This window comes from Enterovirga sp. CN4-39, from assembly GCF_049446235.1.
Lineage (GTDB): Bacteria > Pseudomonadota > Alphaproteobacteria > Rhizobiales > Beijerinckiaceae > Enterovirga.
Window position 1 is genome coordinate 54858 of record NZ_JBMSEF010000014.1, and the last position, 55583, is coordinate 110440.

Genomic DNA, 55583 nt, shown 5'->3' on the forward strand with positions numbered 1-55583 from the left:
CGGATCGCCTCGATGGCGGCGTTCTTCACGTTGTCCGGCGTATCGAAATCCGGCTCGCCGACGGACAGCGAGATCACGTCCCGGCCTTTCGCTTTCAGGTCGCGGGCCTTCTGCGTCATCATGATGGTCGCGGAGGGCTTCACGCGCGAAAGTGTGTCGGCCAGGAAGGCCATGGAACGTCTCCAAAGGGCTGCTGAGAGCGGCGGGACCCTAGTGCGGCACACCAGATGGGGCAAGGCGAAAGGCGTGATGGGAGGGATCAGCCCTCCGCATGGGTCGGGGCTCTGCCGGGCCCTCGGCCTTGCCCTGGCCCGGCGGCCTCCGTCCGGTCCTCGGCCGAGCTCGTCGTGTGCCGGCTTTTCGTCCTGGACAGGGTGCGCTGGTCCGGCTCCAATCGGGCTATTGGGAACCCCGTGCGCCGCCCGCCCGATCTCGTGATCGAACCGGGTATGAGAAGGTTGGTCGCCTCGACGAGCGAGGCTGCCGGCCGGGCGCGGCCGACGCACGGCCTTTCGCGAATTCGAGGGGAAGAGGCCCTGATGGTGGCATCCCTAGGAGCCAGGCCGCAGGACGGAGCCGTCCGGGGTACCGAGCCGTGACCCTCTACGAACGGAGAACGCAGCTGCTTGCCTGGCTGCTCGCGGCGGTCGCCGGCTATGTCGACGGCAGCGGCTTCATGGTGATCGGCGGCTATTTCGTCTCCTTCATGAGCGGCAACTCGACGCGATTGGCGGTCGATTTCGTGCAGAAGCCGAGCCTGGTGGGGATCGGCGGCGGCCTCATCTGCTCGTTCCTGCTCGGCGTCATATCCGGAGCCTTGCTCGGCCATGCGGCCGGGGAGAGAAGGCCGCCGGCGGTGCTCGCCTACACGGCCCTGCTGCTCGCCGTGGCTGCCGCCTCGTCCCATTCGGCATCGCCGCTCCTGACGACGGTCGTGATGGCGTGCGCGATGGGCGCGCTCAACAATGTCTTCGAGCGGAATGGGGAGGTCAGCATCGCCCTGACCTATGTGACGGGCAGCCTCGTGAAGCTCGGCCAGCAGATCGCAACGGCCTGCCTCGGCGGCCCGCCCTTCGGGTGGGTGTCCTATCTGGGTTTGTGGTTCAGCCTGGTCACCGGAGTGGCGATCGCAGCCGCGACCTTCCCGACGGTGGGCCTGACCGGCCTCTGGGGCATGTCGGCGCTCCTCGCCGGGCTCGCGGTCCTGACCTGGTTCACCGACACCGTCCGCGGCGTGGAGCGTCACCTGACCTGAGGAGTGGCGCTGCCCCGAGCACTCGGGGGCAGCCGGGATTGCCTGAAGGCAGGATCGGGCTTGCAGCCCTGCAAGTGCGCTGCGGCCCGTTCGGGCCTACCTCTCGCGTCAGACGGGGGCGATCGCCCCTCGCGGGAGGGTCCAATGACCACCAACGGCATCCATCACGTGACCGCGATTTCCGGTCCGGCCCGGCGCAATCTCGATTTCTACAAGCGCGTTCTCGGGCTGCGCCTGGTCAAGAAGACCGTCAATTTCGACGATCCGGGCACCTATCACCTCTATTACGGCGACGAGACCGGGCAGCCGGGCACCATCCTGACGTTCTTCCCATGGGAGCACGTCGCGCCCGGGCGGCTCGGCATCGGCGAGACCTCCGAGACGGCGTTTCGCGTGCCTCGCGCGGCGATCGGCTGGTGGGCGCACCGGTTCGTGGCCGAAGCGGTGGCGCATGACGTCCCGGTCCGCGTGTTCGGCGAGACCGTGCTGCGCTTTCGCGATCCCGACGGGACGCGGCTCGCGCTCGTCGCCGTCGAGGACGCGGAGGCGGATCCGGCCTGGAGCGACGGGGCGGTCCCGGCCGAGCATGCCATCCGCGGCTTCCACGGCGTCACCCTGATGCTGGCGAAGGCGGAGCCGACGGCCGCGATCCTCACGGACGTGTTCGGCTTCACGGAGGCCGGCCGCGAGGGATCGCTCCTGCGCCTCTCGACCGGGGCGCGCGAGGGCGGACACGTGACGCTGCACGCCGTGGGCGATTTCCTGCCCGGCAGGGCGGGCGGGGGCACGGTCCACCACATCGCCTTCCGGGCGCCCGACGACGCGGCCGAGATGGCGATGGTGGAGCGGCTCCGGAGCCGGCACGGCATCACCACGACCGAGCAGAGGGACCGCAACTACTTCCGGTCCGTCTACTTCCGCGAGCCGGGTGGCGTGCTCTTCGAGATCGCCACGGACGTGCCCGGGTTCGCCATCGACGAGCCCGTCGAGGCGCTTGGGCGCGAGCTCAAGCTCCCGGCCCAGTACGAGGCGGACCGCGCGATGATCGAGGCGCACCTGCCCAAGCTCGAAGGGCCGCTCGTCGCGGCGGCCTAGCATCTGGACAAGTCGGCGCCGGGCCCGCGAGGCCCGGCCGGAGACCGGCCATGAACACCACGACGGAACTGTCCTTCATCCACCGTTTCGAACCGGCAGGCCTGCCCGGCCTGCCGCCCGTCCTCCTGCTGCACGGGACGGGTGCGGACGAGAACGACCTCATCGGGCTCGGCCGGGCGGTCGCGCCCGGGGCGGCGCTGCTTTCGCCGCGGGGCAAGGTCCTGGAAAACGGCATGCCGCGCTTCTTCCGCCGGCTCGCGGAAGGGCGCTTCGACGAGGCGGATCTGCGTCGCCGGACGGAGGAGCTGGCCGACTTCATCGGCGCGGCGCGCGAGGCCTATGGGCTGGCGGCTCCGATCGCGCTCGGGTTCTCGAACGGGGCCAACATCGCGGCCGCGATGCTGCTGATGCGTCCGGAGGTGCTCGCCGGGGCCGCCCTGATCCGGGCGATGCCGCCCTTCGCGGACCCGCCTGAAGCGGATCTGGCGGACAAGCCCGTCCTGATCCTGTCGGGAAGCGCCGATCCGCTGGTGCCGCTGCCCGTGGCCGAGCGGGTCGCAGCGCAGCTCGCCGATGCCGGCGCCGGCGTGGAACACAAGCGCGTGCCCGGCGGGCATGGCCTGACGCAGATCGACGTCGCCCAGCTCGGCGCGTGGTTCAAGGCGCGCGGGTAGCGGGCGGGAAGATTCCAGCCGGGCGAGGTCCTCGTCCGGCTGGAGCGATATTGGGAGCGACGGGCCTCAGTTCGCCTGCTGGCCTTCGCCGAGCTCCTTCAGGAGGTTCTCGGCGCTGGACACGTCCGCCTTCGAGGGCACGTCCTCGACATTGAGGGACCGGACCACCCCGTCCTCGACGATCATCGAATAGCGCTGCGAGCGCGTGCCGAGGCCGAAACCCGTGCCGTCGAAGGCAAGGCCGAGCGCCTTGGCGAAGTCGGCGTTGCCGTCGGACAGGAATTCGACCTTCCCGTCCGCTCCCGCCGACTGGCTCCAGGCCTTGAGCACGAAGACATCGTTCACGGAGGTGACCAGGATCGCGTCGATGCCGGCCGCCTTGATCTCGTCGGCGCGTTGGACATACCCCGGAAGATGGTTGCGGTCGCAGGTCGGCGTGAAGGCGCCCGGCACCGCGACCAGCACGACCTTGCGGCCACGGAACAGATCGTCAGTCGTGCGCGCGGCAGGTCCATCGGCCGTCATCACGCGAAAGGTTGCCTGGGGAAGGCGATCACCGATCTTGATTGTCATGCAGAACCTCCTGCGGCCAAGCCGCGAAATCTTCGCTTACCCTGCGGGGCTGAGCGCGTCGAGGCAGTGGTCCAGAATTGGACTGTGTCGCTTTCCAGCCGGAAGCTTGCAGCGGGGTAGACAATCTTACGCTCTGGCGTAGCATGACTGTCATGGGCCAGGCGCGAATGATGACCCGTGGCGGCGAAAGCGCAGGCTATCTCGATGGGCAGATGCTCATCGCGATGCCCGGAATGATGGACGAGCGTTTCCAGCGCACGGTCATCTATATCTGCGCTCATTCGGCCGAGGGCGCCATGGGCATCGTCCTGAACAAGCCCGCATCGGACCTGAGCTTTCCGGATCTCCTGGTCCAACTCGAGGTCATTCCGGAGAAGGACGCCATCCGGCTTCCCCGCCGGGTCGAGCAGATGAACGTGCTGATCGGCGGCCCGGTCGAGACGAGCCGGGGTTTTGTCCTGCACACGCCGGACTTCTTCATCGACCAGTCCACCCTGCCGATCGACGACGGCATCTGCCTCACGGCCACCATCGACATCCTGCGCGCCATCGCGCGGGGGAGGGGCCCCGAGAGCGCGGTCCTGGCGCTGGGCTATGCCGGCTGGTCGCCGGGCCAACTCGAGAGCGAGATCCACGCCAATGGGTGGCTGAGCTGCGAGGCCGACCCGCACATCATCTTCGGGGCCTCGCTCGACCTGAAATACGACCTCGCCCTGCGCAAGATCGGGGTCGACCTCGGCATGCTGTCCGCCCAGGCCGGGCACGCCTGATCGGAGGCGACGGGTTCCCGCTCAGGCCGCCTCGGGCGCGGCGCCGACGAGGCGGCGGGCCTGCAGCGACGACATCGGCTCGCCGAACACGAAGCCCTGAGCGTAGTCGCAGCCCATGTGGTAGAGCTCGATCGCCTCGCTCTCCGTCTCGGCACCCTCCGCCACGACATCCATGCCGAGTTCCTCGGCGAGCTTCACGATGGAGCGCAGGATCACAGGGCGCCCATTGCCGAGCTCGCGCACGAAGCTCTGGTCGATCTTGATCGTGTCGAACGGGAAACGCTGCAGGTAGGACAGCGCCGAAAAGCCCGTGCCGAAATCGTCGAGCGAGAGGCCGGCGCCGAGGTCCTTGATCCGGGTCAGGATCTGGGCGGCGTATTCCGGATTCTCCATCACGAGGCTCTCGGTCAGCTCGAGCTTGAGCGAACCCGGCAGCACGCCCGAGCGGGCGAGAACCGTCTTCAGGTCCTGCAGAAGGTCGTGCTTCAGGAGCTGGCGGCTCGAGACATTGACGGAGGCGAAGATCGGCGGATCGACCTCCAGGGCCCGCTGCCACGCCGCCAGTTCATGCGCCGTCTGCTCCAGGGCAAAGACGCCGAGGTCGACGATGAGCCCGGATTCCTCGGCGACGGGGATGAAGGTCTGCGGCCCGATCGGCCCGAGTTTCGGGTGGTTCCAGCGCAGAAGCGCCTCGAAGCCGGCGATCGTGCGGTCCTCGAGCCGGACGATCGGCTGAAAGGCGACCAGCATCTCCCCGCGATCGAGAGCACGCCGGAGATCGCTCTCCAGGCCTAGCCGGTCGCCGCGCTGGAGCTGCCGCATCGAGGGATCGAACGCCTCCACGCGATCGCCCCCGAGCCGCTTGGCATAGGTGAGCGCGAGCTGCGCATTCTTGAGGAGCTCGTCGCCCTTCGCCGAGCGGGTCTCATCGTGCCGGACGACCCCGATGGACGCGGTCAGGAAGATCTCGCGCTCCGCATAGGTGATCGGGGTCGATACCGTCTGGCGCAGCATGTCGGCGAGGCGGTCGATCCGTTCGTCGTCCGATTCCGACAGGATGAGCGCGGCGAATTCGTCGCCGGATACGCGCGCGAGCGTGTCCTGGGGCCTCAGGAGCCGGCCGAGGCGCCGGGACAGGGTGAGAAGGATCTGATCGCCGCCCGTATAGCCGACGCTGTCGTTCACCTGCTTGAAGCGGTCGAGATCGAGCGCGATCACGGTCGGGCGGGGCGCGCCTTCGCCGGCCGGATAGGCCAGGGCGGCATCGATCCGGTCGAGGAAGAGCTGCCGGTTCGGCAGGCCGGTCAGGTTGTCGTGAACGGCATCGTGAAGGAGACGCTCCTCCGAGGCTTTCGCGTCGGTGATGTCCGTCAGCGTCCCGATGATGCGGACGACCTCGCCGTCGGCCCCGATCACCGGCCGCGCCTTCAGTCGGTACCAATGGTAGGGCCCGGAGACGGCTCTCAGGCGGAAATCATGCGTCAGCCGTCCGCGCCGGTTCTCGATGATGGCGTCGAGGGCCGCCCGCAGCCGGTCCCGGTCGAAGGAATGGACATGGTCCATCCAGTCCGCCGCGGCGCCTCCGAGCCCGCCCCGCCTGTGCCCGAGAGCATGTTCGAGATCGGGGGACACGAAGACGTTGTCGCCCGCCACGTCCCAGTCGAAGACGACGTCCCCGGACCCGGCGAGGGCCAGGGCGCGCCGCTCCGCGTCGCCGGACATGCCGGAGGCCTGCGGGCCGGCCGTGAAGGCATGCTGCATGACGGTGAAGCCGATCAGCATGACGATCAGCACGAGGCCGCCGATCAGCGCCGGCTGGACGAGGTCGCTCCCGAGCCGCCCCGTCACGGTGAGGCCCGCCGCGCCCACCCAGGCGACCAGCAGGAGCCAGGTCGGCACCAGCATGATCGCGCGGTCGAAACCGTGGAGGGCGAGATGCATGATCAGGATGAGCCCGACCACGGCCAGCGCCGCGATCGACGTCCGCGCGACGCCCGCGGCGATCGGCGGATCGACGATGGCGAGCCCGACGAGCGCCGTCAGGAAGACGAGCCAGAACATCCCCACATGGCTGTAGCGGACGTGCCAGCGGTTCAGGTTCAGGTACGCGAAGAGAAATACCAGGAGCGTCGCCGCCAGCACGGCCTCCGCGCCCGCGCGGTAGATGCGCTCGACCGTCTCCGGCACGGGGAAGATGCGCTGGAAGAACCCGAAATCGATGCACGCATAGGCGAGCACCGCCCAGGCGAGCGCCGCCGCGGCCGGGAAGATCACCGCCCCCTTCACGACGAAGACGATGGTCAGGAAGAGCGCGAGCAGCCCCGCGATCCCGATGATGATCCCCTTGTAGAGGAGGAGGCCCGAGACCTTCTGCCGGTAGGCCTCCGCCTCCCAGAGATAGAGCTGCCCGACATTCGAGGAGGCGAGCTCGGCCACGAAGGTCACCGTGGTGCCGGGGTCGAGCGTGATCTGGAAGAGGTCGGCATCGGGCGAGGGCTCGCGCTCCGGGCGGATACCCTCGCTCGCCGTGATCGCCGCGATGCGGATGGCGCCGAGGTCCGGCCAGAAGAGCCCCGAGCCGACCAGCCGGAAATGGGGTGCGACGAGCAGGCGCTCGATCTGCTCGTCGGTCGAGTTGGTGAGCGCGAAGACGATCCAGTCCGGGCGCGAGCCCGCCTCGCGCGCCTTCACGGCGATGCGCCGAACGATGCCGTCGCGGCCGGGGGCGGTCGAGATCTGCACGAGATCGCCATCCGAGCGATAGCGCTCGATCATCGGCGTCAGGTCGATGGCGGGGGCATCCGGAGCAACCCGGACGGCCTCGACCGCTGCCGCCGGCACCGGGGCGAAGAAGCCCGCAAGCGAGGCGGCCAGGAGGCCGAGGACGAGAAGGAGAGCGCGCACCGGGTGTCTTGATCCGTGCCTGTCAGCCACGGCTGGCAGCCGTACTCAATAGGGGGAAGGCGGGCGGCAAGGCAAAGGTCGGCGGGAGCCGGGCGGATTGCCTTGTGGAGAACGGCGCTCTGCGGGGGCTTTGCGGCCGAAAAGAGGTTCGGCCGGAAACTGCGCCAACTTGTCTTCTGCGTGACGTGGCGTCACGCGGCAAATCCCGCCTGGAGGCGGGCGATCGGCTGCAGCGTCTTCACCGGCCCGATCGCCGCGATCGTGGCAGGCCCCGCGAGCGTGCGCGCACCCGCTTCCCTGACCTCCTCGACCGTGACGGCGTCGACATGCGCGATGGTCTCCGCCGCCGGGATGATCCGCCCCCAGGCGAGGAGCTGGCGGGCTGCGCGGTCGATGCGCCCGCCCGGGGTCTCGAGGGCGGCGAGCAGCGCGACCTTCAGCTGTGCACGGGCGCGCGCGAGCTCGACCGGCTCGATGCCCCTGGCGGCTTCCCGCGAGGTCTGCGTCACGACATCGACGAGGGCCGCGAGATCGCGGGCGGAGGTCCCGGCTCCGATCCCGAAGAGCCCGCAATCCGTGAAGGGCCAGTGGAAGGCGTCGACCGAATAGGCCAGCCCGCGGGTCTCGCGCACCTCGTGCCAGAGCCGCGAGGTCAGCCCGCCTCCGAGCGCCTGGGCGAAGATGTGCGTCGCGAAGTAGGACGGGTCGCGGAACGAGACGCCGGGCAGCCCGATCATCAGGTTGGCCTGTTCGAGCCGGCGCGGCATCCGGCGCTCGCCGCCCGTATAGGCGGCGGGGGCCGGCTCGGGCGCCTGCCCCTCGGGGAGCGAGCCCAGCGCGCGGCCGACTGCGTCCACCACGCGGTCGTGATCGACCTGGCCGGCGGCGGCGAAGACCATGCGGGCCGGCGTGTATTCCCGCGCCATGAAGGCGCGGATCACGTCCCCGTCGAAGCTCGTGATCGTCTCCGGCTTGCCCAGGATCGGACGCCCGATCGCCTGGCCGGAGAAGGCGACCTCCATGAAGGCATCGCCCACCGCCTCGTCGGGGGAATCCTCGACGGCGGCGTATTCCTGCAGGATGACGTTCTTCTCCCGCTTGAGCTCAGCGGGGTCGAAGACCGAGTTCGTCAGGATGTCCCCGAGCACGTCGATGGCGAGCTCGATATCCTGACCCAGGACCCGCGCCGTGTAGCTCGTGAATTCCGTCGAGGTCGCGGCGTTGATCTCGCCGCCCACATTTTCGATATCCTCGGCGATCTGGCGGGCGCTGCGGCGAGCGGTGCCCTTGAAGGCCATGTGCTCGATCAGGTGCGAGAGGCCGTGCTCGGCCTCGCGCTCGTTGCGGGACCCGGCCGAGACCCAGACGCCCAGCGTTGCGGTTTCGACCCCGGGGATCGTCTCGCTCGCGACCGTCAGTCCGTTTCGCAGCCGTGTGATGCGGATCGCCGCCTCGGACCTTTCCAGCGGGCTCACGCGGCCCGACCCGCAACGGCCCGCGCTTCGGCGCGGATGAAGTCCTCGATGGCGCCGATCTCGTTCGGCAGGCGCGTCACGCGTTCGGGCCTGTCCATGAGGTCCGCCAAGTGCGGCGGGAGGGCGGGACGGATCCCGGCCGCCCGTTCGACCGCGTCGGGGAACTTCGCCGGATGCGCCGTCGAGAGCGCGACGACCGGCGTGGCGGGGTCGGCGGACAGGTGGCGCCGCGCGGCGCGGGTTCCGATCGCCGTATGCGGGTCCAGCAGATAGCCCACCTCGCGCCAGGTGCGGCCGATCTCGTCGGCGACCTCGTTCTCCGGAACGGAAGCAGCCTCGAAGTCGCGGCGGATCCTGGCGAGCGGCTCCGGTGCGATCGCGAAGGAGCCCGATTGCGCCAGGCTGCCCATGAGGCCGCGGATCGCGGCAGGGTCGCGGCCATAGGCCTCGAAGAGCAGCCGCTCGAAATTGGACGAGACCTGGATGTCCATGGAGGGCGAGGTGGTCGGGACGACCCCGCGGACCTCGTAGGTGCCGGTCGCGATCGTGCGCGCCAGGATGTCGTTGGCGTTGGTGGCCACGACCAGGCGGTCGATCGGCAGGCCCATCTGCTTGGCGACATAGCCGGCCAGGACGTCGCCGAAATTGCCGGTCGGGACCGCGAAGGAGACCGGGCGGTGCGGCGAGCCGAGCGCGACGGCCGCCGTGAAATAGTACACGGCCTGCGCGGCGACCCGGGCCCAGTTGATGGAATTGATGCCCGAGAGCTGCATCTCGTCGCGGAAGCGCGGATTGGAGAACATCGCCTTCACGGCGGCCTGGGCGTCGTCGAAGGTGCCGTCGATCGCGATCGCGTGGACATTGGCGTCCGGCACCGAGGTCATCTGCCGGCGCTGGACCTCCGAGACCCGGCCATGCGGGTAGAGGATGAACACGTCGACCCGGGAGGAGCCCGCGAAGGCCGCGACCGCGGCGCTGCCCGTGTCGCCCGACGTCGCGCCCACGATGGTCGCCCGTTGCCCGCGTGCGGCGAGGACATAGTCCATCAGCCGCCCGAGCAGCTGCATGGCGACGTCCTTGAAGGCGAGCGTCGGGCCGTGGAAGAGTTCCTGGACGAACAGGTTGTCGCCGATCTGCACGAGCGGGCAGATCGCCGGGTGCCGGAAGGTCGCGTAGGCCTCGTCGACCATGCGGCCGAGCTCGGAGGCCGGGATCTCGTCGCCGATCAGGGCGCCCAGGACCGCCTTCGCGACCTCGGCATAGGGCCGGCCGGCGAAGGAGGCGATCGTGTCCGCCGAGAGCTTCGGCCAGGCCTCCGGAACGTAGAGGCCGCCATCACGCGCCAGGCCGGCGAGCAGGGCATCCGTGAAGGTAAGCGGCGACGCCTCGCCGCGGGTCGAGATGTGAAGCAAGATCTGAGCTCGTGAGGAGGCCGGGAGAATAGAGGCTCGGGCCCGTCTTTCCAAGCTCCTGCGCTTGGACCTCCCCACGAACGCCCGCTCTCGGGGGCGGCGCCAGGTGAGGCGCCGCCCGAGGCCGGGGCTAGAAGTTCACCCGGTCGCCGCCCTTCAGCTCCAGGATCTGCCGGGCGTCGTCGGGCGATGCCACCTCAAGGCCGAGGCCCTCGATGATCTGCCGGGCGAGCCTCACCTGCTGGGCGTTGGATTCGGCGAGCTTGCCGGGGCCGATCCAGAGCGAATCCTCGAGGCCGACGCGGACGTTTCCGCCCATGGAGGCCGCCATGGCGGCGATCGGGAGCTGGTTGCGGCCGGCGCCGAGCACGGACCAGCGGTACTGGTCGCCGAAGAGCCGGTCGGCCGTGCGCTTCATGTGCATCACGTCCTCGGGATGGGGCCCGATGCCGCCGAGCAGCCCGAACACGCTCTGCACGAAGAGCGGCCCCTTGATCACGCCGCGGTCGACGAAATGCGCCAGCGTGTAGAGGTGGCCGATATCGTAGCACTCGATCTCGAAGCGGGTGCCGTTCTCCGAGCAGGTCGTCAGGATGTACTCGATATCCGCGAAGGTGTTGCGGAAGATCCGGTCCCGCGAGCCTTCGAGATACGGCTTCTCCCAGTCGTGCTTGAACTCCTTGAAGCGGTTCAGCATCGGGTAGAGGCCGAAATTCATCGAGCCCATGTTGAGGGAGGCGACCTCCGGCTTGAAATGCGCCGCCGGCTTCACGCGCTCCTCGACCAGCATGGTCGGCGCGCCGCCCGTCGTGATGTTGATGATGGCGTCCGAGCGCTGCTTGATCACCTGCAGGAAGGGCGCGAAGGCCTCCGGGGCCTGGTCCGGCTTGCCGGTCTGCGGATCGCGGGCGTGCAGATGGACGATCGCTGCGCCCGCCTCGGCAGCTCCGATCGCCGCGTCCGCGATCTCCTCGGGCGTGATCGGCAGGTGGGGCGACATCGAGGGCGTGTGGATCGCCCCCGTGACGGCGCATGTGATGATGACTTTGCGGCTGGCCATGGCGTTTCCTCTGGATCGTGATTCAGGTCAGGCGGGCTGGTTTCGCTTATGCGCCTTGAGCGCCGCAAGGCGGCGATCGCGCCACGCGCTCTTTTCGGCAAGCGCTTCCCGGTCCGGCGTGTCGCCCCAGGCGAGCAGGATGCGGGAGACGTTCTCGGCATCCCATACGGTCGAAGAGGGCGGATCCGCGCTGACGCGGCGGTAGAAGCCGGTGTAGCGGGCGCAGTAATCCGGGATGCCGCCCGGGGCGTTGAGCTCGATGGTTTCGAACGGGCCGAGGAAGGACCAGCGCAGCCCGAGCCCGTCCTTGATCGTCTTGTCGAGGTCCTGCGGGCTGACGACGCCTTCGCCGACGAGCCTGAACGCCTCAGCCAGCAGCGCGCCCTGCAGCCGGTTCAGGACAAAACCCTCCGCCTCCTTGTGAACGATGATCGGGACCTGTTCGACGGATTCGTAGATGGCCTTGGCGCGCTCGATCGCGGCCGGGTCGGTCCAGGGCGCGCCGCAGAGCTCCACGATGGGGACGAGATGCGGCGGGTTCACGGGATGCGCCACGAGGCAGCGCGCCCGGCCGGGCAGGTTCTCCGTGAAGGCGGATGCCACGATGGCCGAGGTCGAGGAGGCGAGGATCGTGTCGGGGCGCGTGAGGCGGTCGAGCTCGGCGAAGAGCAGGCGCTTCATCGGCAGCGTCTCGGGGCCGTTCTCCTGGACGAGATCGACGTCGCGCACCGCGTCGCCGAGCGTGGGCGCCACGGTCACGCGCGCGGCTGCTGCCGCGGCATCCGATACGAGCCCGTGCTCCGCCAGATCCTCCAGGCCCTGCCGGATGAGCGCCGGCGCGCTCTGGAGCGTTTCGGTGTGGGTGTCGGTCAGCCGGACGTCCCAGCCCGCGCGGGCGAAGACGACGGCCCAGGCGCGGCCGATCAGGCCCGATCCGACGATGGCGACGCTCGGCATGATCCCTTGATCCTTCTCAGAGCCACAGCACCTTGCGCCGAAGCGCGAGATCGTCGCGAAGCGCCTTCGACGGCCCAACATGGATCACGCGGCCGCGCTCCAGCGCAACCGTCCTGTCCGACAAGGCGAGGGCGAGGTCCAGATGGTGGTCGACGATCACGATCGAAATCTCGCGCCGGAGCCGGTCGAAGCTCTCGAAGAGCTGCTCGACCACGGCCGGAGCGAGGCCCTCGAAGGGCTCGTCGAGCAGGAGCACGCGCACGTCGCCTGACAGCGCCCGGGCGACGGCGACCATCTGCTGCTCGCCGCCGGAGAGGAAGTCGGCCGGCGTATCGAGGCGCTCGCGGATGCGCGGGAAGTAGTCGAAGATCCGCTCGAGGTCCCAGTGGACGCCGTGCCCGGTGATCCGGCGCAGGCGCCCGAGTTCGAGGTTCTGCTTCACGGTCATGCCGGCGAACAGCCCGCGCCCCTGCGGGACGTAGCCGATGCCGAGCCGGCCGATCCGGGCGGAGGAGAGGCCCGCGAGGTCCTGGCCGGCGAGGCGGATCGAGCCCGAGGCCGGCGGCGCGATGCCCATCAGGGTCTTCAGCAGGGTCGACTTCCCGGCGCCGTTCCGGCCGAGCAGCGCCATGATCTCGTGCCGGTGCAGGTCGAAGGAGACGTCCGACAGGATGTGGCTTTTGCCGTAGAAGGTGTTCACGCCGGAGACGGCGAGCAGCGTCTCGGGTTCGGCCGCGCTCTCGCGTGGGCGGGCCGCCACGGCGGAAGCGCCCGAGCCGATATAGACCTCCTGCACCTTGGGGCTGGAGCGGGCATCCTCAACCGTTCCGTCCACGAGGACGCGGCCCTCGTTCATCACCGTCACGGCATCGGCGATCTGGAAGACGCGGTCGATATCGTGCTCGACCAGCAGCACCGGCAGGTCGGCCGAGATGCGCTTGATGATGTCGCCGATGCGCTGGCGCTCGGCGGCAGAGAGACCGGCGAGCGGCTCGTCGAGGAGGAGAACGCGCGGCTTCGTGGCGAGCGCCAGGCCCATGTCGAGCAGGCGCTGCCCGCCATAGGAGAGGGTGCCGGCCTCCGCCGTCTCCATGCCGGCGACGCCGAGATAGCGCGCGAGCGCGGCGGTCTCGGCTGCGACATCGGTCAGGCCATGCGCCGAGGTCCAGGGATCGAAGCGGCGCGGATGCCGGCCCTGGACGGCGAGGCGCAGGTTCTCGCCGACGCTCAGGCCCGGGAACAGGTTGGTGATCTGGAAGGAGCGGCCGATCCCGGCCTCGGTGATGCGCTCGGGCGAGAGACCCGCGATCGACCGGCCGGCCAGCATCACGTCGCCCGAATCCGGCTTGTAGAGGCCCGAGATCAGGTTGAAGGCCGTCGTCTTTCCGGCGCCGTTCGGGCCGATCAGGGCGTGCAGGCTGCGGTCGCGCACCCGGATGGTCACGTCCTGCACGGCCTTGAGGCCGCCGAAGCTCTTCGAGATCCCGGCCGCCTCGAGGATGGAGCCGGCCACGTGCTTCTCAGGCAGCAGGAAGGGCGGCAGCGGCTCGTCGGAGAGCGTGCGTCCCGCCATCGCGGCCTCGCCCGCGGGCTTCTTGCGGAAGGGGGCGAGCAGGCGTCCGGCGACGCCGACGAGGCCCGTCGGCGAGAAGACGATGAAGGCGACGAAGAGCAGCCCGAACCAGAACAGCCAATGCGGCGTCCAGATGGACAGGAACTCGCGGAAGAGGATGTAGAACAGGGCCCCGAGCGCCGGCCCGAGGAAGCTCCGCATCCCGCCGATCACCACCATGGCGATCAGCTCGCCCGAGAATGCGACCGAGATCGCATCGGCCGAGGCGAAGCGGTGGTTGAAGACCGACAGCACGCCCGCCGTGCCCACGACGGTCGCGGAGACCACGAAGCCCATCAGCTTGTAGCGGTTGGTCGGGTAGCCGATGAAGCGGGCGCGCTGCTCGTTCTCGCGGATCGCGACCAGCACGCTGCCGACGGGCGATGCGTGGAAGCGCCAGAGCTTGAAGCAGACCACGAAGCCGATCAGGGCGACGACCCAGTAATAGGTCCAGTCCGAACCGAGATCGAGCCCGAGCAGTTGCGGGCGCTTGATGCCGCCGAGGCCGCTTTCCCCCCCGGTCAGGGCCGTCCAGCGATAGGCGATCGCGAACAGCATGGCGGTCAGCGCCAGGGTCAGCAGCGAGAAATAGACGCCGCGGCGGCGCAGGATCAGGGCGCCGAGGAGCGTCGCGGCAATCGCGGTGAGGACGAGGGCGAAGATGGTCGGCAGGACGATGCCGTCCGGAAACCAGTGCAACTGGCTGAGCGCCGCCGCATAGGCGCCGAGCCCGAACCACGCGCCGTGCCCGAAGGAGACGAGGCCCGTATGGCCGACCAGGACGTTCAGTCCCAGGCAGGCGATCGCCATGACGACGACGTCGATCGACGAGCGCAGCGGCAGGCCGACGAGGTCGAGCGCGAAGGGCAGGACGAGGAGCGAGAGCGCCGCGACGACGAGCGGCCGGATGTCGGAGTGCATCGGCCTACTCGAACCTTTGGATGCGCTCGCCGAGGAGGCCGCGCGGGCGCAGCAGCAGGACGAGAGCCATCAGGAGATACATCGAGGCCTCGCCGGCCGGCGGGAAGAAATAGATCGTGAGGCCGCGCACGACGCCGACCAGCGCCGCCGCCGCGATCACGCCCCAGAAGGAGCCGAGGCCGCCGATGACGACCACCACGAAGGCGGCGGTCAGGATCTCGGCCCCCATGGCCGGATGCACGCCGGAGATCGGCGCGAGCAGCACGCCCGCAAGGCCGGCGAGCCCGATCCCGAGCGCGACGACGGCCGTCATGTAGGGGCCGAGCGAGATGCCGAGCGCGCCGACCATCTCCGGGTTCTGCACGCCGGCCCGGACCACCCGGCCGAACGAGGTGCGGTAGACGACCGCCCAGGTGGCCGCGACGGCGGCCAATGCCACGCCGAAGATCATCAGCCGGTAGCGGGGATAGATGAAATCGCCGAGGAGCACCTGGCCTCGCAGCTCCCGGGGGATCGAGAAGGGCAGGGGCGCGGCCCCGAAGGTCATGCGCAGGCTCTGCTCGATCACCATGGCGAGCCCGAAGGTGAGGAGCAGCGAGAGGATCGGGTCCGACCGGTAGAAGCGCCGGAACAGGAGGCGTTCGACGATCACGCCGATCGCCGCGACCAGCAGCGGCGAGGCCACGAAAGCGCCCGCAAAGCCGATATGCGGCGCGAGCGTCACGGCCAGGTAGGCGCCGATCGCATAGAAGGCGCCGTGCGCCAGGTTCACGATGCCGCCGAGCGAGAAGATCAGCGACAATCCGAGCGCGATGAGCAGGTAATAGGCCCCGACGAGGAGGCCGTTCAGAACCTGTTCGAGAAGAAAGACGATCTGCAAGGCGCGTCCTTCACCTCGCCCCGCGGAGCGGGGAGAGGTCGAGTCCGCGGCGACGCGGACCGGGTGAGGGGCAGGGCTGGTTCGGCATCATGTCGAGGCGTTCCGCCCCTCATCCGGTTGCGCTGACGCGCAACTCGACTTCTCCCCGCCACGTGGCGGGGAGAAGAGACATCACGTCACGCCGGCATCTTGCACGTGCCGTCCTTCGGCGGGGCGAGCATTTCCAGGTCCCCGCCGGGCTCCGGCACCGTGCCGAGCGGCTCGTAGATGTCCCACTTGTCCTTCATCTTCGCGGCGGGCTTGGCTCGGACCGCGTACATCTCCTGGATCATCTGGTTGTCGTAGGGGCGGAAGTAGCCTTCGCGGCCCTTCAGGATGTCGAACTTGGCGCCCTTGCGCAGGTGCTCGGCGAGCTTCTGCGACTCGGTCGATTTCGTCTCGTTGAAGGACTGCGCGACGAGCTTCAGCGAGTTGTAGTCGCCCCAGGCCTGGTTTTCTGGCGGCTTGCCGTATTTCTTCGTGAATGCATCGACGAACTTCTTCGACGACGGGTTGTCGACGAGGTGGTGCCAGATCAGCGGCCAGATGCCCGAGAAGTTGTCCTGGCCGGCGCCCCAGGCGACCGCGGTATCGAAGCCGAAGCCCGTGATGGGCATCTGCAAGCCGTATTCCGCGTATTGCTTGATGAAATTGGTGATCTGGTTGCCGGCGAGGTTCGAGGCGACGACGTCCGGTCGGGCCTGGCGGATCTTGAGAAGGTACGGGCTGAAATCGGTCGCGTCCGTCGGGACCAGTTCCTCGCCGATGAAGTTGCCGCCGTTCTCCGAGACGAATTTCTTCGCCACCTTGAAGAGATCGTGCCCGAAGGCGTAATCCGCCGTCAGCGAATACCACTTCTTGCCCGAGATCATCTTCTCGGACTTGAGATACTGCCCGACGGCCGTGACCATCATCGAGTTCGCGGCCTCGATGTGGAACATGAACGGATTGCAGTTCTGGCCGCGGAGGGCGTCGGAATTCGCCCCGGTATTGATGAAGACCGTCTTCGTCCGCTGCGCGACCTGGCCGATGCCGAGCGCGGTCGCGGACGAGATCTCGCCGATGATCATGGCGACCTTGTCGCGCTCGATCAGGCGCTCGGCCTTCGCGGAGCCGGTCTGCGGGTTCACCGAGTCCTCGAGCACGAGCTCGACCTTGCGGCCGAGGATGCCGCCTCCGGCATTCACCTCCTCCGCGGCGAGCTTCACGCCCATCTGGGCGTATTCGCCGAGCGGCCCGAGAAAGCCGGTGATCGGGACGAGATGGCCGATGCGGATCACGTCCGACTGGCCATAGGAGATTGCCGGCATGCCGATCCCGGCGAGCGCGCCGGCGCCGGCTGCGCCCTTCAGCAGCGTGCGGCGACTCGGCCTGTCGTATCTCGTCATCGTGTCCCTCCCGACCGTCACGGCTTGTTGCCGTGATCTGTGATCACAGCTAGGCTGGCGTAATTCGACGATCCTGTCGAGTCCGGACGTCACCTTGGTCGCAGCCCTCGCACAGGTCGGACGGATCGAGCGGATCACGCTCGGCGAGCGCGTCTACGAGGAGCTTCGCGACCTCATCATCGGCGGCGATCTCGCGCCGGGGGACAAGCTGTCCCTGCGCTCGGTCGCCGACACGCTCGGCGTTTCCATCATGCCCGTGCGGGAGGCGGTCTCGCGCCTCGTCGCCGACGAGGCCCTGGAGGTACTTCCCAACCGGGCCGTCACGGTCCCCGTGATGACGGGGAGCAAGTTCCGCGAGCTCACCCGCATCCGGCTCGTGATCGAGTGCTTCGCGGCCGAGCAGGCCGCTCTCAACTGCTCGCCGGCGGAGCTGCGCGTCATCGGGGCCTTCGATGCCGCGTTCCGGCGCGAGGCCCGCAGCGACGAGCCCGACCCCAAGCGCGCCGTGCGGGCCAACAAGGACCTGCACTTCGCCATCTACCGGGCGAGCCGGATGCCGTCGCTGGTCGGCATCATCGAGGGCCTGTGGCTGAAGATCGGCCCGGTGCTGAATCTCGACCTTCGGGTTTCGCCCGACCGCCTCGCCCATGGCGGGGCGGAGGCCCATCACGCGCGGGCGGTCGCGGCGATCGAGGCGCGCGACGGCCGGGCCGCCCAGGCCGCGATCTCAGCCGACATCGAGGGAGCGGCCGCCTTCATCGAGGCGACCGGACGCCTCGCCCCCTAGGGAGAACGACCAGATGGATCTCGACATTGCGGGACTGCGCGTCCTCGTCACGGCCGGAGCGGGTGGCATAGGGCTCGAGATCGCCCGCGCCTTCGTCCGGGAGGGCGCAAAGGTGCATGTCTGCGACGTGGACCGCAGCGCGCTGGACGCCATGCCGGCGAGCGATCCGGGCGTGACCTGCTCCTATGGCGACGTCGCGGACCGCTCGGACGTCGCGGCTGTCTTCGACGATGCGCTCGCGGCGCTCGGCGGCCTCGACGTGCTGGTGAACAATGCCGGCATCGCCGGCCCGACCGGACGCGTCGAGGAGATCAATCCGGAGGATTGGGACCGCTGCCTCGACATCTGCATCACGGGGCAGTTCAACTGCACGCGGCTCGCGATCCCGCATCTCAAGGCGAGCCGCAATGCCTCCATCATCAACCTGTCCTCGGCGGCCGGGCGTTTCGGCTTCCCGCTCCGCACCCCCTATGCGGCCGCGAAATGGGCCGTGATCGGGTTCACGAAATCGCTCTCGCGCGAGCTCGGCGAGTTCGGGATCCGGGTGAACGCCGTCCTGCCCGGCATCGTGTCCGGGGACCGGCAGCGCCGCGTGCTGGAGGCCAAGGCGCAGCAGCAGGGCATCTCCTATGCCGAGATGGAGGTGCGGGCCTTCGCAAACGCCTCCATCAAGGAATACGTCACGCCCCAGCAGTTGGCCGACCAGATCGTGTTCCTCTGCTCGCCGCGCGGGCGCACCATCTCCGGCCAGGCGATCTCGGTGGATTCAGACCTGCAGATGCTGGCCTGAGCGGGTCGGGATCGCTCGGCGCGCAGGCACGTTGAATGGGCGTGCAGGAGTGCGCGCATGTTCAGGTTCGCCACGGCGATCGCCCTGTCCCTGGTGGCGACGGCGGCTTCCGCCCAGCGCCTCTCGACGACGACCATGACCTGCGGGCAGGCGCGCGACTTCATCGCCGCGCGCGGGGCCGCCGTCCTCGGCACCGGAGGCTACACCTACGATCGCTTCGTTCGTGACCGCAGCTTCTGCGAGCCGACGGAGGTGACGCAGCAGGCCTTCGTGCCGACCCGGGACACGCCCGCCTGCCCGATCGGGTACCGCTGCATCGAGCCGAGCCTGGACGACTGGTTCGATTGAGCCTCGTCACGAAATGGTGTCGCGCGGAAAGCGCGGCCGTACCTTGGCGCAGGACGGGCGGCGTCCCACTTCCCCATTGTGCTCGCCCTGCGGCGTCACGGAAATGGTCGAGGACCGATCACCAATGGCCAGGGGCGGTTCACATCCCTCGCCAGCAAGGAGGAACCGGATGACAGCTCTACACCGCCGCTCGCTTCTCGCGGGGTTTGTCGCCCTGACGGCCACGCCCCTGGTTCGGCCGGCGTTCGCGCAATCGACGGCGCCGAGCGGCCCGTTCAGGCTCGACCCGCTGCCCTATGCCGCCAACAAGAACGAGCCGCATATCGATGCGCAGACGATGGAGATCCATCACGACCGGCATCACGCGGCCTATGTGAACAATCTCAACAACGCCGTGAAGGATCATGCCGAGCTGTCCAAGAAGCCGCTCGAGGAGATCCTGGCGAACCTCAATTCCGTTCCGGACAACATCCGCACGGCGGTCCGCAACAATGGCGGCGGCCACGCGAACCATACGATGTTCTGGGAAGTGATGGGCGGCGCGGGCGGCGAGCCTACGGGCGAACTGAAGGCCGCCATCGACCGCGACCTCGGCGGCTATGCCAAGCTGGTGGACGACTTCAATGCCGCCGGTGGCCGGGTCTTCGGGTCGGGCTGGGTATTCGTGACCGTCGACAAGTCGGGCAAGCTCGGCCTGGTGAGCAAGCCGAACCAGGACACGCCCCTCATGGACGGCCAGCGCGTGCTCCTCGGCAACGACGTGTGGGAGCACGCCTACTACCTGAAATACCAGAACCGCCGGCCGGATTACCTGAAGGCGTGGTGGAACGTCGTGAACTGGCCGAAGGTCGCCGAGCGCTACGCGGCCGCCAAGGCCGGCACGCTCACGATCTGAGTGACGCTTTTCTCCTCTCCCCGCCATGGGTGGGGAGAGGAGGGGCGTCCTTCACGCCAGGACCCGCACCTCGGCCCCGACGCTCGTGCGGTTGTATAGGTCGATCGCGTCCTGGTTGATCATCCGGATGCAGCCGGACGAGACCGACGTGCCGATCGTCCAGGGCTCCGTGGTGCCGTGGATGCGGTAGAGCGTGTCCTTGTTGCCCTGCCACAGGTAGAGGGCGCGCGCACCGAGCGGGTTGCCGGGGCCGCCATGCATGCCGACGCCGCTCTGCAGCTGGCCGAGGGACCGGGCGAGCTTCGGGTCGCGCGCGATCATCTCCTTGGGCGGATACCAGTCCGGCCAGGCCTGTTTCGAATTGATCGTCGCGATGCCGGACCAGGAGAAGCCCTGCCGGCCGACGCCGACCCCGTAGCGCACCGCCTGCCCGTTCCCCTGGACGAAGTAGAGATGCCGCGCGCGGGGATCCACGACGATCGTGCCGGCCGGCTCGCGGCCGCGATATTCCACCCCCCGCCGCAGGAATTCCGGCCGCACCCGGGCATAGTTGAAGGCCGGGACCGGGTAGGGCTCGGAATCGTTCCGGGCATAGATCCGCCGGTAGTCGAAGCCGCCGCCGGCGATCGGCATGTCGGGCGGGAGGCTCTCGGTCGCCGGCGCCCGGCGCCGCGACCCGTAGGGATATTGCCCATAAGGGTCCACGGGCTCGCTCTGCCCCGGTCCGAACGGGTCCCGGATGTAGTAATCCTGCTGGACCTGGGTGTCGTAGAACCTGTCGCGCGGCGGCGAGCGATAGCGGCCGCGACCCTGCCAGAGGTCGTCCTCGCCACCATTGAAGTAGGGGTCGTCGTAGCGCTGCCGGGACTGCGCCAGGGCCGACGTGCTGCTTCCGGCGAGGGCCGCCCATGCGGCCCCGATTGCGAGAAGCTTGCGCCGTGACAGATCAGGAATGGGCTGCTCGTTGTCCATGCCACGCCTTTACCGCTCCCCGCGCCGCCCCGCCACGAAGTCCTTGCGAGATGGTGAGCGCGCGGTGGCGTCAGGCGGATTCTCTAGGCCGGCAGGTCGGCCCGCACGGCGTTGCGGGGCTGCCCCGGCTTGGTGCGCCCCACCTCGGCAGCAAGGCACGTGAAGGAGCAGTCCTCGCCCCGGGCGCCGCGAGCATTGGCGACCCGGAGCAGCCGGAGCGGGAAGCAGATCGCGTCGAGGTTCGCGGCCGACAGCTCGGCCGGGCGTGCCGGGTCTTTCGCCAGGCAGTGCTCGGCCTTGGTGAGGGCCTCGTCTATCTCGACCTCCGAGAGGAGGTTCTTCGCCCGGAGCGCATCCATGAGCGCGGCGATGGCAGCGTAAACGCCTTCGAGCTGAAGATTGGCTGTGTTCATCGGCTCCGGTCCTCCTGCGTGAAGCTGAACCGCGCGCCGGCCCTCCACGTTCCACGCCGGCGCCCGATCCGGCCGCCTTGGCCTCCCGTCGCGATCGGAGCACGCGCGAGCTAGCGCGGTGGCGTCGTCCGGATGATCAGCCGGGCGAGGGGTGCGCCCGTGAGTACGACGAGGAGCACCCGGATCGCCTGGAGGGCCATGACGAATCCCACGTCGACATTGGAGCCGATCGCGATGATGGCGATGGAGTCGATCCCACCGGGCGTCGTGGCGAGAAAGGCCGTGAGGGGATCGGTGTGGCGCACCTGGATCAGCAGCCAGGCCGAAACTCCCCCAAGCCCGACCAGCACCAGCGATCCGGCGATGATTTCCGGGAGCGCGCGCCAAGCCGTGGCAAGGGTCGCACGGGTGAAACGGAGCCCGACGAACCAGCCGACGACCGCATAGGCGAGAGCGAGGAGCGGCCCGGGTATCGTCATGTCGGCGATCCCGGTCGCATGGAGGACGGACCCGAGGAGCATCGGCCCGAGCAGCGCGCCGGCTGGAAGGCGCAAGGCGCGCCCGATCACGGCGCCGACGACCGCGATGGCGAGGGTTGCGGCCACCTGCCCGATCTCGCCGAGCATGTCCGCCGGGTGGGCCGCCTGCGGGAGAGAGGGAGCCGCGCCTTCCGGGAGGACGAACCGCGCCACGACCGACGCGACCACGACCACGCAGACGACGCGCACGTACTGCATCAGGGCGACAAGGCGCGGATCGGCACCGGTCGCATCGGCCATTCCGACCATGGCCGAGGCGCCGCCGGGGGAGGAGCCCCAGGCCGTAACCGATCCGGGCAGCGTGCCGAACCGTCCCAGCAGCCATCCGACGAGGGCACCGGACAGGATCGTGCTCGCCACGACGAGGAGCATGGCGGGCCAGTCCCGCGCGACCGAGGCGATGATCGCTCCCGTGATGGAATGCGCGATCAGGCATCCGACGATGCTCTGCGCCGCCGTGAAGGCCGGGCGCGGCATCCGGATGGAGGCCCCGGCAGCCCCGAAGGCGATCCCGGCCACCATGGGGCCGAGAAGCAGGGCTGCGGGCAGGCGGACCGCCTCGAAAGTGGCCCACAGGGTAATTGAAAGGAGGATCAGGCCTACCCATTCCAGACAGGCGCGCAAGCTCGGCCGTGGAACTGCCGGGATGCGCGGCGTTTTCCTTTTGCAGGCCGATCGGCTATGGCCGCCTTCCTGTCCGGAGCTCCTGTCGCCAGATGTATCCGAAGCCCCGTCCGTCACTCTCGCCCAACACCTACGAGTTCGAGTCCTTCCCGCTGGTGAAGCCGACGGGATTTCGCGAATACGACGCGCGGTGGTGGTTTGGCCACCCCGGCTCGGACAAGGCTCCCGAGCTCAACCTGATGGGCGTCCAGGCCCTCGGCATGGGTCTCGGAACGCTGATCGGCCGCATGGGCGTCAAGCGCGAGATCGTGACGGGGCATGATTTCCGGAGCTACTCCTCCTCGATCAAGTATGCGCTGATCACCGGCCTCATGGCGGCGGGCTGCAAGGTCCACGACATCGGCCTCGCCATGTCGCCAATGGCCTATTTCGCCCAGTTCGCGCTCGATGCGCCGGCCGTGGCGATGGTCACGGCCTCGCACAACGACAACGGCTGGACGGGCGTGAAGATGGGCGCGCAGCGCCCCGTCACCTTCGGGCCCGACGAGATGACGCAGCTGAAGGAAATCGTGCTCGCTGCCGATTTCGACCTCGTCGGCGGTGGCTCCTACGAATTCGTCGAGAACTTCCCCGACCGCTATGTCGAGGACCTGACCTCGCGCCCCAAGCTCAAGCGCAAGCTCAAGGTGATCGCGGCCTGCGGCAACGGGACGGCCGGTGCCTTCGCGCCGCGCATCCTGGAGGCGCTCGGCTGCGAGGTGGTGCCCCTGAACACCGATCTCGACTTCACCTTCCCCAACTACAATCCGAACCCCGAGGACATGGAGATGCTCCATGCCATGGCGGCGGCCGTCAAGGAGCATGGCGCCGACGTCGCGCTCGGGTTCGATGGCGACGGCGACCGCTGCGGCGTCGTCGACGAGAACGGGGACGAGATCTTCGCCGACAAGATCGGCGCGATGCTCGCGCGCGACCTGACCCGCGTGCACGGTCCCTCGCAATTCGTCGTGGACGTGAAGTCGACGGGGCTGTTCCTGACCGACCCGGTCTTGAAGGAGCTCGGCGCGAAGACCGATTACTGGAAGACCGGGCATTCCTACATCAAGCGGCGCGTGAAGGAGTTGAACGCGCTCGCGGGTTTCGAGAAATCCGGCCACTTCTTCTTCAACGCGCCGGTCGGGCGAGGGTACGACGACGGGCTGGTGACGGCGATCGCCGTCCTCGACATGCTCGACCACAACCCGGACAAGACCATGTCCCAGCTCTATGCCGAGCTGCCGAAGACCTGGGGTTCTCCGACCATGTCGCCGCATTGCGACGACGAGAAGAAGTACGGCGTCGTCGAGAAGGTCGTGAAGCGCTTCGAAGACATGAAGGCCGAGGGTGAGACCTTCGCCGGGCAGCCGATCCGCGACCTCATCACCGTCAACGGCGTGCGCGTGGTGGCGGAGGACGGCACCTGGGGCCTCGTCCGGGCCTCATCGAACAAGCCGGAACTCGTCGTGGTGGTGGAGAGCCCCGTTTCCGAGGCGCGGCTGCGGGAGATGTTTGCCGCAGTCGACAAGGTGCTGCGGGAGAATCCCGAGGTCGGCGCCTACAACCAGACGATCTGATCTGCCGCAGATCGGCGGCCCCGCCCGGCAAGCGCCCGGCGGGGCGGCGTCAGGTCGAGCTCGGGCAGCCGGATGGCAGCTCGACCCGGGTGTTGTTGCGCACCGGCCAGGGTGTCGATTCCGAAAGGTTGATCGTCCCCGAGATCGCCTTCCCGAACATGGGCGTGTAGGGCAGCGACACGTCGACCAGGATGTAATAGCTGCCGTCTGTCTGGAATCCGCTCGGCACCGGGTAGTTCACGTTCTTCGGCTTGGTGGCCGCGCCCGAGCCGCGGGCGCAGCTCCAATCCACCGTCCCGTTGAAGTTCGAGCCGACCTTCGTGACCTTCATGGAAGTCACGGTCATCTTCATCTGCGCCGCATCGAACGGCTGCATGATCACGCTGGCCGCCTTGAAGAACTCGTCGAGCTTGGCCGGGGTCAGGCTCTTCGGGCGGGACGTGAGGTCCGCGAGGCTTCGGGACAGGAGCGTGAGCTTGCGGTCGATATTCACCCCGAGCGTGACTTCGCTCATCCCGAGCAGCATCGCCACCATCACGGGGAGCACCAGGGCGAACTCGACGGCCGCGACACCCGCAACGGATCTGCGCAGCGCTTCCGCCTTGCCGCGGAGCGCGTCCCATGCCCTTCCGGGCGAGCGCTTCGAGACATCGATCATTGGTAGGGCTCGGTCATGAAGGCGGACGAAGCCATGATGAGCCGGTTCCCGCTGCGCAGCCCCGTCGAGTAGCCGAAGATGTTCACGTAGACGGGATATTCCATCGCGGCCCGGACGACGCACACCTCGTTGGGGCCGGGCGGATTGTAGCCGAAGGCCGAGGTATCGAAGGCGCCGTTCTTGATCGGCACGGCGAGGCTCGCGGTGGCGAAGCTCGAGGCCTTCTGGATGTCGACGCGCACCAGCTGGTTGCAGTTGAACACGGCGGTGACGTTCGCGCAGACGAGTTCCTTGAACTTGGCCAGGGCTTGCGCCTGCGTCATGCTGGTGGCGCCTTGCTGGAATCCGCCCGTGTAGATCTGCCTGGCGGCATTGGCGACGGCCGTCTCGAGCACCTGCGTCGACCAGAAGGTGAGCGCGACTTCGAGGATTCCGAACAGAAGGCCGAAGAAGAAGGGGGCGATCAGCCCGAATTCGACCGCGAGCGCGCCCGTATCCGCCCGCCGGAAGCGGCGAAGCAGGCCGGATCGTCGGGTTTTCGCGTCAGCCGGGCTGCGCCGAAACAGGCTCAGCGACATGGAATGGCTGCTCCAGGATGCCGGCCGAATAGCCGGTGCACGCCAGAGCTAGCCTATAATGATTGCAGGTTCGTTGAGCCGATCCCGCAGTGCCGGCGCGGGAGCGCTAGCGGGTGCCGACGAAGGCGGAGTTCTGTTCGACCTGGCCCTTCGTCTCCGCGAAAAACCCGCCGGCATCGCCGAGGGCCACGGAGGGTTGGCAGACCGGGGTGCAGGAATAGGTCTGGCGGTCCAGCCCGCGCTGGACCGTGACGGTCGAATCCGTCGGCGCGGTCACGCTGACCATGGATTCGCCGATGATGCTGCCGCTGGAATCGAGCGCGATGAAGTTCGTCACGCCGAAGCTCTTGCCGGTCAGCACGACGACGCCGTTCTTCTGGATCGCGATGTCCGCGACGCCCGGGTTCCCGATGACCACCGTCTGGGCCTTCTCGGGCAGCTTGATGACCTTCGCGCGATTCACCGCGACGGAGAGTTCGTCCCGCGCGATCGGAACGGCGGGCCTGATCGGTTCGACGGGCCGGACGCTTGCGACATTGCGGTCATCGACAGCGGATACGGCCGCGAGCGGGATCGTCTTGACGCCCTCCCGAGCGAAGGAAGGCCCCGCCAGAGACAGAGCTGCCATCGCGCAAGGCAGCGATACCAGCATCCACGTTCTCGTGCCCATCGCGGCTACCACGCACTCCTGATGGCGGCGACAATGGTGCGCAATGGTGAACATAATGTTGAGGAAGTGGAACGGTCCTGGGCCGGTGCCGCCGAATTCGCGCGCGTATGCTGATGGTTCGAAGAGACGACCTCTTGTTCTCCGAATTATGTATCGTCGTCCTAGAACTCAGGCCTTCGCTGCAAGTAGCCGGCAGAATCTTGGTGCAGTATTAGCCATTTTGTAGCCGCGGGCCCGAGCCGCGCGATCGTTTTAACTATGTCGAAACGCGCTCGAATTAGGGTCTTGCCGTTCCGAGTGCCCCTTGAAAGGCCGGCGGACGGAAGGGCGACGAGGACAGGAGCGATCGCATGTCAAACATCTTCAATCGTTTTATCCGGGATGAGTCCGGGGCTACCGCAATCGAGTACGGCCTTATCGCCGCGCTGATCGCCGTCGTGATCATCGGCGCGCTGAACCTGATCGGCACGAACCTCAACACCGCCTTCAACACGATCGGGACGAGCCTCGGAACCCGCTAAGGGACAAGAGCGTCGACCTTCCTGGGCTCCGGCCGTGCCGGAGCCCGAACATTTTTCGCTATCGAAGCTGCGATGACGAGCCTCGCCGAGATCGCCGTTCTGGGAGTCTTTCCCGTTCTGATGGCCTATGCGGCCGCGAGCGATCTCCTCACCATGACGATCCCGAACAGGCTGACGCTCGCCCTGGTGGCGGGCTTCGCCGTGCTGGCCGTGATCAGCGGGCTCGCAGCCCAGACGATTCTCCTCCACGTGCTCGCGGGAGGCGTCGTGTTGGCCGTGACCTTCGCCTTGTTCGCCTTCGGCTGGATCGGCGGAGGGGATGCGAAGCTCGCGGCCGCGACGGCGCTCTGGTTCGGCTTCACGCCTCTCGTCGACTACCTGTTCATTGCGGCGGTCGGCGGCGGCTTGCTGACGCTGGCGATCCTGGCGCTTCGCTTCTTCCCGCTTCCGCGCTTCGCGCTTGGCTGGACCTGGCTGTCCCGCATGCACGACCGTAACGCCGGCGTGCCCTATGGCATCGCGTTGGCGGCCGCAGCCCTCCTGGTCTATCCGCAATCCGAGATCTGGACCGCCATACTCGCGAACTGATCCGTGCAGAAGAGTGCGGCAGACAGCATCAGCTTTCGCTTTTTTCGGCCGCTCGACTTCGGCTTTTCGGTCGCTCCTTCATGGCCGGAAGTTATCCTGAGTGGAGTGTTAATCCGGCGACTTTCCGGCAGATCTGATTAACCATGTTTTGACGATTCCCGACGCAGGATCGGCTCGACCGATTGTTGCGTCCGGAAGCTCGTCCATGAAGCCCGCCCGCCTCCTCGTACTTGTCACGGCACTTGGCGCGGCCGGCGTCGCGGCGATGATCATGATGCGCTCGAACGCGCCGGGGCCCGTGGTCGTCGAGACGACGACCGTTCCTTCGAGAGCGATCGACGTTCTTGTGGCTGCGAACGATCTGCCTGTCGGGCAGGTCCTGAAGCCGGCGGACCTGCGGTGGCAGCCCTGGCCGGCCGACCTGGCCCCGGCCGCCGCGCTGACGCGGGAAAACGCGCCGAACGCCGCCACTGAGTTCGAGGGAGCGCTCGTCCGCACCAGCTTCCTCGGCGGCGAGCCGATCCGGCGCGAGAAGCTCGTGAAGGCCGACGGATCGGGCTTCATGTCGGCCATCCTGCCCTCCGGGATGCGGGCGCTGGCGATCTCGATCGACACGCGGGGCGCCACCTCCGCCGGCGGCTTCGTCCTTCCGAACGATCGCGTCGATGTCCTTCGCATCTACCGCGACGAGGAGGCTTCGAAGGCCGGCGGCAGCGACGTCCAGGTGGCCGAGACCATCCTGTCGAATATCCGCGTCCTGGCCATCGGTCAGAACGTCCAGGAGCGCCAGGGAGAGCAGGTCGTGACGGGCGAGACGGCAACGCTCGAGCTGTCGCCGAGCCAGGCCGAAACGCTGGCGCTGGCACAGCGCACCGGGCAGCTCTCCCTCGCCCTCCGCAGCCTCGCCGATGCGAAACAGGTCGCCAGCCGCGACGACCGTGCCGAGCAGAACTTGACCGTGATCCGCGCTGGCGTGGCGCGCTCCGCCCCGAAGCCGCACTGATCAGATGCGTATTGCGAAGGCCCACTCGATGATGACGAGCAAGTCACTCACGGCGTCGCTGCGGCGTGTGGCCCTGGCCGCCGCGCTGGTGGCGAGCGTGGGCGCGCCCTCCATTGCGGCCGAGCCGGGCTACGGCAACGGCGGCCACGCTGCGGGAGGGGCCCTCGAACTCGGCTCCGGGGCAGCCCGCCGCCTCGACCTGTCGATCGGCCGGTCGGTCATCGTCGAACTCGCCCGCGATGCGAAGGAGGTTTTCGTCGCCAATCCGGCGGTAGCGAATGCGGTCGTGCGTTCGACCCGGAAGCTCTTCCTGCTCGGCGTCGCCAACGGCTCGACCTCCGTCTTCATCATGGATGCGGAGGGGCGGCAGATCGCGAGCCTGGAGGTGAATGTCGGGCGCGACCTCAACGTCCTGCGCCAGACGCTGCGGACGACGATCCCCAAGGGGCAGATCGAGGTGAAGCCCGCGGGCGACTCCATCCTGCTCACCGGGACGGTCAACTCGGCCGGGGATGCCCAGCAAGCGGTCGACATCGCGAAGGCTTTCGTCGGCCAGGCGGGTGGCGGAGGTGCCGGGGGCGGCGGAACGAATGCCGCTGCGGGATTCTCCGGGGCCGTCATCAACGCCCTGACCATCGTCGGTCGCGACCAGGTCATGCTCAAGGTGAGCGTGGTCGAGATGGCCCGCTCGGTCGTGAAGCAACTGGGCGTGAACGTTTCGGGCAACTGGAACCTGGTGAATGTCTTTGCGACCGCGGCCGGGGGATACTCTCCCGGGATCGCGGCCGCGAATACGTTGATCAGCGGGATTGCCGGAACCGCGGGCCCCAATGGCGGCACGCTGGGCGGTACGGCCTCGTTCGGGAACGGCAATTCCAGCATCTCGGGGACACTCTCCGCACTCGAGCGGGCCGGCGTGTCGCGTGTCCTCGCGGAGCCGACCCTCGTTGCGATTTCCGGCGAGTCCGCGAGTTTCCTCGTCGGCGGTGAGATACCGATCGTGATCAACACGTGCGGATCCGGCGGCACTGTGACGGGCTGTACTCCGACCGTGACCTACAAGCCGTACGGCATTTCGCTGGCCTTTACTCCGATCGTCTTGTCGGAGGGGCGTATCAGCCTGCGGGTTTCGACCGAGGTCAGCGAGATCGACCGGGAGAACCGTGATGCCCTGACGGGTTCGCCGGGTTTCCGCACGCGCAGAACGGCGACGAGCATCGAGCTTCCGTCCGGGGGCACCATCATGTCGGCCGGCTTGATCAGCGTGCAGTCGAGCCAGACCATCTCAGGCGTGCCCGGTCTCATCAACCTGCCGATCCTCGGCACGCTGTTCCGCTCGCGCGACTTCCAGCGCCGCGAGACGGAACTGATGATCATGGTGACGCCCTACATCGCCAAGCCGATGGAAGCCGCGCAGGTGAAGCGCCCGGATGACGGCTTCGTCGATTCCAACGACCCCGACACCGTGTTCCTCGGCCGCATCAACAAGCTCTACGGCGTGGCGGGAGCCGGATCCGCGCCCGCCCAGCTTCGCTCCGGGCGGTTCGGCTTCATCACGGACTGACGCAGACCCCTCCACGAGCCGCGGCCGCACAAAACACGAGAGCACAAAGATGGCTGACATTCGCAACCTCGGCCGCCGCGGCAGCCTTGTCGCCGCGCTCGGGGTCCTGTCCGCGGCCCTGGCGGGGTGCCAGGCGAGCCGGGAGGTTACGGGCGCGATCCAACCGGTGGATGTCCGCGACCGTCACCCGATCGTGCTGGCAAACGCCCCGCGCGTGCTCGACATCTTCGTCGATGCCCCGCGCGGCTTCGGCGAGCGGGAGCGGGCGGACCTTTCGGCCTTCATCGCGGAGTACCGGCGCCACGGCCAGGGTGCGCTGATCGTGCAGGTCCCGGTCGGGACGGAAAATGCGGCTTCGACCCGGGCGGCGGTCGAGCGCATCCGCAGCGCCGCCGGCGGTCGCGTGGCGATCTCTCGCTACAGCCCGGCCGATCCGCGCCTCGCCTCGCCCGTGCGTCTCAGCTTCAGCCGTCTCCAGGCGAAGGTCGGGTCGACCTGCGGGCTCTGGCCAGAGGATCTCGGCGTGTCGAACGCGGAGTTCTCCTTCGAGAACCGGCAGTATCATAATTTCGGCTGCGCGACGCAGTCGAACTTCGCCGCGCAGGTCGCCGATCCGGTCGATCTCGTCCGCGGCAGGCAGACGACACCGCCCGATACCGGCCGGCGCATGTTCAACATCGACCGGCTTCGCCAGGGCCAGGATCCCTCGACCCAGTACAAGGAGCAGGGCACGAGCGTCCGTCAGGGGATCTCCGAATGAGCAACGAGATCGCAGCGCCCGGCGCGGGCGACACGCAAGACCGGATGATCGCCCCGCTTCCGCGGGTGACCATCCAGGCCTTCTGCGAAACGGGGGCCGTGGCGGATGCGATCACGGAGGCCACGGGCGATCGCCGGATGCAGAAGGCGCATCTGAAGGTCCAGATGGGCGGCGCTGCCGCGGCCGTCGAAGCCTACAGGCACAATCCGACGCCGAACGTGATCGTGCTCGAGTTCCAGGGCGACCGGTCGGGAATCCTCACCTCGCTCGACCAGTTGTCGACGGTCTGCGACGCCGGCACCAAGGTCCTCCTGATCGGCCACGTCAACGACGTGATCCTCTATCGCGAGCTGATGCGCCGGGGGGTCAGCGAATACCTCATCGCCCCCATCGATGTGCTCGACTTCATCCGGGCGATGTCGGAACTGTTCTCGACGCCGGGGGCGGAGCCCCTCGGCCGCACTGTTGCGGTCGCCGGCGCCAAGGGCGGCGTCGGAGCGTCGACGATCGCGCACAACATCGCCTGGGCGGTTGCCAAGACCCTGTCCACCCAGACCGTGATCGTCGACCTGGACATCGCGTTCGGGACGGCCGGGCTCGACTTCAACCAGGATCCGCCCCAGGGCGTCTCCGAGGCGGTCTTCGCGCCCGACAGGCTGGACGCCAATCTCGTCGACCGGCTCCTGTCGAAATGCAGCGACAATCTCAGCCTGCTCGCCGCCCCGGCGATGCTGGACCGGACGACCGACCTGACCGAGACGGCCGTCGACGGCCTCATCGACATCCTGCGCGGCTCCGTGCCCACGATCGTGCTCGACATGCCGCATACCTGGACGGCCTGGGCGAAGCGGCTCCTCGTCTCGTCGGACGAGATCGTGCTGGTGGCGACGCCGGATCTCGCCTCGCTCCGCAACGTCAAGAACCTCTACGATCTGTTCCGCGCAGCGCGCCCGAACGACGCCAAGCCGCGCGTCATCCTCAACCAGGTCGGGCTGCCGAAACGGCCGGAGATCGCGGCTGCCGATTTCGCAAAGGCCATCGGGGCGGAGCTTGCCGCCGTGATACCCTTCGACGCTGCGCTGTTCGGGACGGCGGCGAATAACGGCCAGATGATCGCGGAGGTCCAGCCGTCCGGGAAATGTGCCGAGATCTTCGCCGGGCTCGCGGCCAGCATCACGGGCCGGATCGAGCCCAAGCGGTCCCGGTCGGGCCTCCTGGACCCGTTCATCTCGAAGCTCGCCCGCCTCAAGGCGTCGTGAGCGGCGCGGAGTAAAGTCGAATGTTCGGGAAACGATCCACGACGAGCACACCGGCTGCGGTTCCGGTTGCGCGGCCGGGGTCGCGCGAGGTGATGGCGCCGCCACCCGTCCCGGTGCTCCCTGAGCCGGACGTGGTGCAGCGTCCGGTCGAGATCCCGGTGGCATCACCCGTCTCCGAGATCCGCAAGTCGGACGAATACTACCAGACGAAGAGCATGATCTTCGGCGCGCTGATCGAGGCGATCGATCTGGCGCAGCTTTCCCGTCTCGACCAGGAATCGGCTCGCGACGAGATCCGCGACATCGTCAACGAAATCATCGCGCTCAAGAACGTCGTGATGTCGATCGCCGAGCAGGAGGAACTGCTCGACGACATCTGCAACGACGTGCTCGGCTACGGCCCGCTCGAGCCGCTGCTGGCGCGCGACGACATCGCCGACATCATGGTCAACGGTGCGAACAAGACCTACATCGAGGTCGGCGGCAAGATTCAGCTGACCAATGTCCGCTTTCGCGACAACCAGCAGCTGATGAACATCTGCCAGCGGATCGTCAGCCAGGTCGGCCGGCGCGTGGACGAGAGCTCCCCGATCTGCGACGCGCGCCTTCCCGACGGATCCCGCGTCAACGTCATCGGGCCGCCGCTCGCGATCGACGGCCCCTCGCTCACCATCCGCAAGTTCAAGAAGGACAAGCTCACTCTCGACCAGCTCGTACGGTTCGGGGCGATCTCGCCGGAGGGCGCGCGCATCCTGGAGATCATCGGCCGGGTGCGCTGCAATGTCGTCATCTCGGGCGGCACGGGCTCGGGCAAGACGACGCTCCTCAACTGCCTGACCCGCTACATCGACCCGGACGAACGCGTCATCACCTGCGAGGACGCGGCCGAATTGCAGCTCCAGCAGCCGCATGTCGTCCGGCTGGAGACGCGCCCGCCGAACCTGGAAGGGCAGGGCCAGGTCACGATGCGCGACCTCGTGCGCAACTGCCTGCGTATGCGGCCGGAACGCATCATCGTGGGCGAGGTGCGCGGACCGGAGGCCTTCGACCTCCTGCAAGCGATGAATACCGGCCACGACGGGTCGATGGGCACGGTCCACTCGAACTCGCCGCGCGAGTGCCTGTCGCGTGTCGAATCGCTGATCACGATGGGCGGCTTCTCGCTTCCCTCCCGCACCATCAAGGAGATGATCGCGACGTCCATCGACGTCATCATCCAGGCCGCGCGCCTGCGCGACGGCTCGCGGCGCATCACCCACATCACCGAGGTGGTCGGGATGGAGGGTGACGTGATCACCACGCAGGACATCGTCGTCTACGACATCCAGGGAGAGGACGCGACGGGCCGGCTCATCGGCCGGCACCGTTCCACCGGGATCGGCCGTCCGAAGTTCTGGGAGCGCGCGCGGTATTTCGGCGAGGAAGGAAACCTCGCGACGGCGCTCGACTCGATGGAAGCGACGGAGCAGGCGGCGTGACCGGCAGGCCGTCCCGGATCATCGAGGGATACGCCCCATGGATATGAGCATCCTGGCGGCGATCGGGCTCGCGGCGATCGCGGCGGGCGGGCTCGCCTATGTCTTCCTCTATCCCGTCCTGTCCGGGGAGGCGCGGGCGGAGAAGCGCACGCGCGCTCTCGTCGGGAAGGCCGAGCGGCGCGTCGAGAAGGTCGGCCGCGGCGGCGACCGGCGCGAGCAGATCGCGCAAAGCCTGAAGGAGATGGAGGAGCGCGAGAAGAACCGGAACAAGGTCACGCTCGAGCAGCGCATCGCGCAGGCGGGGCTCACCTGGACGAAGGGCCGGTTCTACATGATGAGCGCGGCCGCGGCCGCCGCGCTCGGGCTCACTCTCCTCTCCCTGACCGGTTCGCCCATCATGGGCGCCGCGGGTGCGTTCGTCGGAGGCCTTGGCCTTCCGCGCTGGGCTCTCGGCTTCATGAAGAAGCGGCGCCTCAACAAGTATCTCGAGGAATTGCCGAATGCGATCGACGTGATCGTGCGTGGCATCCGCTCGGGCCTGCCGCTCGGCGACTGCCTGCGGATCATCGCGAGCGAGGCGCAGGAGCCTGTGCGGTCCGAGTTCCGCTACATCGTGGAACAGCAGACGCTCGGCCTCTCCATCGGGGAGGCGGTCGGGAAGCTCTACGAGCGCGTGCCGGTGGCCGAATCCAACTTCTTCGCCATCGTGATCGGCATCCAGCAGAAATCGGGCGGCAACCTGGCCGAGACGCTCGGTAACCTGTCGCGGGTCCTGCGCGAGCGGCGCAAGATGAAGCAGAAGATCATCGCGATGAGCACGGAGGCGAAGGCCTCGGCGGCCATCATCGCTGCTCTGCCCTTCGTGGTCGCGACGCTGACCTACATCACGAGCCCGACCTATATCGAGCTGCTCTGGCTGACCCTGACCGGCAAGCTGATGCTTTGCGTCTCGGCCGTCTGGATGACCTTCGGCATCCTCGTGATGCGCAAGATGATCAACTTCGACTTCTAAGGGAGGAGAGCGTGTTTCAGTTCCTCCTCGCGAAGCTCTCCGAGCCGCACGTCATGGCCGCGCTTCTGGCTGCCTTCGCGGCCGGCGCCACCGTCATCACGCTGGCCATGCCCCTGGTCGAGGGGAATACGCTCAACAAGCGCATGAAAGCCGTCGCCGACGAGCGCGAGCGTATCCGCGCACGCGAGCGCGAGCGCATGATGAAGGGCCAGCAGAAAATCTCGCTGCGCCAGGAGCCAAAGGCGTACATGAAGCAGATCGTCGATCGCTTCAAGTTGAGCGATTGGCTAGGGACGGAGACCGCGAAAGATAAGTTGGTCAAGGCTGGCTTCCGTGGGCAGCAGGCGGAAGTGACGTTCCTGTTCTTCCGGCTGGTTGCTCCGATCGGCTTCCTGCTGGTCTCGCTCTTCTACCTGTTCGTCGTCAACGATTTCGGTCTTCCTGTCCTGATGCGGATCGCGATCGCGATCGGTGCGACCTTCGCCGGCATCAAGAGCCCGGAAGTCTTCCTCTCGAACGCGACCGCGAAGCGCCAGCAATCGATCCGGCGCGCCTGGCCGGACGCGCTCGACCTGCTGCTCATCTGCGTCGAGGCCGGCATGTCGATCGAGCAGGCTTTCCGGCGGGTGAGCCAGGAGGTCGGCACGCAATCGGTCGCGCTCGCGGAAGAACTGACGCTTACGACCGCTGAGCTCTCGTACCTGCAGGAGCGTCGGGTCGCCTACGAGAACCTGGCGCATCGGACAGGCCTCGACACCGTCAAGTCCGTCACGACCGCGCTGATCCAGGCAGAGCGCTACGGCACCCCGCTCGGCACGGCCTTGCGCGTGCTCGCCCAGGAAAGCCGGGACCAGCGCATGTCGGACGCCGAGAAGAAGGCTGCCGCCCTGCCGCCGAAGCTGACCGTCCCGATGATCCTGTTCTTCCTTCCGGTACTCTTCGTCGTCATCATGACGCCGGCGCTCATCCAGGTGTTTGGCTGGCGGTGACAGCGGCGACCGGGGCGCGCCGGCGCGCCTCCGACGAGAGGTTCCAGACGATGCCCCCGATGATCAGCGCCGCCCCGGCGAAGACGAAGGGGTCGAGCTGCTCTCCGTAGAAGTACCATCCGACGACGGCGATCATCGGAATGCGCAGGAAGTCGAGCGGCATCACGACGAGCGCATCGCCATACCGGTAGGCCTGCGTGAGGCAGAGATGCGCGCCCAGGCCCCCGAAGGAGAGCATCGCGGCCCCGATGATCTGGGGCATCTCCATCCTGGCCACGAATCCGATGTCGATCAGCCCCAGGCTGAGAGGCAGCTGCAGGAGATTCATCCAGAACAGGATCGTGAAGGTCGAGACCTGTCGCGTGAGAGCCTTGGTGGCGACCGCCACGCTAGCAAACATGATCGCCGCCCCCAGCATGACCAGCGCGGCCGGCTGGAACGACTCGTGCCCGGGCCGCAGGATCACGAGCACGCCGGCGAGCCCGAGGACGATCGCGCCGGCCCGGCTCCAGTTCATCCGCTCCCCGAGCAGCGGGACCGCCAATGCGGCGAGCCAGATCGGAGCCGTGAATTCCAGCGCGAACACGGTCGCGAGCGGCAGCACGGCGACGGCGTAGTTCCAGCCATACTGCCCGGCATAATGGGCGAGGTTGCGGACGACGTGGAGGCCCAACGGACCGGGACGGAGCTTCGTCCTGAGCGCCGGCCGTGCCGCCAAGGCCGCAAGGAGGATGAGGAGCCCGCCCGCGTTGCGGGTGGTCAGGATCTCGAATGCGCCGAGGCGAGCCGCCAGGAGCCTGACCGCGACCGCCGTGGCCGAGAAGCACAACACCGCCCCCGTCATCCAGGCGAGGACGAGGAGGATGTTGCGCCGGCTCAATGCGACGGCCTCTCACCCCCGGTGCCGCCTGCAAGGAACAGCCTGTAGGCGGGGTTGTCCGTCTCGTCGGTGAACGGGTAGCCGAGCTCGTCCAAGGTCTTCGCGAACTCGGCCCGCTGCGCCTCGGGGACCTGTATTCCGGCCAGGACCCGGCCGAAATCCGCGCCATGGTTGCGGTAGTGGAAAAGCGTGATGTTCCAGTCGGGCTTGAGGCTTTCCAGGAAGCGCAGGAGCGCGCCTGGCCGCTCTGGGAACTGGAAGCGGTAGAGCACCTCGTCGGGCAGCCCGTCCACCCGGCCGCCGACCATGTAGCGGACGTGCAGCTTCGCCATCTCGTTGTCGCTCATGTCGACGACGGGAAAGCCTTCGCCACGCAGGAGGTCGATGATCTGCCGCTTCTCGCGCCCGCCGTCCCTGAGTTCGACGCCGACGAAGATGTGCGCCGCCTCGGCATCGGCATAGCGGTAGTTGAACTCCGTGACGGAGCGGTTTCCGAGGAGCTGGATGAAGCGGCGGTAGCTTCCCGGCCGCTCCGGGATCGTGACGGCGATCAGGCCCTCCCGGCCCTCGCCGATCTCGGCGCGCTCGGCGACGTGCCGCAGCCGGTCGAAGTTGAGGTTTGCGCCGGAATTGATGGCCACGAGGGCTCCAGGGCCGCTCCTCTCGCTACGCTCCGCATAGGCCTTCAGGCCCGCAAGGGCGAGCGCGCCGGCTGGCTCCGCGATCGCGCGGGTGTCGTCGAAGATGTCCTTCATGGCGGCGCAGATCGCGTCGGTATCGACCGTGATCACCTCGTCGAGCAGCTCGCGGCAGAGCCGGAACGTCTCCTCCCCGACCTGCCGCACCGCGACCCCGTCCGCGAACAGCCCCACGCGGTTCAGGATGACACGGTCGCCGGCCTCGATGGCGGCCTTCATGGAGGCTGCATCGTCCGGCTCGACGCCGATGATGCGGGTCTCCGGCCGGAGGAAGCGAACGATCGCCGCGACGCCCGCCGCGAGGCCGCCCCCTCCGATCGGAACGAACACGGCCTCGATCGGGTCCGAATGCTGGCGCAGGATCTCCAGCCCGACCGTCCCCTGGCCGGCGATGACAGCCGGATCATCGAAGGGATGGATGAAGACCGCGCCCGCCTCCGCTTCGAGCCTGCGGGCATGGGCGTAGGCTTCGTCGAAGGCCTCGCCGTGCAGGACGACATCGCCGCCCCGTGCGCGAACCGCCTCGACCTTGATGTCCGGCGTGGTGGTCGGCATCACGATCGTCGCCTTGATGCCCCGTCGCGCGGCCGCCAGCGCCACCCCTTGGGCGTGGTTGCCGGCCGAGGCGCAGATCACACCACCGGCCAGCGCCTCCGCGGACATGCTCGCGATCTTGTTGTAGGCGCCACGGATCTTGAAGGAGAAGACCGGCTGGAGATCCTCCCGCTTCAGGAGCACCGGCGCGCCGATGCGGCGCGCGAGGCGCGGCATGGGATCAAGCGGGCTCTCGACCGCGACGTCGTAGACCCGCGCGGTCAGGATCATCCGAACTGTGTCGTGCATTGGCGGGTTCTGGTGCAATCGGGGCCGGTCGGCAAGCCGCTCCCTAGACGCATGACTGGAGCAGGGACATCGCCAGTCTCAGGGCCCATCTTGCAGCATGGCTGCTGCGCAAGCTGGTCAAGCCGCGCACCCGTCGGCCGCTTGATATCGGGCGGCTGCGCAACTGGATCAGCTGGATGGAGACCGCACCGCCCCGAGGGACGGCGGTCAGGCCCGGCCACCTCGGCGGCGTGCCCGGGGAGTGGCTCGAGCCGCAGAACCCCGTCGCCCATCTCCTCTACCTGCATGGCGGCGCGTATGTGCTCGGCTCCCCGGCGACCCATCGCCTGCTGGCCGGCTCATTCTGCCGGCATGGCTTCCGGGTTTTCGTGCCCGATTACCGGCTCGCGCCCGAGCATGGGTTTCCGGCTGCGCTGGACGACTGCGAAGCGGCCTATCGTGGCTTGCTGGCGCAGGAGGGGATCGACCCGGACGCGCTCGCGGTCGCCGGCGAATCCGCCGGGGGAGGGCTCACGCTGTCGCTCCTCGTGCGCCTCCGGGACGGCGGCGTTCCGCTTCCAGCCGCGGCTGCTCTCTTCTCGCCCTGGACGGATCTCGCGGTGACCGGGCGTTCGGTCGAGGCGAACAACCGGGCCGAGGATCTCTTCTTCAACGACAATCTTCGGCCTGTCGCGGAGCTGTACCTCGCCGGCGCCGACCCCATGACCCCGCTCGCCTCGCCGCTCTATGCCGACCTCAGTGGGCTGCCGCCGCTCCTTGTCCATGTGGGCGAGCGGGAGCTCCTTCTCGACGACGCCGCCCGCCTCGTCGAGCGGGCCGCGGCGGCCGGGGACGAAGTCGCTTTCGAGCGGTGGCCGGTCGTGCCGCATGGCTGGCAACTTCTCCAAGGCATCGTTCCGGAGGCGGCACGGTCTGTTGCGGAGGCGGCCGCCTTCCTCCACGCTCGCATCCGGAACCGCGCGGCGGCGCCCGGACGACAATCCAGGCGCGTGCCGGCCTGAGTGAGCCGACGTTTGACCCACCCGATCGAGATCCTGGTCGATGCCGATGCCTGCCCCGTGAAGGACGAGGTGTTCCGCGTCGGGGCGAGGCATGGCGTGAAGACCTATGTGGTCTCCAACTCCTTCATGATGCTGCCCCGCGATCCCCTGATCGAGCGTGTCGTAGTCGGCTCCGGCCTGGATGTCGCCGACGACTGGATCGCCGAGCGCGCGGAGCGGGGAAAAGTCGTGGTGACGGCGGACATCCCGCTCGCCCACCGGGCCGTGAAGGCCGGCGCCGACGTGATCGCGCCCAACGGCCGGGCCTATACGGAATCCACGATCGGCGCCGCGCTCGCCACCCGGAACCTGATGACGGAACTGCGCGAGGCCGGCGCGGTGACGAGCGGCCCTCGGCCGTTCTCGAAGGGCGACCGCTCAGCCTTTCTCCAGGCCCTGGACCTTGCGATCGTTCGCCTGAAGCGGGCTGGTTTCGGCGTGGCGTGAGCTTCTGCCGCGCGGCGGATGGTTCGAAATCGAACAACGCGAGGTTGACGCTTTCTGAACGGGCCGTTTAGCTTCTGTTCATCTGCGACGCAGGGCCGGACATGGTGTCGGGCACCACGGCGAAGACGATTGATGAGAGTTTACGGCTACTTACGAGCCACATGCCAGGGCAGCGGAGCGCCTGCCGAGCCTATCGAGCGGCAGCGCGATGCGGTCGTGCGCTATGCCGAGGTGAACGGTCTGCAGGTGGCCGAGGTGATGGTGGAGGCTCCGCGCCCCGCATCGCTGCCCCTGGAGCGCCGCGAGCTCGGATCGCGCTTGTTGCGCCTTCTCGCACCCGGGGATGCGGTCATAACACCTGGTCTCGACAGCATGTTCCCGTCGGCGCGGCACGCACTCGCGACCCTTGGCGCGCTCAGGGAGGAGCGCATCGCCCTGCACATGATCGAACTCGGCTGCGACATCTGCGGGGAGGCGATGGCACGCCTCGTCGTGGGCCTCCTGGGCGGCCTTTCGCGCAGCGAACGGGGCGTCGAGGTAGAGGAAAGCCGAGCCATGAAGCGGCACCTTGCGTCGCAGGGGCCGTACCGCGGGGAGGTGGTGCCGTTCGGCTTCGACGCCGTGAAGGGGCACCTGATGCCCAAGCCGGACGAGTACGATCTCCTGCGCCGGATGATCGGCATGCGGAACGAGGGATTCGGTTTCCGGCTCATCGCCCGTGAGGTCGGGCTCGCCGAAAGCCGGGTTCGGGCCATCTTCGCCCGGACGGACAGCCTTTTCGGCCCGCCTTGCGGCCTCGGGCAGGCATTGCGCCAAGAAGGCTACGCGTCCTCCCAGGGCCAGCTGCGTTCATACTCCCTTAACCAAGCCGGTCGAGCTTGGCCGCATCGCAACGCCAGGGAGAACTGATGCCGGCACAATGGCTGCGGCAGCCACATCGCATTCGCGCGGGCATGTTCCATCCGCTCACTCTGCTGGCCGCGGCCTTCGTCCTGCTCTGGGCGGTGGTCTTGCAGCCGGTCTGGGAGACCTCCCGCGAGCGGACCGATCCGTCGAACGGTCCTCCCGCGCTCGCCCTCAGGGCAACGCAACCGACCTGAACAGGTCCGCTCCACCCGCGAGCGGATTTCCACGCCTCCAGACAGCTCCAACTTGGGAGAGATGAATTGATCCCCCTCCGCCTGCCCGCATTGCTAGCGCTCGCACTTGCCGCGGGCACCCCGGCCCTGGCCGCCACCGGGCAGCCGCAGTTGCTGACCGAATCAGGGGCATGGCAGGCCTACAAGTCGGCCTCGGGCGGCGCGGGCTCCTGCTACATCCTGTCGTCCCCGACGCAGCGGCTTCCTGCGGGCCTGAAGCGCGGCCCCGCCTATCTCTTCGTGTCCCGCAATCCGCGTGACGAAATCGCCCTGGAGCTCGGCTTTCCGCTCGACAGCGACGCCCGCTCCTCGCTCACGATCGGGACGCAGGAATTCGAACTCGGCGAGCGCAACGAGCAGGCATGGCTCCTGAACGAGGAGGAGCAGCGGCGCGCGGTTGCGGCCATGAAGCGGGGCGCGACCGCCAAGGTGCAGACGACCTCCGTCCGCCAGAACGTGACCGAGGACACCTATTCGCTCGACGGGTTCACCAAGGCCTACGACACCATGGTGAGTGGCTGCAAATGATGCTGCGCGCCTGCGGGGCGGTGCGGCGCGGGCGCCTCTTCGCGTTGCTCGCGACCGCGCTTGTGCCTCCAGGAGCGGCTCTGGCCGATGACGGGGACGCTTCCTTCGCGATCGCGGAGCAGGCGGCGCTCTTCGCGGCCCGCCCTGCCGCGCCGGCACGGACGACCGGCGCGGAGGTCTGGGGGAGCGGCCTCACGAGGGCGGAAGCGAAGCCGGTTCCCAGCAGCGACCGGGCGATCGGAATCCGGCTTCCGCCCGCGCCGATGACGGGCATCGCGTTCGGGTGGGAGCTGCGCCGGCCGGACGAGCCGGCGGCTTCGAGCCAGTCGGACGTGACCTGGGGCTACAAGCTGAAGGGCCGGAATTTCGGGCTGGATGCCCTCAGCTGGGGGCTGCGCACCGACGGGCGGCTGAATGTCTTCGACCGTGGTTTGTCGCAGAGCCTCGCGAGCGATCTGAGCCTCGCGCTGCCCGACTTGCTGCCTTTCGCTTCCACCCGGCTCCGGATCTCGCCCGAGCTGAACTACCAGGCGATCCCCAACACCGTCAGCGTGGCGGCGGGCCCCGAACTCGCGGCCCGCACCGAACTCTATTCGCCGATCCGCTCGCTGAAATCCGCGCTCGACGTCAGTCTCGGCTACCGCTTCTCGTCGGAGGCGAAGCCTGGCCTGGCTGCCTCCGTGGCCTTGACGTTCAGGCCGGCGCTCTGATCCGGCGCCGCCGGAGAGGATCAGCGCGCCGCGGCGGAGCGCAGAAGCCATACGATCGCTGCGACTTCGCAGATGATGGCATCGAGCTTCTGACCGATCCTGTCCATGACCTTCCCCTGTGTTTCGGACAGGTACGTTTTTTAACATCCTGGAAAGAATTGCAGTGTGGCCGCGCACATGAGCGGCGCGCACGGACGCGGGTTCAGATCTTGTTCCGGCGCAGGAGGAGCACCCAGCCGATCCCGAAGATCGCGATCAGGGCTGTCACCACCGCGAAGAAGGGCGTCCCGAGATCGACGAGGCGCGGCGCGACCTGAATGGCGAAGGCCGCGACGACGATCGCGATGGACACCCGGGCGGCGGCGCGCTCGATGCCGTTCGTCAGCTTGTCGATGCCCTTGATCTCGATCTCGACCGTGACCTTGCCCTGCTTGAGGCGGACCAGCATCAGGTGGATGAGGCTCGGCAGCTCCGTTGCGGCCCCGAACATGCTGGCGCCGAGCTGCTCCGCCTTGTGGCGGAACCCCGAGAAGGAGAACCGCGCCTTCATCTTGCGTTGAACGGTGGGAGCGGCCGCCGCGAAGAGGTCGAAGCTGGGGTCGAGCTGCCGCATCACCCCGTCCCAGGTGATGAGCGCCTTGAACAGGATCGCGAGATCTGTCGGCATCGCGAGGTCGTTCTCGCGCGCCATCGTCATGAAGTCCTCGAGCACCAGCCCTATGTTGAGCGGCTTCTTCGAATGGCGGACCACGAAATTGTGCGCGGCCGCGTCGAGCTTGGTCAGGTCGGGATTGGTCGCCCCCGTCCAGGCCAGGAGGACGCCCATGAGGCCGTCCGCATCCTGTTTCAGCATCGCGCCGATCAGGATCAGGAGCTGCGATCTCCGCCGCTCCGTCAGTCGGCCGACAAGGCCGAAATCCAGATAGGCGATCCGGTTGCCCGGGAGGGCCAGGAGATTTCCCGGATGGGGATCGGCGTGGAACACCCCCTCCACGAGCGCCATGTGCAGGAAGGCGTTGGTGATGTTCTGGGCGAGCGCCGCCGGGTCCAGCCCGGCCTCGCGCACGCGCTGCTTGTCGGTCGGCGGAATACCGTCGATGTATTCCTGCACGATCACCTGCTCGCTCGTGTATTCCCAGTAGATTTTCGGGAAGATCACGTCCTCGCTGTCCGGGAAGATGGAGGCGAGCAGCTCGCAATTGGTGCCTTCGCTCATCAGGTCCAGCTCGCCCGCGATGCCGGTCGCGAGTTGCTTGAGCTGTTCCTGAGGCTTGTAGCGGGTGAGCTCGGGCCATTGGCGCTCGACGAGCGAGGTCGCGTGCCCGAGAAGCCGCAGGTCCGCCTCGATCGTCGGGCGCAGCCCCGGCCGCAGCACCTTCACGACGACGTCGTCGCCGTTCATCAGGCGCGCGCGATAGACCTGGGCGATGGATGCGGACGCGATGGCGTTCCGGTCGAACTCCGCGAAGATGTCCTCGGGCGGGCAGCCGAGTGCCGCCTCGAGCTGCGGGGCCATGTCATCCCAGGGGAGCGGCGCGACCTGGCTGTGGAGCTTGCCGAGCTCGTTCGTCCAGGCGGGCGGCAGGAGGTCCGTGCGGCTGGCGAGGATCTGCCCAAGCTTGATGAAGGTCGGGCCGAGCGTCTCGATGGCGCGGCGGACGCGCTCCGGCTGCGACAGGCGGGAGACGTCGACGGCCGGCGTGCGCCATCGCGCCAGGGGCGCCACGGCGCGCAGGCCAAGCTTGTCGACGACGTTCGTGACGCCGTACGCGATGAGAACGCCTACGATCTGCTGGAGGCGCTGCCGGTCGCGAGCAGCCGCAAAGGCCGATTTCAGCATACGGAGACGCGCGCCTCGATAAGGGGCGGGGAGGCTAGCAGCGTACGCCGCTGGTCGTCGACAGCCGGAAACCCGGCTGTCCCCACAGATTGAGCCAGGGCAATTCTCACCGGCCCCCGCTGGAATACCCGGCGGCGAGGTCGGGTTGGGACCTGCCGCGACCGCCTTTCGGGATCGCTGCTTTGCGGTCGATTTCCGGCTTGGCCGCCTTGGCGGGCTCGGGATCGGCTCCCTTGGGCCGCGACTTCTTCTTCGGTCGGGCCGGTCGCGCGACCGTCGCCTCGGCGAGCTTTTTCAGCGCCGCCTCGACCTCGGGAGGCACATCGGTGTCCGGGTTCGTACCGGCTGGCGGAAGGGGTTTTTCCCTCGAGGCCTCGGCCCGATCGCCCGCGCCGGCGTCCTCGCCGCCGGAGGCTTCGGCGAGGGACGCATCTCTGCGAGCCGACAACAAGGCGAGGCCGAGCAGCGGCAGCGCCGTGAGCCCGACGGCCAGCCGTGTGGCGAGCCGGACGCCTTCCCGCGCAATCTGGTCGAGGCCGGGTGGCCGCGCTGTTTCGGTCAGCCGAATCGCTCCAGTCCGGGGGCACAATCCGTGAGAACGGCCGCAAAGTCATGCCGGCGAAACCGGACGAGCTTGTGGCGAAGGAACGCAGCACCTCCCGGGGCGCTGCCTTGACCAGCAAGCACGGCCGCAGCACCCTGCGCGCAGATGCTCGCCCTGTTGGCGTGCCGGTCGAAGGGATCAGCGATGACCACCAAGAAGATGGGCACCGAGAAGGGAGACACGGGGACACCCTTCCGCGATTTCGCCGACAAGGGCGTGGAGCAGGCGCGGGGGGCTCTCGGGACGCTGCTCGAGACGGCTCAGAAGGCAGCCGAGTCGATCCAGTCCGCCACCAAGACCGCAGACACTCCCGAAGGGAAGGCGGTCGCGCGGGGCTTCGGCTATGCGCAGCAGAACATCTCGGCGATCCTCGATTTCGCGCAGCAGCTGGTGCGGGCTCCCGACATGAAGGAGGCGGCGAGGCTCCAGGCGGAGTTCGTCAAGGAGCAGGCGGCCGTGATGGAAAAGCAGGTCGAGGAGCTGAAGACCATCACGCAGCCGCAGGCTCCGAAGGCCTGATTCGGCTAGGACGGCGTAGAAGACGGACGGAATATGGATCCGGAAACGATCGAGAGACCTGCGCCGAAGCTCGATATGAGCAAGGTCGCGTACCAGCGGCCACAGCCCATCGGCATGATGCCGGATGTGTTCCTGAGCGGCGGCCTGTCCCTCGACGGCGACGAGCGGGACTGGGTGCCGCAATCGGACGACGTGTCCTTCAAGCCCCTGATCCTCAGTGTCAGCCAGGGCTACTACGTGAATATCCTGCGGGTGCGTGCGTCGGGCGTCCTGTCCCGCCACCGCCATAGCGGGCCGGTTCATGCTTTCACGCTCCGGGGAAGCTGGCACTATCTCGAGCATGACTGGGTCGCGCAGGCGGGCGACTATGCCTTCGAGCCGCCGGGCGAGACGCACACGCTGGTCGTGCCGGAGGGCGTGGACGAGATGGCCACCCTGTTCCACGTGACGGGCGGCTACACCTATGTCGACCCCTACGGGACGGCGGTCGGGTACGAGGACGTGTTCACGAAGCTGGAGAACGTCCGCAAGCATTACGAGCGGATCGGGCTCGGGGCGGATTACGCCAACCGGCTCGTGCGATAGAGGCCGGGCCGCGGTGCCGGCCTGCTGACATACCGGAACCAGGAGAGCCTGCGTGAACGAAGAGCTCGTCTTCTACACGAACCCGATGTCGCGCGGCCGGATCGTGCGCTGGATGCTGGAGGAGGTCGGGCAGCCGTACCGGACCGAGGTCCTCGAATACGCGGCCATGAAGGATCCGGCCTACTTGGCCGTGAACCCGATGGGGAAGGTGCCCGCCATCTCCCATCGCGGCGTCGTCGTCACGGAAGCGGCCGCGATCTGCGCCTATCTGGCTGACGCCTTCCCCCAGGCGGGGCTCGCGCCCGCGCCCGGGGATCCGCTCCGGGGCACCTATTATCGATGGCTGTTCTTTGCCGCCGGTCCGCTGGAAGCCGCCGCGAGCAACAAGGCGCTCGGCTTCGAGGTGCCGCCGGGTCGCGAGAAGATGATGGGCTACGGCACCTATTCCGATGTCTTGGGAGCCCTGGAGAGCGCGGCGTCCGGCCGCGAGTTTCTGGTCGGCGACCGGTTCACGGCCGCCGACCTCTATCTCGGTTCCCATCTCAGCTGGGGCATGATGTTCGGCACGGTCGAGAAGCGGCCGGCCTTCGAAGCCTACTGGAATCGCCTCGCCACGCGGCCCGCCCACCAGCGCGCCGAAGAGATCGACAACGCTCTGATCCCGCCGGCCTAGCCTCGTTCAGGGGCCGAACGCTCGAAGGCCAGGATCGCGGCCGCGAGGTCCTCGGCGGCAGCGCCGGTCGATTTGAACAGGGTGATCTCGTCAGCCGCGCGCCGTCCGGGGTGCTGGCCGCGGGCCAGCGCCGGCAGGTCGGCGAGGATCCCGTTTTCGCCGAGCACGCCGGAGCGGAGCGGAACCACGATGTCGCCCGCCTCCTTGCGGGCGCCTTCCGTGTCGATGAAGACGGAAGACCGCCGAACGGCCTCGTCATCGGCCTCGCGCATGAGCGGCGTGAACCCGCCGATCAGGTCGAGATGGGTGCCCGGCCGCAGCCACGCGCCCCGGACGAGCGGCTCGCGTGCAAGCGTCGCGCAGCTCACGATGTCCGCTTCCGCCACGGCCGAGCGAAGGTCGGCGACGGGCTCTGCCTCGAACCCCTCCGTGGCGAGCTTCCGCGCAAGTTCGGCCGCCTTGGCGGCATCACGGCCCCAGATTCGGACCTGCCGGATGGGCCGCACGGCGGCGTGGGATTGCGCCAGGTGGCTCGCGAGCTGCCCCGTCCCGACGATCAGGAGGCGCGACGCGTCGGGGCGCGCGAGGTAGCGAGCCGCGAGGGAGGAGGCGGCGACGGTGCGCCGCGTCGTCAGCTCGCCGCCATCCATCGTGGCGAGCAGCTCGCCCGTCCGGCCGGAGAACAGGAGATAGAGCGACTGCACGGCCGGCAGCCCGACCGTGCCGTTATCGGGAAAGACGTTGGCGATCTTCGTCCCGACAAAGCGCCCGGGGACCCAGGCCGGCATGAGAAGCAGCGTCGCGTCCGAGCTGCCCGGCACGGCCACCGTATGATGGTGCCGGACCGGCGCCTCGCACCCTTCCCTGAACATCGCCTCGATCGCATCCACCAGAGACGTGCGGTCGAGAAGGCGGCTGAGGTCCTGGGCGGTGAGAGTCAGCAAGGTCATGTCCCATCGAAACGGCGTGGCGGAGCTTAGCAGCGCCCGCACGGCGCGATACAAGCCCCCGATCGCTATGCCCGAACAGGACGGACCATGAAGCCTTTCACCTTCCAGACCTCGCCCAACATCCTGTTCGAGCCCGGCGCGGCCGGGAAGATCGCGGAGACGGTCGCGTCGTTCGGCGCGAGCCAGGTGATGCTCGTGACCGATCGCGGCGTGCGCGGCGCCGGCCTGACGAGGACGGCCGAGGAGGCGCTCGCCAAGGCCGGCCTGACGCTGTCCGTGTTCGAGGACGTCGTGGCCGACCCGCCGTCCGAGGTGGTCGAGCGCGCGGCCGCGCAGGCGCGGGAGACGGGTGCCGAGCTCGTCCTTTCCATTGGAGGCGGCAGCGCGCTCGATACGGCCAAGCTCGTGGCCTATCTCGCCGTGAACGACGAGGGCCTGGACGGCATCTACGGGGTCGGGCTCGCGAAGGGGAAGCGGCTCCCGCTCGTGCTGGTGCCCACCACGGCCGGAACCGGCTCCGAGGTGACGCCGATCGCCATCGTGACGACGCCCACGACGGAGAAGAAGGGCGTCGTCGCGCCGCGCCTCCTGCCCGACTGGGCGATCCTGGATCCGGAGCTGACGCTGGGCCTTCCGGCACACGTCACCGCCGCGACCGGCATCGACGCCATGGTCCATGCGATCGAGGCCTATACGAGCCGGCACAGGAAGAACCCGATGTCGGACCAGCTCGCGCGCCAGGCGCTGGCTCTTCTGTCGTCCCACATCCGCACGGCCTGCCGCGACGGCGCGAATCTCGAGGCGCGGTCCGCGATGCTGCTCGGCTCGATGCTGGCCGGCATGGCCTTCGCGAATGCGCCGGTCGCGGCCGTCCACGCGCTGGCCTATCCGATCGGGGCGATCTTCCACGTCCCGCACGGGCTTTCCAATGCGCTCGTGCTGATGGGAGTGATGCGTTTCAATCTGGAAGCCGCGGAGGCGGAGGCGGCCTATGCCGAGCTCGCGCCGATCCTCGATCCGTCCGCAGCGGGCCTGCCCAGGGCGGAGGCCGCGTCTCGCTTCGTGGAGAGCCTAGCGGCGATCTGCCGGGATTGCGGCGTGCCGGCCCGGCTGTCCGAGGTCGGCGTGAAAGAAGCGGATCTGCCTCGGCTCGCGGAAGACGCGATGAAGCAGACCCGCCTCCTGGTGAACAATCCGCGCGAGGTGACCTACGCGGATGCCTTCTCGATCTACTCGGAGGCGCTCGACGGAAAGCTCCGCCGGGCCGAGTGAAGCGGGGCTAGAGCCCCGCAACCCTCTGCAGGTGCGGCCAGAGCTCGACCAGACCCCGATAGATCATCTCGCCCGAGACGTAGAGGATGATGGCGAGGCCCACATAGGCGATCCAGCGGTGCTTGTGCAGCAGCCGTGCGATGAAGGTCGCCGCGAGGCCCATGAGGGCGATGGAGAGCGCCAGGCCGAAGACGAGGATGATCGGGTGCTCGCGTGCGGCGCCCGCGACCGCGAGCACGTTGTCGAGCGACATCGACACGTCCGCGATGACGATCTGCCAGGCGGCCTGGGCGAAGGTCTTCTTCGGTGCCGTGACCTCGGTCGGCCGGCCCGTCGCGTCGTCGAGCGCGTCCGCCGCCTCATGCTCTTCATGGTGGGTGGTGCGCAGCTCGCGCCACATCTTCCAGCACACCCAGAGCAGAAGCACGCCGCCCGCGAAGAGGAGGCCTACGATCTGCAGCAACTGGGTGGTGACGGCCGCGAACGCGATACGCAGCACGGTCGCTGCGATGATGCCGATCAGGATCGCCTTCTTGCGCTGCTCGGCAGGCAATCCGGCTGCGGCGAGGCCGATGACGATGGCATTGTCGCCGGCAAGAACCAGGTCAATCATGATGACCTGGAGAAGCGCTGTCAGCGCTTCCGTTGTCAGCAATTCACTCACGGGCCCTCCCTAGAGCTCTGCGCACTCCGCGCGTCGAAGATCCGAGTCCCCCCAACCGGGACCCCCGCGCTGCGCAATGGAGAGACAGGGCGGCGGGAGCCAACCGGTCGCTCGCCGCAACGAGGTATCGGATCACATGGGTGGGAGGGTTCGGTTCGTCGAGAGCATCCCGCGGCCCGAAAATCAAGCTCGACAGGATAGGAACGGCGTGCGGCGGATCGGCAACAGTCCCGGTCCGGCAGCCCTCGGGCAGGTCTCGGCGGCGATCAGCGGACCGGCGGCGCCGGAAGGACGGTTGCCCGGCACTCGCCGAAGCCGATCGGGGCGCAGCCGGCCCGGACGCCGCGGGCCCTGAGGATCACCGTGTCGCCGTCCTCCAGGAACCGGCGCGTCTCGCCGGAAGCGAGCTCGATGGGCTTGCGGCCGCCATTCGTCGTCTCCAGCAGGCTGCCGAAACCGTTCTCCTCCGGGGCCGAGATCGTGCCCGTGCCGATGAGGTCGCCCGGCTGCAGGTTGCAGCCTCCGCAGGCGTGATGGGCGAGGAGCTGCGCAGGCGTCCAATAGAGATGGCGCGCGTTCGACAGCGCCAAGCGATGGGGCGGCAGGCCGCCTTCCTCGAGCCCGGGCGTGAGCAGGAGCACTTCGAGTTCGAGGTCGAGCCCGCCGGCCTCCTGGTCCTCGGCGTCGAGGAGATAGGCCATCGGCTCGGGATCGCCCTCCGCGCGGCGCGCCTGCGCGATCCGGAACGGGGCCAGCGCTTCGGGCGTCACGATCCAGGGCGAGATGGTGGTGGCGAAGTTCTTGGCCAGGAACGGGCCGAGCGGCTGGTACTCCCAGCCCTGGATGTCGCGCGCCGACCAGTCGTTCAGGAGGCAGTAGCCGGCGATGTGCTCGCCGGCTTCGGCGATCGGAATCGGCTCGCCGAGGGCGTTCCCCGTCCCGACCCAGATCCCCATCTCCAGCTCGTAGTCGAGATTGCGGGAGGGCCCGAAGGTCGGAACCGCCTCGGCGGCAGGCTTGCGCTGGCCGTTGGGCCGCCGGACGTCGCCGCCCGACACCCCGATGGACGAGGCGCGGCCGTGATAGCCGATCGGCACGTATTTGTAGTTCGGCAACAGCGGGTTGTCGGGCCGGAACTGCTTGCCGACATTCATCGCGTGGTGGATGCCGGCGTAGAAATCCGTGTAGTCGCCCACCCGCGCCGGCATGTGCAGGGTGCATTCGCTCGCCCAGGAGAGCAACGGCTCCGCCTTGATGCGGTCCGCCGAGCCGGCGGCCAGGATCTCGGATAGCCGCGCCCGCAGCGCCTTCCGCGGCCCGGGTCCGAGCGCCAGGAAGCCGTTCAGGGTACTGCCCGCGGCCGCTTCGGCCGCCCGGCGGGCCTCGCCGTCGAAGAGGCCTTCCGCGAGGGCCGCATGGATGTCGAAGATCTCGTCCCCGATCGCCACTCCCGCGCGGGGTGCACCGCCATGCCGCGAGAAGATGCCGAAGGGCAGGTTCTGGATCGGGAAATCCGGATGGTCGTTCGCGGATGCGGCCCAGCTGCGCAGCGCGGGGTCATGGGTCGCGTCGAGCGTTGGGGTCATGGGTCCTCATCCTCCGCCCGGACCGGCGAGAGCCGGTACCCAGGTTCGCGTTGTCTGGACCCGGCTTCCGCGGCGTGGGCGGTCCCAGGTCCGTCGCGGAAGCGGAAGCGCAACCCGGGTCTCCGGGTCAAGTCCGAGGATGACGGCCGGGGAGGCTGGACCCCGGCTTTCGCCGGGGTGAGCGGCGACGCCTACGGCCGCGTCGGGTCGAAATGCTTCCGCAGCTTCCGGCCATAGGCCTTGTAGTCCTTCTGGAAGGCGTCGAGCCCGGCCGCATAGGCCGTGACCCGCTGCGGAAAGCGAGTCTCGAACATGAACGCCATGGTGCCTTCCAGCTTGTGCGGCTTGAGCTCCACGTTCGAGTTCTTCTCGAACGCTTCCTCGTCCGGCCCGTGCGGCAGCATGGTGTTGTGCAGCGACACGCCGCCCGGCACGAAGCCCTCCGGCTTCGCGTCATAGCGGCCGTAGATCAGGCCCATGAACTCGCTCATCACGTTCATGTGGTACCAGGGCGGCCTGAAGGTGTTCTCGGCGACCATCCAGCGGTCGGGGAAGATGACGAAGTCGATATTCGCCGTGCCAGGGGTCTCCGACGGCGAGGTCAGGACGGTGAAGATCGACGGGTCGGCGTGGTCGTAGAGGACCGGCCCGACCGGCGAGTAGCGGCGGAGATCGTATTTGTAGGGCGCGTAGTTGCCGTGCCAGGCGACGACGTCCAGCGGCGAATGGTCAATCCCGGTCACCCAGAGGTTGCTGCCCCATTTGACGTAGAGCTTCGAGGGCGCGTCGCGATCCTCGTAGGCCGCCATGGGCGTGAGGAAATCGCGCGGATTGGCGAGGCAGTTCGCGCCGATCGGGCCCCGCTCCGGCAGCGAAAAGGCGCCGCCATAGTTCTCGCACAGGTACCCGCGCGCCGGTCCGCCCAGCAGCTCGACCCGGATCTTCACGCCGCGCGGGATGATGGCGATCTCGCCCGGCTCGATGTCGATGACGCCGAATTCGGTCGCGAGCCGTAGCCGCCCCTCCTGCGGCACGAAGAGCATCTCGCCGTCGGCATTGTAGAAGTACTCGTCCTCCATGGATCGCGTGCAGAAGTAGAGATGCGCACCCATGCCGGCCTGCGAGCCGGCATCGCCGGCCGTTGTCATCGTGCGCACGCCCTCCACGAAGGAGAGCGGCTCCCCCGGGATCGGCACGGGCGACCAGCGCATCGGCGCGATCGGCACGTCCACCTCGTGCGCGGGCGCGGTGCGCCACAGGCCGATATCCGCCTTCTCGAAATCGCCCCAATAGGCGACGGTCGGCCGGATCCGGTACAGCCACGTGCGCTCGTTCGTGGTGCGCGGTGCCGTGAAGGGCGAGCCCGAGAGCTGCTCCGCATAGAGCCCGTAGGGGCATTCCTGCGGCGAGTTGCGCCCGATCGGGAGGGCGCCCGGCAGCGCCTCCGTCTCGAAACCGTTGCCGAAGCCGGACATGTAGCCGGGCTCGAGCGCGCTCTGGCCGGTGCGTCCCTGGTCGAGCGCGAAGCCGGACGGGTTCTGCACGTTCATGGGACGCTCTCCTCGCCTATGTCGTTGCCGCGGCGCCGGTCAGGCCGGCTCCGCCTTCAGCACGCCGCGGCGGATCTGGTCTTCCTCGATCGACTCGAAGAGCGCCTTGAAGTTGCCCTCGCCGAAGCCGTCGTCACCCTTGCGCTGGATGAACTCGAAGAAGATGGGCCCGATCGCAGTCTGGCCGAAACGCTGCAGCAATACCTTGGTGAAGCCGCCTTCGACCACCCCCTCGCCGTCGATCAGTATGCCGTTGCGCTGCAGGCGCTCCGCGTCCTCGCCATGCTTCGGCAGGCGCTTGTCGATGCGGGCATAATAGACGTCGTTCGGGGCCGGCATGAACTCGACCCCGTTCGCCAGCAGCGTCTCGATCGAGTCGTAGAGGTCACGCGAGCCGAGCGCGACATGCTGGATGCCCTCGCCCTTGTATTCCTTCAGGTATTCCTCGATCTGGCCCTGCTCGCCGGCATCCTCGTTGATCGGGATGCGGATCTTGCCGTCCGGGCTCGTCATGGCGCGCGAGTGCAAGCCCGTGAGCTTTCCCTCGATGTCGAAGTACCGGATCTGCCGGAAGTTGAAGAGCTTTTCGTAGAAGCCCGCCCATTCGTTCAGACGGCCGCGATGCACGTTGTGCGTCAGGTGGTCGATGTACCAGAGCCCGGCGCCTTCGGGATGCGGGTCCGGCTCGCCCGTCCAGGTGAAGTCGATGTCGTAGATCGAGCCTTTGGCTCCGTACCGGTCGACCAGGTAGATGTGCAGCCCGCCGATCCCCTCGATGACCGGGATGGTCAACTCGCCCGCCGCGACCTCCCGCTCGACGGGCTTCGCGCCGAGGGCGATCGCGCGCTCATAGGCCCTCTTCGCATCGACGACCCGGAACGCCATAGCGGGCGCGGACGGCCCGTGCTCGGCCGCGAACCGGGCCGCGAAGGAGCCGGGCTCCGCGTTCAGGAGGAGGTTGATGTCGCCCTGCCGGTAGAGCGTCACGTCCTTGGACCGGTGCCTGGCGACCGCGGAAAAGCCCATCTGCCGGAACAGCCGGTCGAGCGCGGTGGGGTCCGGGTGGCAGAACTCCACGAATTCGAAGCCGTCCGTTCCCATCGGGTTCTCGTCGGAGATCGCGGGCGGGGGAGCGTCGTGCGGAAAGGGACCCATTCGAACCTCCTTTGGGGAGCCCCGATCCCAGCACGCCCCGCCCGCATGGTGCGTGCGAAGTTGACGGAAGGAGGCGCTCCTGCTGCAAGAAACGCGCAGGGAGGCATTCTGTTTTGCTCGACACGGTCACGCTGGACGGGTTCGACCTCAAGATCCTCGCAGCGCTCCAGCGCGACGGGCGCCTGACGAACCAGGAGCTCGCGGACGAGGTCGGGCTGTCGGCGAGCCAGTGCTCGCGGCGACGTCTCGCCCTCGAGGAGAAAGGCGTGATCCGCGGCTACCCGGCCCAGCTCGCGCCGGAGCGGCTGGGTCTCGGCGTTACGGTGTTCACGCAGGTCACGCTTGCCCGGCACAGCCCCGACAACGCCCGCCGCTTCGCCGAACTCGTCCGCCGCCTCGACTTCGTGCTGGAGGCGCATGCGCTCACGGGAGATGCCGACTACCTGGTGAAGATGATCGTCCCCGACCTGCCGACGTTGTCGGAGGTCGTGAACGAGCACCTCCTGCCGCACGAAAGCGTCGCCAACGTCCGCTCGGCCGTTGTGCTGCAGACGCTGAAGACCGGCACGGCCCTGCCGCTGGGGTGGGTGAGGGGGTAGCGTCATCCTCGGGCGTCGCGCAGCGACGACCCGAGGACCTCGTGCGGAGTGCACTCTGACGAGATGGTCGGCTCGAGGCCGACCATGACGGCCCGCTCCGCCGTCATCCTCGGCCGGAGCGAAGCGGAGAGCCGAGGACCTCTTGAAGGATGATCGCTACTCCGGCGCGAGGCCGGACATCTCGAAGAAGAGGTCGCGCCAGGTCGGGTTCTCCCCCTCGACCAGATCGATCTTCCAGTCGCGATACCAGCGCTTGAGGCTCTTCTCGCGCTGGATGGCGACACGAACATCCTCGTGAACCTCGTACCAGACGAGGCGCGTGCAGTTGTACTTGCTGCTGAACCCAGGGATGAGCGATTGCCGGTGTTCTGAGATGCGCCTGACGAGATCAGTCGTAACACCGATGTAGAGCACGCCGCGCGGCTTGTTCGTGACGATGTAGACGAACGAGAACTTCACCAGCAGAGCTTAGCGGGACGGTTCAGCTCTGCAAGGAGCCATTCTCGTCCTGAGGTCCTCGGCTCTCCGCTCCGCTGCGGCCGAGGATGACGGCGGAGAGCGTGCGCCGTCATGGCCGGCCTTGAGCCGACCATCTCTCCGGAGCCACAAGCGGCTGGAGGTCCTCGGGTCGTCGCTGCGCGACGCCCGAGGATGATGCTCACCCGTAGCTCGCCAAAATCAGCTCGGCCTTGCCGCGGATGTGGCGGCGCATGAGGGCGGCGAGCGCTTCGCCGTCGCGTGCCTTCAGCAGCCGCAGCATGTCCTCGTGCTCCTCCAATGCGCGCTGCCACTGCTCCGGCGTCTTGTGCGCAGCATAGCGGGCGCGCTGGATGCGGCCGGAGAGCGTCGCGTAGATGCCCTGGAGCGTGGCATTGCGCGAGGCGGCCATGATGGCCTCGTGGATCTCGCGGTTGAGGGTGAAATAGGCGACGTTGTCGCCCGCCCGGAACGCCTCGACCATGCGGGTGTGCCGTTCTGCAATGGCGTCGATCTCCTCGTCCGTGATCAACCGGCAGGCGAGCTCGGCGGCGGTTCCTTCCAGGCCCGCCACGACCTCGATCATCTCGTCCGTCTCCTCCGGCGAGATGGACGCAACCCGCGCGCCCTTGTTCGGCAGGAGCTCCAGCAACCCTTCCGTCGCGAGGATCTTGATCGCCTCGCGCAACGGCGTGCGCGAGATGCCGAAGCGCTCGGACAGTTCCAGCTCATTCACGCGGGCGCGCGGCTCGAGCTCGCCCTCGCGGATCAGCTCGCGGATGCGGTCGGCCACCTCGTCATGGAGGTAGCGCTTGCTGATCGGGGCCTTGTGGAGCGGCTGGCTCATGCGGGCCTCAATGCCCCATCGAGCACGCGGGCGACATGGACCGCGTCGCGCCCCGCGCCGTCATGGATCTGGTGCCGGCAGCTCGTCCCGTCGGCGACGACGAGGTCGTCCGGTCCCGCCTTCCGGAGTGCCGGCAGAAGGGAGATTTCGGCCATGGCAAACGAGACGTCGATGGTCTTCGCACCGTAGCCGAAGGCCCCGGACATTCCGCAGCAGCTCGACTCGACGGTCCGAACCTCCAGGCCGGGCACGGCTTTCAGCACGGTCTCGACCGCTCCCATCACGCCGAAGGACTTTTGGTGGCAATGGCCGTGCAGGTGGGCGACCCGTCCGTTCTGACCGGAGAGCGGCAGCGCGATGCGCGCTGATGCGAGATCGGCCGCGAGCGCTTCCTCGAAGAGCAGCGCGGCTTGCGCGAGAGGTTCGACCTCCGCCTTCGGCAGCAGCGCAAAGAACTCGTCCCGGAAGGTGAGCAGGCAGGAGGGCTCGAGCCCGACCACGCGGGCGCCCTTCGCCACATAGGGCGCGAGAGCGTCCAGGGTGCGGCGCGCCTCAGCGCGCGCCTCGTCCACGAGGCCCGCGGACAGGTAGGTGCGGCCGCAGCAGAGCGGGCGCTTGCCGTCCTGCGCCGCGACCCGGTGCAGCCGGTAGCCGGCGGCGCGGAGCACGCGCTCGGCTGCCTCCAGGTTCTCGCGCTCGTAATAGCGGTTGAAGGTGTCGCCGAAGAGCACGAGGTCGAGCCCGTCGCCGGCAACGTTCTCCGGTGCGGCGGTGGGCCCTTTCTCGGCCCAGGGGCGTCCCCATTTCGGCAGGGTCCGCCGGGCCGAAAAGCCGAGATAGCGCTCGGTCGCGCGCGCCACCGGGCCGATGCGGTCCCGCAGGTTAAGCAGCGGCGCGAGTT

Annotated in this window: 57 protein-coding genes (2 of these 57 cut by a window edge); 29 read left to right on the forward strand and 28 right to left on the reverse strand. The window is 68.1% G+C overall.

Annotated features, from left to right (window positions below):
• On the reverse strand, nucleotides 1-173 hold the 5' end (the start) of the coding sequence (locus ACO2SS_RS20440) for a pyridoxal phosphate-dependent aminotransferase (protein WP_423279625.1). 1030 nt of this gene lie to the left of the window's left edge; the window shows 173 of its 1203 coding nt (coding positions 1-173); its start codon is at nucleotides 171-173; the stop codon falls past the left edge of the window.
• Nucleotides 174-595: 422 nt separating this feature from the next.
• On the opposite strand from ACO2SS_RS20440, the gene ACO2SS_RS20445 reads away from it, so the two are divergent.
• The 3 genes from ACO2SS_RS20445 to ACO2SS_RS20455 all read left to right on the forward strand — a co-directional run bounded on the left by ACO2SS_RS20445 (nucleotide 596) and on the right by ACO2SS_RS20455 (nucleotide 3024).
• Entirely contained in the window at nucleotides 596-1255 is a 660-nt protein-coding gene (locus ACO2SS_RS20445; protein WP_423279626.1) for a YoaK family protein, read from the forward strand.
• Between the two features lie 144 nt (nucleotides 1256-1399).
• Entirely contained in the window at nucleotides 1400-2350 is a 951-nt protein-coding gene (locus tag ACO2SS_RS20450; protein WP_423279627.1) for a ring-cleaving dioxygenase, read from the forward strand.
• Between the two features lie 50 nt (nucleotides 2351-2400).
• Nucleotides 2401-3024 carry an alpha/beta hydrolase gene (locus ACO2SS_RS20455; RefSeq protein WP_423279628.1) on the forward strand — a complete coding sequence of 208 codons (624 nt, stop codon included), beginning with the start codon at nucleotides 2401-2403 and terminating at the stop codon, nucleotides 3022-3024.
• Nucleotides 3025-3090: 66 nt separating this feature from the next.
• On the opposite strand, the gene ACO2SS_RS20460 is transcribed toward ACO2SS_RS20455, so the two are convergent.
• On the reverse strand, nucleotides 3091-3597 hold the full coding sequence (locus ACO2SS_RS20460; protein ID WP_423279629.1) for a peroxiredoxin: 507 nt from the start codon (nucleotides 3595-3597) through the stop codon (nucleotides 3091-3093).
• 143 nt (nucleotides 3598-3740) lie between these two features.
• On the opposite strand from ACO2SS_RS20460, the gene ACO2SS_RS20465 reads away from it, so the two are divergent.
• A complete protein-coding gene (locus ACO2SS_RS20465; protein ID WP_423279630.1) occupies nucleotides 3741-4367 on the forward strand; it encodes a YqgE/AlgH family protein in 627 nt (208 codons plus the stop codon).
• A 21-nt stretch (nucleotides 4368-4388) separates the two neighbouring features.
• On the opposite strand, the gene ACO2SS_RS20470 is transcribed toward ACO2SS_RS20465, so the two are convergent.
• The 8 genes from ACO2SS_RS20470 to ACO2SS_RS20505 form a co-directional block, all read right to left on the reverse strand.
• Nucleotides 4389-7271, reverse strand: coding sequence for an EAL domain-containing protein (locus ACO2SS_RS20470; protein WP_423279631.1), 2883 nt, complete (start codon nucleotides 7269-7271; stop codon nucleotides 4389-4391).
• 191 nt (nucleotides 7272-7462) lie between these two features.
• Entirely contained in the window at nucleotides 7463-8746 is a 1284-nt protein-coding gene (locus ACO2SS_RS20475; protein WP_423279632.1) for a M16 family metallopeptidase, read from the reverse strand.
• Entirely contained in the window at nucleotides 8743-10158 is a 1416-nt protein-coding gene (thrC, locus tag ACO2SS_RS20480; protein ID WP_423279633.1) for a threonine synthase, read from the reverse strand. The genes ACO2SS_RS20475 and thrC overlap by 4 nt, the downstream gene beginning before the upstream one ends.
• A gap of 130 nt (nucleotides 10159-10288) precedes the next feature.
• On the reverse strand, nucleotides 10289-11218 hold the full coding sequence (locus ACO2SS_RS20485; protein ID WP_423279634.1) for a 3-keto-5-aminohexanoate cleavage protein: 930 nt from the start codon (nucleotides 11216-11218) through the stop codon (nucleotides 10289-10291).
• A gap of 27 nt (nucleotides 11219-11245) precedes the next feature.
• Entirely contained in the window at nucleotides 11246-12175 is a 930-nt protein-coding gene (locus ACO2SS_RS20490; protein ID WP_423279635.1) for a 3-hydroxyacyl-CoA dehydrogenase, read from the reverse strand.
• A gap of 16 nt (nucleotides 12176-12191) precedes the next feature.
• Nucleotides 12192-14708, reverse strand: a complete 2517-nt coding sequence (locus ACO2SS_RS20495; RefSeq protein ID WP_423279636.1) for an ATP-binding cassette domain-containing protein — start codon at nucleotides 14706-14708, stop codon at nucleotides 12192-12194.
• Nucleotides 14709-14712: 4 nt separating this feature from the next.
• A complete protein-coding gene (locus ACO2SS_RS20500; RefSeq protein WP_423279637.1) occupies nucleotides 14713-15588 on the reverse strand; it encodes a branched-chain amino acid ABC transporter permease in 876 nt (291 codons plus the stop codon).
• Nucleotides 15589-15764: 176 nt separating this feature from the next.
• Complete coding sequence (locus ACO2SS_RS20505; RefSeq protein ID WP_423279638.1) at nucleotides 15765-17015, reverse strand: ABC transporter substrate-binding protein; 1251 nt, start codon at nucleotides 17013-17015, stop codon at nucleotides 15765-15767.
• Nucleotides 17016-17109: 94 nt separating this feature from the next.
• Between ACO2SS_RS20505 and ACO2SS_RS20510 the strand changes: the two genes are divergently transcribed.
• The 4 genes from ACO2SS_RS20510 to ACO2SS_RS20525 all read left to right on the forward strand — a co-directional run bounded on the left by ACO2SS_RS20510 (nucleotide 17110) and on the right by ACO2SS_RS20525 (nucleotide 19835).
• Nucleotides 17110-17802, forward strand: a complete 693-nt coding sequence (locus tag ACO2SS_RS20510; protein WP_423279639.1) for a GntR family transcriptional regulator — start codon at nucleotides 17110-17112, stop codon at nucleotides 17800-17802.
• Nucleotides 17803-17815: 13 nt separating this feature from the next.
• Nucleotides 17816-18592 (forward strand): SDR family oxidoreductase, encoded by a 777-nt coding sequence (locus tag ACO2SS_RS20515; RefSeq protein WP_423279640.1) that lies wholly within the window; start codon nucleotides 17816-17818, stop codon nucleotides 18590-18592.
• A gap of 57 nt (nucleotides 18593-18649) precedes the next feature.
• The gene (locus ACO2SS_RS20520; protein ID WP_423279641.1) at nucleotides 18650-18940 is read left to right on the forward strand and encodes a hypothetical protein; all 291 of its coding nucleotides are present in this window, start codon (nucleotides 18650-18652) and stop codon (nucleotides 18938-18940) included.
• Nucleotides 18941-19109: 169 nt separating this feature from the next.
• Entirely contained in the window at nucleotides 19110-19835 is a 726-nt protein-coding gene (locus ACO2SS_RS20525; RefSeq protein WP_423279642.1) for a superoxide dismutase, read from the forward strand.
• A 51-nt stretch (nucleotides 19836-19886) separates the two neighbouring features.
• On the opposite strand, the gene ACO2SS_RS20530 is transcribed toward ACO2SS_RS20525, so the two are convergent.
• The 3 genes from ACO2SS_RS20530 to ACO2SS_RS20540 form a co-directional block, all read right to left on the reverse strand.
• Nucleotides 19887-20807, reverse strand: coding sequence for a L,D-transpeptidase (locus tag ACO2SS_RS20530; RefSeq protein ID WP_423279643.1), 921 nt, complete (start codon nucleotides 20805-20807; stop codon nucleotides 19887-19889).
• A gap of 83 nt (nucleotides 20808-20890) precedes the next feature.
• Nucleotides 20891-21220 (reverse strand): hypothetical protein, encoded by a 330-nt coding sequence (locus ACO2SS_RS20535; RefSeq protein ID WP_423279645.1) that lies wholly within the window; start codon nucleotides 21218-21220, stop codon nucleotides 20891-20893.
• A 110-nt stretch (nucleotides 21221-21330) separates the two neighbouring features.
• Nucleotides 21331-22383: an AbrB family transcriptional regulator gene (locus ACO2SS_RS20540; RefSeq protein ID WP_423279647.1), complete on the reverse strand. Its 1053-nt coding sequence runs from the start codon at nucleotides 22381-22383 to the stop codon at nucleotides 21331-21333.
• Nucleotides 22384-22475: 92 nt separating this feature from the next.
• Between ACO2SS_RS20540 and ACO2SS_RS20545 the strand changes: the two genes are divergently transcribed.
• Nucleotides 22476-23996, forward strand: coding sequence for a phosphomannomutase/phosphoglucomutase (locus tag ACO2SS_RS20545; protein ID WP_423279649.1), 1521 nt, complete (start codon nucleotides 22476-22478; stop codon nucleotides 23994-23996).
• Nucleotides 23997-24045: 49 nt separating this feature from the next.
• On the opposite strand, the gene ACO2SS_RS20550 is transcribed toward ACO2SS_RS20545, so the two are convergent.
• From ACO2SS_RS20550 to ACO2SS_RS20560, 3 genes are all read right to left on the reverse strand, one after another.
• The gene (locus tag ACO2SS_RS20550) at nucleotides 24046-24654 is read right to left on the reverse strand and encodes a TadE/TadG family type IV pilus assembly protein (RefSeq protein ID WP_423279651.1); all 609 of its coding nucleotides are present in this window, start codon (nucleotides 24652-24654) and stop codon (nucleotides 24046-24048) included.
• Entirely contained in the window at nucleotides 24651-25232 is a 582-nt protein-coding gene (locus tag ACO2SS_RS20555; protein ID WP_423279652.1) for a TadE/TadG family type IV pilus assembly protein, read from the reverse strand. Before ACO2SS_RS20555 ends, ACO2SS_RS20550 begins: the two co-directional genes overlap by 4 nt.
• Before the next feature lie 106 nt (nucleotides 25233-25338).
• Nucleotides 25339-25902: a pilus assembly protein N-terminal domain-containing protein gene (locus ACO2SS_RS20560; RefSeq protein ID WP_423279653.1), complete on the reverse strand. Its 564-nt coding sequence runs from the start codon at nucleotides 25900-25902 to the stop codon at nucleotides 25339-25341.
• A gap of 350 nt (nucleotides 25903-26252) precedes the next feature.
• Here ACO2SS_RS20560 and ACO2SS_RS20565 point away from each other — a divergent pair, with 350 nt between their 5' ends.
• The 9 genes from ACO2SS_RS20565 (at nucleotide 26253) to ACO2SS_RS20605 (ending at nucleotide 35076) form a co-directional block, all read left to right on the forward strand.
• Nucleotides 26253-26423 (forward strand): Flp family type IVb pilin, encoded by a 171-nt coding sequence (locus ACO2SS_RS20565; RefSeq protein ID WP_423279655.1) that lies wholly within the window; start codon nucleotides 26253-26255, stop codon nucleotides 26421-26423.
• A gap of 72 nt (nucleotides 26424-26495) precedes the next feature.
• Nucleotides 26496-27011, forward strand: coding sequence for an A24 family peptidase (locus ACO2SS_RS20570; RefSeq protein WP_423279657.1), 516 nt, complete (start codon nucleotides 26496-26498; stop codon nucleotides 27009-27011).
• A gap of 205 nt (nucleotides 27012-27216) precedes the next feature.
• Nucleotides 27217-28014, forward strand: a complete 798-nt coding sequence (cpaB, locus tag ACO2SS_RS20575; protein WP_423279658.1) for a Flp pilus assembly protein CpaB — start codon at nucleotides 27217-27219, stop codon at nucleotides 28012-28014.
• A 31-nt stretch (nucleotides 28015-28045) separates the two neighbouring features.
• Nucleotides 28046-29578: a type II and III secretion system protein family protein gene (locus tag ACO2SS_RS20580; protein WP_423279752.1), complete on the forward strand. Its 1533-nt coding sequence runs from the start codon at nucleotides 28046-28048 to the stop codon at nucleotides 29576-29578.
• A 49-nt stretch (nucleotides 29579-29627) separates the two neighbouring features.
• Nucleotides 29628-30338 (forward strand): CpaD family pilus assembly protein, encoded by a 711-nt coding sequence (locus ACO2SS_RS20585; RefSeq protein WP_423279660.1) that lies wholly within the window; start codon nucleotides 29628-29630, stop codon nucleotides 30336-30338.
• A complete protein-coding gene (locus tag ACO2SS_RS20590) occupies nucleotides 30335-31597 on the forward strand; it encodes an AAA family ATPase (protein ID WP_423279662.1) in 1263 nt (420 codons plus the stop codon). Before ACO2SS_RS20585 ends, ACO2SS_RS20590 begins: the two co-directional genes overlap by 4 nt.
• Before the next feature lie 20 nt (nucleotides 31598-31617).
• Complete coding sequence (locus tag ACO2SS_RS20595) at nucleotides 31618-33075, forward strand: CpaF family protein (RefSeq protein ID WP_423279664.1); 1458 nt, start codon at nucleotides 31618-31620, stop codon at nucleotides 33073-33075.
• A gap of 37 nt (nucleotides 33076-33112) precedes the next feature.
• The gene (locus ACO2SS_RS20600; protein ID WP_423279666.1) at nucleotides 33113-34087 is read left to right on the forward strand and encodes a type II secretion system F family protein; all 975 of its coding nucleotides are present in this window, start codon (nucleotides 33113-33115) and stop codon (nucleotides 34085-34087) included.
• Nucleotides 34088-34140: 53 nt separating this feature from the next.
• A complete protein-coding gene (locus tag ACO2SS_RS20605; protein WP_423279753.1) occupies nucleotides 34141-35076 on the forward strand; it encodes a type II secretion system F family protein in 936 nt (311 codons plus the stop codon).
• Here the strand turns inward: ACO2SS_RS20605 and ACO2SS_RS20610 are convergent.
• Nucleotides 35051-35956 (reverse strand): DMT family transporter, encoded by a 906-nt coding sequence (locus ACO2SS_RS20610; protein WP_423279668.1) that lies wholly within the window; start codon nucleotides 35954-35956, stop codon nucleotides 35051-35053. The genes ACO2SS_RS20605 and ACO2SS_RS20610 overlap by 26 nt on opposite strands.
• Nucleotides 35953-37515 (reverse strand): threonine ammonia-lyase, biosynthetic, encoded by a 1563-nt coding sequence (gene ilvA / locus ACO2SS_RS20615; RefSeq protein ID WP_423279670.1) that lies wholly within the window; start codon nucleotides 37513-37515, stop codon nucleotides 35953-35955. Before ilvA ends, ACO2SS_RS20610 begins: the two co-directional genes overlap by 4 nt.
• 158 nt (nucleotides 37516-37673) lie before the next feature.
• Here ilvA and ACO2SS_RS20620 point away from each other — a divergent pair, with 158 nt between their 5' ends.
• The 6 genes from ACO2SS_RS20620 to ACO2SS_RS20645 all read left to right on the forward strand — a co-directional run bounded on the left by ACO2SS_RS20620 (nucleotide 37674) and on the right by ACO2SS_RS20645 (nucleotide 41361).
• Complete coding sequence (locus ACO2SS_RS20620; protein WP_423279672.1) at nucleotides 37674-38498, forward strand: alpha/beta hydrolase; 825 nt, start codon at nucleotides 37674-37676, stop codon at nucleotides 38496-38498.
• A 12-nt stretch (nucleotides 38499-38510) separates the two neighbouring features.
• Nucleotides 38511-38984, forward strand: coding sequence for a YaiI/YqxD family protein (locus tag ACO2SS_RS20625; RefSeq protein WP_423279674.1), 474 nt, complete (start codon nucleotides 38511-38513; stop codon nucleotides 38982-38984).
• Nucleotides 38985-39116: 132 nt separating this feature from the next.
• Nucleotides 39117-39893, forward strand: a complete 777-nt coding sequence (locus ACO2SS_RS20630; RefSeq protein ID WP_423279676.1) for a recombinase family protein — start codon at nucleotides 39117-39119, stop codon at nucleotides 39891-39893.
• Nucleotides 39893-40084, forward strand: coding sequence for a hypothetical protein (locus ACO2SS_RS20635; protein WP_423279678.1), 192 nt, complete (start codon nucleotides 39893-39895; stop codon nucleotides 40082-40084). The genes ACO2SS_RS20630 and ACO2SS_RS20635 overlap by 1 nt, the downstream gene beginning before the upstream one ends.
• Before the next feature lie 66 nt (nucleotides 40085-40150).
• A complete protein-coding gene (locus ACO2SS_RS20640) occupies nucleotides 40151-40651 on the forward strand; it encodes an invasion associated locus B family protein (protein WP_423279680.1) in 501 nt (166 codons plus the stop codon).
• A complete protein-coding gene (locus ACO2SS_RS20645; RefSeq protein WP_423279682.1) occupies nucleotides 40648-41361 on the forward strand; it encodes a hypothetical protein in 714 nt (237 codons plus the stop codon). Before ACO2SS_RS20640 ends, ACO2SS_RS20645 begins: the two co-directional genes overlap by 4 nt.
• A gap of 202 nt (nucleotides 41362-41563) precedes the next feature.
• On the opposite strand, the gene ACO2SS_RS20650 is transcribed toward ACO2SS_RS20645, so the two are convergent.
• Both ACO2SS_RS20650 and ACO2SS_RS20655 read right to left on the reverse strand, forming a co-directional pair.
• Nucleotides 41564-43201 carry an ABC1 kinase family protein gene (locus ACO2SS_RS20650; RefSeq protein ID WP_423279683.1) on the reverse strand — a complete coding sequence of 546 codons (1638 nt, stop codon included), beginning with the start codon at nucleotides 43199-43201 and terminating at the stop codon, nucleotides 41564-41566.
• A gap of 106 nt (nucleotides 43202-43307) precedes the next feature.
• The gene (locus ACO2SS_RS20655) at nucleotides 43308-43523 is read right to left on the reverse strand and encodes a hypothetical protein (protein WP_423279685.1); all 216 of its coding nucleotides are present in this window, start codon (nucleotides 43521-43523) and stop codon (nucleotides 43308-43310) included.
• 426 nt (nucleotides 43524-43949) lie between these two features.
• Between ACO2SS_RS20655 and ACO2SS_RS20660 the strand changes: the two genes are divergently transcribed.
• From ACO2SS_RS20660 to ACO2SS_RS20670, 3 genes are all read left to right on the forward strand, one after another.
• A complete protein-coding gene (locus tag ACO2SS_RS20660) occupies nucleotides 43950-44324 on the forward strand; it encodes a phasin family protein (RefSeq protein WP_423279686.1) in 375 nt (124 codons plus the stop codon).
• A gap of 75 nt (nucleotides 44325-44399) precedes the next feature.
• Nucleotides 44400-44909 (forward strand): 2,4'-dihydroxyacetophenone dioxygenase family protein, encoded by a 510-nt coding sequence (locus ACO2SS_RS20665; RefSeq protein WP_423279688.1) that lies wholly within the window; start codon nucleotides 44400-44402, stop codon nucleotides 44907-44909.
• Between the two features lie 52 nt (nucleotides 44910-44961).
• The gene (locus ACO2SS_RS20670; protein WP_423279690.1) at nucleotides 44962-45582 is read left to right on the forward strand and encodes a glutathione S-transferase family protein; all 621 of its coding nucleotides are present in this window, start codon (nucleotides 44962-44964) and stop codon (nucleotides 45580-45582) included.
• Here ACO2SS_RS20670 and ACO2SS_RS20675 read toward each other — a convergent pair.
• Nucleotides 45579-46526, reverse strand: a complete 948-nt coding sequence (locus ACO2SS_RS20675) for an ornithine cyclodeaminase family protein (RefSeq protein WP_423279754.1) — start codon at nucleotides 46524-46526, stop codon at nucleotides 45579-45581. The two genes, ACO2SS_RS20670 and ACO2SS_RS20675, sit on opposite strands and share 4 nt — an antisense overlap.
• Before the next feature lie 93 nt (nucleotides 46527-46619).
• Here ACO2SS_RS20675 and ACO2SS_RS20680 point away from each other — a divergent pair, with 93 nt between their 5' ends.
• Nucleotides 46620-47804 carry an iron-containing alcohol dehydrogenase gene (locus ACO2SS_RS20680; protein ID WP_423279692.1) on the forward strand — a complete coding sequence of 395 codons (1185 nt, stop codon included), beginning with the start codon at nucleotides 46620-46622 and terminating at the stop codon, nucleotides 47802-47804.
• A 7-nt stretch (nucleotides 47805-47811) separates the two neighbouring features.
• Here the strand turns inward: ACO2SS_RS20680 and ACO2SS_RS20685 are convergent, their stop codons facing one another.
• The 4 genes from ACO2SS_RS20685 to hppD form a co-directional block, all read right to left on the reverse strand.
• Nucleotides 47812-48468 (reverse strand): TerC family protein, encoded by a 657-nt coding sequence (locus ACO2SS_RS20685; protein ID WP_423279694.1) that lies wholly within the window; start codon nucleotides 48466-48468, stop codon nucleotides 47812-47814.
• A gap of 266 nt (nucleotides 48469-48734) precedes the next feature.
• Nucleotides 48735-50054 carry a fumarylacetoacetase gene (gene fahA / locus ACO2SS_RS20690; protein WP_423279696.1) on the reverse strand — a complete coding sequence of 440 codons (1320 nt, stop codon included), beginning with the start codon at nucleotides 50052-50054 and terminating at the stop codon, nucleotides 48735-48737.
• Between the two features lie 191 nt (nucleotides 50055-50245).
• Nucleotides 50246-51604 (reverse strand): homogentisate 1,2-dioxygenase, encoded by a 1359-nt coding sequence (gene hmgA / locus ACO2SS_RS20695; protein WP_423279698.1) that lies wholly within the window; start codon nucleotides 51602-51604, stop codon nucleotides 50246-50248.
• A 39-nt stretch (nucleotides 51605-51643) separates the two neighbouring features.
• Nucleotides 51644-52759, reverse strand: coding sequence for a 4-hydroxyphenylpyruvate dioxygenase (hppD, locus tag ACO2SS_RS20700; protein WP_423279700.1), 1116 nt, complete (start codon nucleotides 52757-52759; stop codon nucleotides 51644-51646).
• Between the two features lie 113 nt (nucleotides 52760-52872).
• Here hppD and ACO2SS_RS20705 point away from each other — a divergent pair, with 113 nt between their 5' ends.
• Complete coding sequence (locus tag ACO2SS_RS20705; protein WP_423279702.1) at nucleotides 52873-53358, forward strand: Lrp/AsnC family transcriptional regulator; 486 nt, start codon at nucleotides 52873-52875, stop codon at nucleotides 53356-53358.
• Nucleotides 53359-53514: 156 nt separating this feature from the next.
• On the opposite strand, the gene ACO2SS_RS20710 is transcribed toward ACO2SS_RS20705, so the two are convergent.
• The 3 genes from ACO2SS_RS20710 to ACO2SS_RS20720 all read right to left on the reverse strand — a co-directional run.
• On the reverse strand, nucleotides 53515-53817 hold the full coding sequence (locus tag ACO2SS_RS20710) for a GIY-YIG nuclease family protein (protein ID WP_423279704.1): 303 nt from the start codon (nucleotides 53815-53817) through the stop codon (nucleotides 53515-53517).
• A 199-nt stretch (nucleotides 53818-54016) separates the two neighbouring features.
• Nucleotides 54017-54682 carry a GntR family transcriptional regulator gene (locus tag ACO2SS_RS20715; RefSeq protein WP_423279706.1) on the reverse strand — a complete coding sequence of 222 codons (666 nt, stop codon included), beginning with the start codon at nucleotides 54680-54682 and terminating at the stop codon, nucleotides 54017-54019.
• Nucleotides 54679-55583, reverse strand: the 3' portion of a protein-coding gene (locus ACO2SS_RS20720; protein WP_423279708.1) for an FAD-binding and (Fe-S)-binding domain-containing protein. Its footprint extends 2023 nt past the window's final position; 905 of the gene's 2928 nt are visible here — the last part of the coding sequence; its start codon lies off the right edge, out of view; the stop codon is at nucleotides 54679-54681. Before ACO2SS_RS20720 ends, ACO2SS_RS20715 begins: the two co-directional genes overlap by 4 nt.

Coding starts and splice junctions, on each gene's coding strand:
- ACO2SS_RS20715 (WP_423279706.1), bottom strand. CDS start 54,682: ATGAGCCAGCCGCTCCACAAGGCCCCGATCAGCAAGCGCTACCTCCAT.
- ACO2SS_RS20490 (WP_423279635.1), bottom strand. CDS start 12,175: ATGCCGAGCGTCGCCATCGTCGGATCGGGCCTGATCGGCCGCGCCTGG.
- ACO2SS_RS20585 (WP_423279660.1), top strand. CDS start 29,628: ATGGCTGACATTCGCAACCTCGGCCGCCGCGGCAGCCTTGTCGCCGCG.
- hmgA (WP_423279698.1), bottom strand. CDS start 51,604: ATGAACGTGCAGAACCCGTCCGGCTTCGCGCTCGACCAGGGACGCACC.
- ACO2SS_RS20530 (WP_423279643.1), bottom strand. CDS start 20,807: ATGGACAACGAGCAGCCCATTCCTGATCTGTCACGGCGCAAGCTTCTC.
- ACO2SS_RS20465 (WP_423279630.1), top strand. CDS start 3,741: ATGACTGTCATGGGCCAGGCGCGAATGATGACCCGTGGCGGCGAAAGC.
- ACO2SS_RS20660 (WP_423279686.1), top strand. CDS start 43,950: ATGACCACCAAGAAGATGGGCACCGAGAAGGGAGACACGGGGACACCC.
- ACO2SS_RS20460 (WP_423279629.1), bottom strand. CDS start 3,597: ATGACAATCAAGATCGGTGATCGCCTTCCCCAGGCAACCTTTCGCGTG.
- ACO2SS_RS20555 (WP_423279652.1), bottom strand. CDS start 25,232: ATGTCGCTGAGCCTGTTTCGGCGCAGCCCGGCTGACGCGAAAACCCGA.
- ACO2SS_RS20485 (WP_423279634.1), bottom strand. CDS start 11,218: ATGGCCAGCCGCAAAGTCATCATCACATGCGCCGTCACGGGGGCGATC.
- ACO2SS_RS20515 (WP_423279640.1), top strand. CDS start 17,816: ATGGATCTCGACATTGCGGGACTGCGCGTCCTCGTCACGGCCGGAGCG.
- ACO2SS_RS20525 (WP_423279642.1), top strand. CDS start 19,110: ATGACAGCTCTACACCGCCGCTCGCTTCTCGCGGGGTTTGTCGCCCTG.
- ACO2SS_RS20570 (WP_423279657.1), top strand. CDS start 26,496: ATGACGAGCCTCGCCGAGATCGCCGTTCTGGGAGTCTTTCCCGTTCTG.
- ACO2SS_RS20450 (WP_423279627.1), top strand. CDS start 1,400: ATGACCACCAACGGCATCCATCACGTGACCGCGATTTCCGGTCCGGCC.
- ACO2SS_RS20455 (WP_423279628.1), top strand. CDS start 2,401: ATGAACACCACGACGGAACTGTCCTTCATCCACCGTTTCGAACCGGCA.
- ACO2SS_RS20590 (WP_423279662.1), top strand. CDS start 30,335: ATGAGCAACGAGATCGCAGCGCCCGGCGCGGGCGACACGCAAGACCGG.
- ACO2SS_RS20545 (WP_423279649.1), top strand. CDS start 22,476: ATGTATCCGAAGCCCCGTCCGTCACTCTCGCCCAACACCTACGAGTTC.
- ACO2SS_RS20550 (WP_423279651.1), bottom strand. CDS start 24,654: ATGATCGATGTCTCGAAGCGCTCGCCCGGAAGGGCATGGGACGCGCTC.
- ACO2SS_RS20650 (WP_423279683.1), bottom strand. CDS start 43,201: ATGCTGAAATCGGCCTTTGCGGCTGCTCGCGACCGGCAGCGCCTCCAG.
- ACO2SS_RS20560 (WP_423279653.1), bottom strand. CDS start 25,902: ATGGGCACGAGAACGTGGATGCTGGTATCGCTGCCTTGCGCGATGGCA.
- hppD (WP_423279700.1), bottom strand. CDS start 52,759: ATGGGTCCCTTTCCGCACGACGCTCCCCCGCCCGCGATCTCCGACGAG.
- cpaB (WP_423279658.1), top strand. CDS start 27,217: ATGAAGCCCGCCCGCCTCCTCGTACTTGTCACGGCACTTGGCGCGGCC.
- ACO2SS_RS20645 (WP_423279682.1), top strand. CDS start 40,648: ATGATGCTGCGCGCCTGCGGGGCGGTGCGGCGCGGGCGCCTCTTCGCG.
- ACO2SS_RS20635 (WP_423279678.1), top strand. CDS start 39,893: ATGCCGGCACAATGGCTGCGGCAGCCACATCGCATTCGCGCGGGCATG.
- ACO2SS_RS20605 (WP_423279753.1), top strand. CDS start 34,141: ATGGCCGCGCTTCTGGCTGCCTTCGCGGCCGGCGCCACCGTCATCACG.
- ACO2SS_RS20665 (WP_423279688.1), top strand. CDS start 44,400: ATGAGCAAGGTCGCGTACCAGCGGCCACAGCCCATCGGCATGATGCCG.
- ACO2SS_RS20595 (WP_423279664.1), top strand. CDS start 31,618: ATGTTCGGGAAACGATCCACGACGAGCACACCGGCTGCGGTTCCGGTT.
- ACO2SS_RS20580 (WP_423279752.1), top strand. CDS start 28,046: ATGACGAGCAAGTCACTCACGGCGTCGCTGCGGCGTGTGGCCCTGGCC.
- ACO2SS_RS20520 (WP_423279641.1), top strand. CDS start 18,650: ATGTTCAGGTTCGCCACGGCGATCGCCCTGTCCCTGGTGGCGACGGCG.
- ACO2SS_RS20680 (WP_423279692.1), top strand. CDS start 46,620: ATGAAGCCTTTCACCTTCCAGACCTCGCCCAACATCCTGTTCGAGCCC.
- ACO2SS_RS20565 (WP_423279655.1), top strand. CDS start 26,253: ATGTCAAACATCTTCAATCGTTTTATCCGGGATGAGTCCGGGGCTACC.
- fahA (WP_423279696.1), bottom strand. CDS start 50,054: ATGACCCCAACGCTCGACGCGACCCATGACCCCGCGCTGCGCAGCTGG.
- ACO2SS_RS20600 (WP_423279666.1), top strand. CDS start 33,113: ATGGATATGAGCATCCTGGCGGCGATCGGGCTCGCGGCGATCGCGGCG.
- ACO2SS_RS20620 (WP_423279672.1), top strand. CDS start 37,674: ATGGAGACCGCACCGCCCCGAGGGACGGCGGTCAGGCCCGGCCACCTC.
- ACO2SS_RS20535 (WP_423279645.1), bottom strand. CDS start 21,220: ATGAACACAGCCAATCTTCAGCTCGAAGGCGTTTACGCTGCCATCGCC.
- ACO2SS_RS20495 (WP_423279636.1), bottom strand. CDS start 14,708: ATGCACTCCGACATCCGGCCGCTCGTCGTCGCGGCGCTCTCGCTCCTC.
- ACO2SS_RS20505 (WP_423279638.1), bottom strand. CDS start 17,015: ATGACGAGATACGACAGGCCGAGTCGCCGCACGCTGCTGAAGGGCGCA.
- ACO2SS_RS20630 (WP_423279676.1), top strand. CDS start 39,117: ATGAGAGTTTACGGCTACTTACGAGCCACATGCCAGGGCAGCGGAGCG.